Below are 57,671 nucleotides of genomic sequence, written 5' to 3' on the forward strand. Positions count from 1 at the left end.
GCCGGGAAGCGGAGCTGGACCTGGAGCGCGTTCGACGCCGTCGCCGCGGCGCGGTGCCGTGCCGGGCCTGCCTGGTGGGCGGCGTCGCGGGCGGCATGATCTGCGCTGCCTGCTGGCGTGCGGCGGCGACGTCGGCATCGACCTGCTTCGTGGCATTGGAGATGGTGGTCTGCGCGGCGTTCAGCAGCGCGGGACCGCTGAAGCGGGTATCGCCCACCGAGGCGAGGGCCTGCATCCGTGCCTGGAAATCCGCGATGTGGTTGGTCAGGCGGCCACGGCCGTTGACCGTTCCGTCACTGGACTCGCCCACGGCTTTGCGCACGATGCTGTCCTTGCCCGCATGCGATTCCGCGACCGACAGCTGCATCCCCTGAGCCTCGCCGTATCGCAGCGCCACCGCCCCGGAATGGGCGCGCAGATCGGCGGCCAGCGCTTGGGTCGCGGTCGCCGCCTGGCCTGTGGGCTGGCCGTCGCCGTACAGCGCGAGCAGCAATCGGAGCACTCCGTCCAGGTCGTTCGTCAGTGCCGGTGCCATTCGACCGACTCGCCATCGCTCATCACCGACCGCCTCTCACACTCTTCCAGTTATTGTGTCGCCCGAACCGATTCGGCCGTATTCCCATTCATGGGTGGGTAATCGAACTATGCGCCACTTCCCAGAATCGGGAAGCCGTGACAATGGTTGTGACTTCTGAGAGGCGGTGGCGACGGTATGGCGATAACGGCGGCGGAAACCGTGAAAGCGACTACGGCGTCCACCCCCTTGGCGAGCGTGGCTGCCGAGGCGAAGCACTTCTGGTTGGTCGACCTGCATTGTCCGCCCGGCGCGTCGGAAGGTCTGCGCGCCTTCATCGCGCTGGCGGACACCGCCATTCAGACCGCCGTCGACCTGCTCGGCCGCGGTATGACCACGCCCCCGCCGAAAGTCGCCGACCTGCTCAAACCCGCGGTCTACGAAACCCTCGGCAAAGGCGAGGCGGACGACGAATACCGCAAGACCATCGACAAAGTCGAGGCCCGGCAGCTGAAGTTGCTGCAAATGGACGACAAGGTGGTCAAGACGTCCGTCACCGTGGCCGCCGAACAGGTCCAGGCCCTGCGGTCGATCAAGACCATCGTGGCGGAGCTCAATACCAAGTTGAAGGCCGCGGGCACCGCCAAACTCAAGCCCGCGCAGGAGCTTCCGCTGCTCAAAGCGGTCGCCGCCGCCGTGGAGGCGGTGTACGACAAGGTCACCGCGATCGCCGACCTCAACGAGGACATGGCCAACGGCAGCGGAAAGGGCAACTCGGGCGGCAACGGCCAGAGCGGCGCAGGCGGCGCGTCGGGCGGCAGCGGAAGTGGTGGCGGTGACGGCGGACTGTCGTCGCTGCTGCCGATGCTCGCGATGCTGCCGATGGCGGCTATGCCGCTGGTCTCGCAGATACCCGAAATGCTGCAGAAGGCCGAAGAGGACAAGGCGGAAAAGGCGGAGAAGGCCGCGCAGAACCAAAAGAACGGCGCTCCTGGGCAACCGGGTCAGGCGCCGCCACCGGGCGATCAGCCCGTGGCCGCGGCCGCGCCGCCACCGGGCGATCCGAACGCGCAACCGGCCACCGCGCAGCCCGGCGGCGTCACCGCGGCCCCGGCGGCGAATACCGCGCCGCCCGCCGAGCAGAACGGGGCTCCGGCCACCACCGTGGCGCCCGGCGTCATCCCGGTTCGGCGGACCAGGGACGCGTCCTCGGCCGATCGGCCGGGCAGCGGGACCACACAGGATGTGGCGGCCGAAGACGAAGCGGATCAGGAAGCAAGCCCCGTCATCGACGCGTAGTCCCCGATCGGCCTTTCGGCCGGTGCCGAGCGGGATTGCCTGCGTTTCCGGTTCGTCGTTGTCAGTCGGCAACCGCGACGAGCGTAGAACACCATGTGCGGCGGGTGGAAGCCCTGTAGAAATTCGGCGCAGGCCGGTCGGATCGCATGCTCGATCCTCGCTGCCGGACCGCGTCTGTCACCATGCGCACAGCGGTGTGGTCTGCCAGCACGACGCCGGTGCTACCGGCAGCCGTACATGGCCGGACCCGCATTCCTCGCTGGGCGGCCGCTGCCGCCTTTCGTCCCCAATTGCCAGTCCACCCGGGAAGCGTGCCTTGCCGTCACCGGTTGAGGCCGCAGCCGAGCTTTCGTGATGCACTCGCATCGCTGAGAAGCGCTGCTATCCGGGACGCGGCGGGGCGGAAGAAATCCACCACACCGCGGCCCGGATCGCCGGAATCTCCTACGGATGCGAGGTTTTCACGATCGCTCCGGCGGCGCCACCACCGGCGGTGCCGAGGGCGTGACCACGACACTGGGCGGCGGCCCACCGGCGACCTCCGGTGCGGCGACCGCCGGAGCCGTCGCCGGCCGGGCGACCCGCTCGGGCTGCACGGCGGTGGACACGGGCGCCGGGGTCGAGACGAACTGCGGATGCAACGTGATCTGTTCGTGTGCGTAGACGGCGTCGCGCAGCGTCTGCCTGCTCGGCTCGTTCGCCAGCAGTTGCACCAACTCGTTGCAGCGGCGCTCGAAGACCATGCTGCGCAACGGGGAGACTCCGGCGTCCAACCGCAGCTGCCCGATCTCCACCCGGCCCACGTCGACCCGCTGCCCGAGCATCGAGGCCGCCAGCAGATCGTCGGCGTCGCGCAGTTCGTCCCACAGCTCGCGCGGGACCGGCCTTCCGGCCTGGACCTCGGCGAGAATCCGTTCCCGCACCCGGCGCGAGGCGGCGGCTTCACCGGGTACCGATCCGGAGCGGCCGACCTGGCCGTGGGCGTCCGCGGCGAGCTCCACACAGCGGGCGAGGACCTGTGCGTCGGGTACCGACGAAACATGTTCCAGGCCCGCGATCGAACCGGTCAGACCGAGCCGGTCGGCGGTGTCCGGGGTGAACTCCCGCAGGTCGACGTCGTAGGACGGACCGACCAGCCCTTCCATCGCCGCCTCACCGAATCGGGAACGCAAACCGGGGTCGATCGGTCCGGACGACACCAGGGCCGACAACTGCGCATTCGCCTTCGCGCCCCAGGCCAGACCGAATTCGGCCAATACTCGGGCCGGATCGGTGACTCCCTCCCACGGCGATCCGCTGCCGTCGTCGGCGGTGAGCAACTCGTCCCAATTCCAGGGGGTGGAGACCTCACGCGGCAGGAACAGCCCCGCGGGCAACCAACCCCGGCCTTCGTTCGAGGTGATGAAGACGCCCGTTCCCCCTGGACCGCGCATCACCGCCACCGACCAGGCCATACCGACCGGGGAATCCACGGCCGCGAGCACGCTGCCGAGCAGTGTCCTGGCCAGGACCAGGTCGTCGTTCACCTGGTTGCCCACCACGTACGCCGGTTCGGCCTCCTTGTCCTTCGCCGAGGCGACGGCGGCGGCGAACGGACTCGCGACCGGCACCGGCATGGGCGGCAGGTCCGCCCGGCCGGTCGCCCCGCTGGGCGGCTGCGTTGCGCCTCGGTCGTCCGGGCCCGCGTTGAGCGGCCCGACCCCGGTGGGTGGAACGCCGGCCGAGGCCGGCGCTGTCACGCCGTTGCTCGACGGCCCACCCGGTGTGGTCGGGCCGGCCGCGTTCGGCGTGCCGGCGCCGTTGGTGGTGCCCGCCGAATCCGTCGGACCGGCGGTCGCACCGGGCACACCCGTCGGCGACGCGCCGTTCGGGCCACCCGGCGAAGTGCCGAGCGGGTTGTTCTGGGTGCCATCGGGGCCGACCGAGGTTGGCGCGGGACCGGCGGCCGTGGGACCGGCCGGCACGGGACCGTCGCCGGGCCCTGCCGTGACCGGTGACGTCGGGCCGGTCGGGCCGAACGGATCGGTCGAGTTTCCGACGGGCATCGTCGGGGACGGCTGATCGGTGACGCCGCCCACCTGCCGGATGTGTGAGGCGAAATCCTCGTCGGATTGCTCGTAGGCGTCCGCAGACGCACGCAACGAGTCGCGGGTGCGCTCGTGTTCGTAGGCCAGCGCCTCGCCCGCACGCTGCCGGGCGTCGTAGTACCGCTCCAGCGCTTCGTACACCGGATAGGCGATCTTGCCGTAGGTGGGCAGGAAGTTCGCGAGCCAGTCCGCCGGGGGTTTGGCCCATTCCCTGGTATCGCGCGCGACCCGGTCGTGTTGGTCGGCCAGCTGACGCAAAACCGCAGGGTCGATTTCCATGCTGTTCGGCATGCTCGATCAGATCCTTTCCCACCACGCGTCCCCCTATTGTCGATCCTTCCCAGGAATGGGGAGCGCGTTGCCGTTCCTGGCAGTGCGAGTCGTTCGACCGCCGTTGCGCCACATCATCTTTCGATTGCGGCGACGCCCGATTCCGTTCTGTTCAACGACCTGGACCCGCCGTGATGGTCGGACGGCGGGGCGGATCGACGGCCTGAGCGGGCGTCGGTGCGACGAAGGCGGGGTGGCCCACGATCTGCGCGTGCGCGTACGTCGCGTCGCGCAAGCTCTGGCGCGTGGCGTCCTCGGCCAGCAGCAGTACGAGTTCATCGCAGCGCCGCTCGAAAACCATGGCACGCAGGGCGTTCATCTCCGACGCGTACCGGCCGTCGGACTGGTCGGCGCGCAAGTCGCCCAGCGCGACCCTGGACACATCGGCGCGCCGCGACAGCATCGTCGCGGTGAGCAGGTCGTCGGCATCCCTGAGTTCTTCCCACCACTCCTGCGGCACCTCGCGGCGCTGTCGCAGCGCGGTGAGGATCCGCTCGCGCACCGCGGGCGCCCCCAGTGCGGCCGGGGAGCCCAGACCGGCCTGATGGACACGAACGTGCGCGTCCGAGGCCAGCTCCCAGCGGCGCGGACCGATCTCCGCTTCCGGTGCCGACACGGCCCGCGACACCAGCGCGGGAGCCCCGACCAGTTCGAGGCGGTCGACCAGACTCGGCCTCGGTGCGCTGAAGTCCATCGCCGACGAGGCGCCCACTTCGCCGACGGCCGGTACCTCACCCAACTGTCGTCGCAACTCGGCGCCGATCTCCTCCGACGAGACGACGGCGGTCAGCCGAGCACCGGACTTGCGCCCCCAGGCGATGGCGAACTCCGCCAGCACACGCGCGGGGTCGGCGACGCCCTCCCACGCGGCCTCGGAGACATCCCAGACCCAGGGCGTGGACATCTCCCGCGGCAGGTACATCCCCGCGGGCATCCAGCCGCGGCCCTCGTTCGAGGTGACGAACGCGCTGATCCCGCTCTGATGACGCATCACCGAAACCGCCCAGCCGAGCCCGAGCACCGCGTCGCCACCGGCGGCCAGGACACCGCTCAGCAGTGTCCTGGCCAGCACCAAGTCGCCGTCGACCCGCTCACCCAAGACGAATGCCGGGGCGGCGGCCGAAGTCATGGCCGCGCCGACCACGTTGCGGATCGAATCGTCGCTGCCCTCGGCCTCTCCCTTTCCCCCATCGGTCCGCTGCTCGCTCCGCTCCGGCGCCTGCGCCTTGACCGCTCCGACAGAGCCAGGGGGCGGCCCCGAGCTGCCTGCCGTGACCTTGGGCGCGACGGCCGGTCCGCGCGATTCGGCCGGGGCCACGGTCTGCTTGGGCTGCACCGGCGGCGGGCCCGAGCCCGCTTGTGCCGCAGGGGCGGAGACCGCCGGTCCGGCCGGATTGCCCGACACGGCCGGCGCCTGGGCCGCGACAGCGGGAGGTGGCGCCACGACCGGCGGCGGAAGTATGAATGGCGGTGGCACCGAGGCGGTCGGGTCCGCCGCGGGCGCGGAAGAGGTGGCATATCGTTCGGGTCCGGCCGCTTCGTTCGATTCCGTCGCCGAAGCGGTCGTCGGCCGATCCTGGCTCACGGACTCTGCTCGATCGACGGAGGCTTCCGGGTCCCTCCGCTCCGGGTCCCTTCCCTCCGGTCCGGACGCTTCCTGATGGTCGCCGTCCGCTTGCACATCCCGGTCCGACGCGACGGGCCCACTGTCGGTCACCGGCCCGCGCGGCGCGCCGCCCACCGAGGGCACGCCTGGTCCGTCGTGGGGCACCGCGCCGGGCGTATTGCTGATGGGGACGGTCGTCGTCCCGCCAGGCGTGTACTGGTCGCCCTCGGGATTCGTCGACGGCGGACCGGACGACGTGTCCCGCGTGGGAACGAGATCCGGGCGCTCACCGAATTCCGCACCGGGCGGCAGCGGCCCGATCGGATCGGCGGCCGGTTCGTCGGCTACGGCCTGCGGCGGCAGCGGGAGCGGGATCGGAGAAACGTCCTGCGGTCGATGTGTCTGCTTCGGTCCGTCCTGACGCGGATGGCCGGAGTGGTCTGTCGCGGGCCGGTGCTCCGGGTAGTCGTCCGGGCCCCCGTTGTGCCCCGGGCCCCACGGTCCCGGCTGCCCCAGCACGTCGGCGATCACTCCCAGACTGGGCAGGCCCTGCGGACTGATCGAATTCAGCGCGGCCCGGGCGACATCCTCCACCGCGTCCCTGGCGGTGGCGACCATACCGGGGATCCGGTTCCGGATGGCCTGCGCGTCGGATTCGTCGTCCTCCGCCGCGGCCGCGCGTTTGGCCGCGTCGGCCCGCGCGGTGGTGTCTTCGACGATGTCCAGAATCTTGTTGCGGGTCCGATACACCAGATCGGAGAACTCCCGGAAGGTGTCCGCGGCGGCCTCCAACGCGTCGGCGAACGCCTGCGGGTTCCTGCTCTGGCGCAGCAGGTCGTCCTTGACCAGTTGCAGACCGGCGCTGGAGCGCACCCGTTCGTCGAAGTCGCGGCGTCTGCTTTCGATGTCGAGCAGGTCCAGCGCCGCCGCACCGTCCCGTGCGAGACGTTCCAGCGCACTCCAGTCCCCCGGCGAGATCGCCGGCCAGTTGTCGCCGACGATCGCGTCCCAGTACGGACTGTTGCGCTCCGGTTCCATCGGAGAATCAGACGGATCCGCTGCGGCGGCGCACCGCGGCGGCGCCCGCGCGATCGGCGTCGCCGTGGGTGTAGGAAGCCTGGGTCGTGAACTGCGTCGTCGCGTTCACCCGACGGCCGTTTCTCCGTACGGCGCGCTCGAAAGTGGTCTTCATCCACCGCATCTTCGCCACCAGTTGGCGGTCCAGCTCTGATTCCGGGCGGCGCGGCGCCTCGAAGCCGTCGATGATCCCCTTGGCCTGTCCACCAGACGCGGTCGCCGATGTTCCCCACCGGGCGATGGAGGCGACCACCTCGTTCGGGTCGTCCGTATCGAACTTGTCGGTCATGTGGCTGTCCTCTCTCAGGTGTCGCGCCGGAACTCGGATTCCTCCATGGCGCGATACGACGCCTCGGTCGGAAGATCGAACGAGTCGATCGTGTAGGGACGGGTGCCCTTGTGCTCCATCTCGGCACGCAGACCCACGCGCGACTTCGCGTGCGCCAGCCGCGCGAGCCGCACGATCTGGGAGGCCAACCACTCGTCGCCGTTGTCGCGGGCGTCGTCGGTGATGTACAGACCGATGATCTCCCCGTCCCGGTCGCACCCGACCCCGACGGAGTGATCGGGGTTGAACACCTCGTAGGTCAGGTTCCGCCAGTCCGGGGGGGTGGTGTCGAGTTGCTCGTCGTCGAAGTCGTCCACATCGATCGAGTGCATGTCGGTCATCGGCTGCTCTCCGAGAATTGTTCGCCGGATGGGGAATTGAAGGGATGGTCGAGCTCGTCGGCCGCGGATTCCAGGCGCGCTGCCAGCACGGACCAGGCGGCGTCCTCGATGCGCATGACTTGGCGCAACTGCCAGAACCGAGCGCCGAGATACATCTCGCCGGTGCCGTCCGGGGCCACGTCCAGATGATCGGGACCCTCGGTGGTCGCGTTCAAGGTCACCGCCGTGACCGGCGGCCGGCTGTCGTCGACATTGATCAGGGTCGCGCCGCCGCCCGGAATGAAACTCTGCCGCAGCCGCGCACTGGTGCCGATCGCGACGTCGGCGCTGTTGGTGGTGATGGTGACCTCCGGGTTCAGCAGCAGTTGCAGCACCCAGGAGCGGGCCGCCTGCGCGGGACGGTCGGCATTGATCGCGATCGTGAGCGTCGCCGCCAAGTCGATCACGAGGACCGTATCCGTGGTCGTGACACCGACTATCACGAGTCGCCTCGCGGTGCCCACCGGGTACGGCAGGTCGTCCGCGGCCAGGGAGACCACATCCGCACCGACTCCGCCGCCGGTCGCTGGGTGCGCGGACACGGTTCCGGTGGCGACGTCGATTGTGTACGCGACGATCGTCTCCGAGATACCGTCCGCCACCCCGGCCAGACGGACCAGCCCCTCGTCGTGCAACCACCGCACCGTATCCGCGACGGTGACCTCCGGGGCGGGCTCGGTCATCCGGTCTGCCCCGAAGCGGTGGCGGCCTGCTGGGTTTCCTCGACCGGAGTCTCCATGACGCTCTGGTACTGCCGCGCGGCGTCGGCGGTGCTTTCCCGGATCGCGGACATGATCTCGGCGACCAGTTCGGGGCAGGTGAGCCGCGCGACGGTACCCGGGGCCAGATACAGATCGGTCAGCCTGCCCATGGCGTCGACCTCCGGGATGACCGCGCCGCTCGGCGAGGGCCTGCGAGCGCGGATGTTGTCGATCTTCTCCCGCATCTCGGCGATCCGATGCCGCAGATCGCGCGCGGCGTCCAAGGCCGCCTGCACATCCGGGTGGATGGCACTCACGACTTCACCTCGCTGCGCTCACTCATGCGTTACCTCCGGGTTGGGTCGGTGTCTGATTGCTCGGTGCCGGGGTCGGCGGGGTCACGGTCGGCGCGATGGTGGGCCGCTCACCGATCACCGCTTCGGTGTGCGGTGTGTCGTCGACGTACATCAAGCGGTCGGGATGCCATGCCACGACCCGATTGCGTTCGTTGTTGCCGCCACCACCGTTGCCCATGCCGGGCGCCATCGGCATGTACGGCATCATCGGCGATCCGCCGCGCGCGGCGGCCGCGTTGGCGGCCGACGACGCGCCGAGCGGTTCGATCACCGATGTCCGCGGCATGCCCGAACCCAGGCTGGCCGAAGCGGCCACCGGCAAGGCACTCACCTGGACGGTTTCGGCCTCGACATCCGGGATGCCCGCCCCGGGGCTGCCGGCGGGCATCCCGCTCGGGCTGCCCGTGCCGAGTCCGCTCGGGATCCCGAGATCGTCGTAACCGTATTCGTCGAGGCCGTAGTCATCGTAGGCCGCCGCCGTGTCCGACTGCGCGAGCTGGCTCAGGGGCATTCCGGCCGAGGCCATCGCACTCATCAGGGCGGGCAGCATCTGGTTCAGGGCGCTGCTGTCGCCACCGTTGCCCTTGCCGGTGCCCTCACTCGCGGCCTCACCCGCGCCGACCTTCGAACCCACCTCGGTGGAGTATCCGGTGATCGTCTCCGCCGAACGAGCGTTCTGCTCATTGAATTTCGCCAGGGCGGCCTGGATGCCGAGTTCGTTCTTGGAGCGCATCGCCGCGATCAGCTCTTTGCGGGCGGCGATGATCTCCTCGGGCGTCGGATGTTTCGCCTTCGCCGTCCGGAACGCGTCGCTGTAGGTGTCGATTCCATCGGCCAGCAGCCCGAGCCCGGCACCGAGTTGGTCCAGCCACCCGCGACGCTGGCCGAGTTCGGTCGCTGCCGCGGCGCCGACCGGTTCCCAATGCTGCATCGACTTCGCCGCGGAGTTCACCTCCTCGACGGCCGCGAGATGCGGGCCCCCGGCGAACTTGCGCAGCGCGTCCGCGAATCCCTTTGCCGCACCTGGGCCGGGGCCCGAGTGCAACTGCCGAGCGAAGGTCAACGGATCGACGGCGCCGCCCGCCACGGGGAACCGGAGCGCGGGTGGGCGGCGCTGCCCGATCTCCTGAACGTCACCGACCGGGTTGGCGAGAAGATCGCCGCCGCTGCCGTTGATGGTCCGAGCGTTGCGGTCGTCGGCCTCGGTGTAGTCGGCGGCGGCCGCGCCGATGTTGTAGGCGGTGCGCTGGATATCGGTGAGCACACCGGCCATTCCGTTGAACAACGACGCGGCCTGCGCGTTGAGCTGAGGCACGGCGGCGGCCGAGATCGGGTCAGCTCCCGCGGGCACGACCCATCCACCGGGCAGCGCCGCCCCGGTGTCGCGCGCCATCGCGGCGAGCTTCGACGCCGCAGCGACGAGTTCTTGCGGATCCACCTTCAGCGCCATCGCGACCTCCTCTCCTCATCTGCCGCTGCCGCACTTGCTCGCGCGATCAGCCCGCCGCGACAACCGGCATTGCCGCGTTCGCGGACTGATCGGCCGAGCCCGGCGTCGCCGGGGGCGCGCCCCCTTCCGCCGGCGCGGTCAACTCGATGCCCTTCGGGTGGACGAATCCGGCGAACTGACCGAATTCACCAGCGCCGTCGGACATCTCCGGAGTGAACGGTTTCAGCTCGCCGTTGACGACGGCCTCCAGCGTGCCACCCTCGTCGGAGCCGAACACCACGAGGATCGCGGTGCGCTTGTCCCACGTCGCGACGTCTCCGGTCATCAGCTGGTAGGGATCGACGCGGTCGCCGATCTGCTTCTTGTCCGACCACTTCGCCGGCGTCTTCTCGTACGCCTTCTGCGCGTCGGTTCCGCTGGCGTTGCCGAACGCCCCGTCGAGCGCTTGGGCGACCATCGCGGACACCTTCTGCGTACGTCCGTCGGGGAAGGTGTAGATCACGCTGCCATCCGCCCCCGGCGTCCGGCCGGGCGCCACCGTGGGCTGCGTGGAAGACGGTGTGCCGGTGGGCGCCCCACTGTGCTGCGTCGCCGGAGCCGTCGTGGCGGTCTGCACGGTCGCGGGCTGCGCCGTGACCGGCGCCGTGACCGGCGGCGGCGACACCGGGTCGAGTTCGTCCTCGAAGCGGCGCGGATCCAGTTCCTCCCGGCGGCTGTTCAAGTCCCGGTCGGCCATGTTTCGCATCATCGCCTGCTGCATCATCATCGGCAGCATGGAGCTCATCATGTCCATGCCGGAGCCCATCGGTGACGACACAGGGGTCTGCGGCACGCTCGGCGTGGTGGGTGTCGTCACGCCCGGCGTGGTCCCGCTCGGGTCGAGGCTGCTGGGCGTCTGACCGGTCGAGCCGGGGCTACCGGGGGTGTCCAGATCAGGCAGCGTCGTGCCGGGGCTGGTCGGGTCGTCCAAACCGTCCAGGCCGGGGGGGAAGGCACTGTTGTCCACCGCCGGCGGGATCGTCGGGTCGGTGACACCGGGGGTCGTCGGCCAATTCGACGTGTCGACGGCGGGCGGAGTGGCCGCCGGGTTTTTCGCCGCCGCCTCCAGTTTCTTTATCTGATCTTGCAGTTCCTTGATCATCTTCGTCTGATCATCGATGTCCTTGGCCACGCCGCTCTGCCCCTGCTTGACGGTATCGATCTCGCTGGCAAGGGAATCGTTGGCGTCGGTGACCCAAGTCAAGATGTAGTTGTCGATTTGTATGCCTTGAGGTGGGGCGGTAGGCGCCATCGCCACGACTCTTTCATCGATTACCTTGTTGGTCGCCTTCTGCCCTGCCTCGGACCACTTCCCGGATTCGCGGATCGAGTTCACCAGTTTGGTGACGTTGCCGTTCAGGTCGGTATACGACCGCTGGAGTTTCACCGCCACTTCCGCGTAGTTCGTGAAACTGCCGACAGACGCAGGGGGGACCTGTGGCACCTCGGGCGCTTTGGGGGGATCACTCTTGGAATCTTTTCCGAGACTCTTCCAGATCCCGTCGAAGTTCTGATACAGGGTTTTGAAGCAGGAATCGGTGAAGACCGAGAAGACCCATTCAGCCGGGTAATTTCCCTCCTGGATCTTCTTTCGGTCGGGCATCAGCATCGGGTGCATGTCGGCCATAACGCCACCCTTCAGCTAGTGCTGAACGTTGTCGATGCATTGAGTGGCTTGGTCGGCAGCGTCGCCGGATACGACTGCCCTTGTCCCGGAGCCGAGCCCGGCCCTCCTGAATGGCCGACGCCGGAAAGACCCGCACCCATGCCGGCACCGGCCAACCAACCGCGGGCCCCATTCAAGGACGCTCCTCGTGCAGTCCACGCGGCTCCGATATTCGCGGCCGGGTTACGGACAGCCGGGTGGACTGCACCGTCGAGCATCCGCCTCGCCAGATTGCGCCCACCCAGCGTCGCGAACGCACCCCGGGCGGCACCACCGGCCCCGCCTCCGAGCAATGACAAGGCGCCGGTTTCGGCACCATCGCTCAACGCGTCCCCCCAGTTTTGATCTTCGACCGCCACACTCCAGAGGGTCTCCGTCGCGAAGCCGGCCAGGGCGCTGCCCGCCGCGACGCCGATCGCCGTGCCGACCCCAGGAACAACCGACCCGAGCGCGCCACCGGCAACGGTCAACGTTGTGGTCAACGCGAACTTACCGACATCGCTCCATGGCACACCGAAGAAGCCCATGAGATCACCTCCCAGATGCTAGGCCGAGCGCCGGCCCACGACGACCGGCCGACCGGCCGACCGGTGTTCAATTGCGCCCATCGCGGCCGGCGCCACCTGGGTCAAAGGCTCGCAAGGCTCGTGCCTCACCACGGCAAAGTCCGCCTTTCGATCGAGTTCCTCATCATCGAACCCAGCGGCGTACGCGACGATCGACCATGAGGAGACCTACTTTCGACGTCTCCATTGTCGAGGCTTCCCAACGCCGGGAAGCACGGCACTGGTAGAACCGGGCAGCGGGTCCGGTTCCAATTACACTGGCATGCGCGAATTGTCCAGGCCGCCGATTAGTTCACAGCAACCTATGAGGAAGGTTGGATGTACCTTCGCCACCCGCTGCTCGAACCTACCGATCGGGCATCCTCCACCTGCCGAAGGCACCGACAACCAGGGGAAGATCATGACCTCTGCTGAAATCTGGCCCGCGGGCGTCGAGGTCGAGGCAAAAGATCCGGAAGCGACGGACGAACAGCAGACCGCGCCGGTAACGCCGTGGTCGAGCCGGCCGGATCAGCAACGGCCGCGGCCGGGTACGCCCATACCGGGACAACCGAGCGTTTCCCCTCCGCCGGGTCAGTCGGGCGCTCCGGCGCCCGGTCAATCCAGTGGCGCCGGACAGTCGAACTCGGCTGGTTCGCCGAGTGTTTCGGTTCCGTCGGGCGTGCCGGGTCAGGTTGTGCCTGGGCAGGCAGGGCCGCCCGCGGGTGTGCCGGGTCAGCCGGTGCCTGGTGTGGGTGTGCCTGGTGAGCCGGTGCCGGGTGGTGTGGTGGCTCCGCGGGTGGAGTCGGCGCCGGGTGGGGGTGGGGAGGAGGAGTCGGAGCCGTTGGTGGATCCGGGGTTGGTGGCGGGTGTGCTGCCGATGGCGGGGATGATGGCGATGGGGATGTTGCCGATGATCGCCTCGGCGTTGGCGGGTCTGGGTGGTGGGGGGAATGGTGGTGGTGGTTCGGCGCCGGTGGCGTCGGGCTCGGGTGCCGATGGTGCGGCGGGTTTGTCGCCGGAGGCGGCGCGGGCGTTGGAGGTTTTGAAGCAGTTGGAGGGGGTGTATGGGGAGGCGGATCCGTCGGATCCGAAGGTGCGGGAGTTGCAGCAGCAGTTGGGGATTTCGCCGGGTAAGGGTGCGACGACGCGGGCGATTCGGGCCAAGCAGTTGTTCCAGCGCAACGCGGCGAAGGCGTTCAACAATGTGGACAACCAGTTGGTGTCGTATGTGCGGGGTTTGAAGGGGTCGAACAAGGTCGACAAGAAGGCGATCGTCAAGCTGGTGCGTGAGGTGAACGTGGCGTTGGCGGAGTTGGGGCCGCAGGCGTACACGAAGGCCGGGCAGCAGAAAGTGCATCAGATCCTGACCGCGGCGTTGCTGAAAGCGCAGTCGATCGTCTCGGGTGGGAACGCCACCTCCAGCGACACCGCTGCCGCGATCAACCGGTTGACCAAGCAGTACCTGTACAACATCGCGGGCAAGAACTACCAACCATCCACCGGATCCACCGGCAGCACCGGCAGCACCGGTGCGACCGGAGCCGCCGCGAAAGCCATCCAGGTGGCGCTCGCCCAACTCGGCGACCCCTACGTCTTCGGCGCGGAAGGACCGAACGCTTTCGACTGCTCCGGCCTGATGCAATATGCGGCGGCAGCCGCCGGTGTGCGGATTCCGCGAGTCGCGGCCGACCAATACCGGACATTGCCCAAGGTGAATCCCAGGGATATCCGGCCCGGTGATCTCATTTTCCCGTCGAGTTCGTTCAAGGGGGCGAACAACCCGGGCCACGTCATCATGTACATCGGCAACGGCATGTGCGTCGAAGCTCCGCGCACCGGTGGCCACGTCCAGTACCGCAAACTGCCGAGCAGTTACGCCGCGGCACGCTGGGCCTGATCGTCGGATCGTATGCGCCCGAAGCGCGTCCGATCAGACACCTCGCGCACGATGATCTTCGTACACGGCGAATTCCTCCAATAATCGTTCGTCCGGGGTGAGTTCCGAGCGCCGATGGGAGCCCAGCCGGTGCTCGACGGCGAAAGCCAGCGCTTGCGCCACCGAGGTGAGCGCGGTCAGGGAAGGCAGATCCGTCAGCCCGCCCGTCTCGGCATAGAACGTCACGTCGGCGATACGGGCCAACGGAGAGGACGGCCCGTCGGTGAATGCGATAGTCGTGGCGCCACGCCGACGCGCCCATTCCACCGCCTGCACCGTCTCACGCGCGTATCTGTGAATGGACACCGCGACCAGCGCGTCGCCTGCGCCGATGTCGCCCAGCTCATCGACGAGCAGCCCGGCCGCGGCCTTGATCTGCTTGACGCCGGGCCGGATCGCCCGCAAGAGGTAGGCCACCTGATAGGCCACCGACAGCGAAACCCGCAAACCCACCACGTGCACCGTCTCGGCCGAGGCCACCGCGTGCACCGCCCGGTCCCACTCGTCACGATCGATCCGGTCGAACGCCCGCGCCACATTGGCGGTGTCGTGATCTAACACGGTGGTGAGGAACTGGTCACGTAAGGTCGGTTCGGCGGCGCGCTCACGATGCACGTTCGCTTCGGCGGCGAGCTGCTGACGACAGAGCCGAACCAGGTCCGGGTAGCCCGACAGGCCGAACATGGTCGCGAACCGCACCAGCGACGACCGATGCACTCCGGCCAGCTCCGCGCTTTCGCCGATGCTGCGGAACGCGGTGCCCTCCGGGTCGTCGAGCACCAGCCTGGCGATCCGCTGCTGCCCGTCGGCGAGTTCGGGAAATCGCCGCTGTAACAGCACACGCAATTCCCGGAATGTGCTGGGTGCCTCGCTGGCCACGTGCGCCCTACCGGATGGCCGTGTAGGCCGACTGCCGATCCATTCGTTCGATATTGCCCGCGACGGCTTCGCTCACACCACCGATCGGCGAATATTGTCAGTCTGCCCACACCTCCGCCTAGGGATCCCACGGGTCGGGTCCCGCGTCCGGGTCGAAACTGTCGAGGTTGGAAATCCGTCTGGTCGACCGCATGAGCAGCCGCCGGTTGGCATCGCTCTGGTCGTCGTAGTAGTTCTGCGCGGCGGCCTGATGCTCCAGGGCCAGGTGCCGCCCGATGTGCTGGCGCACGTCTCGCCCGGCGTCGCGCCAATCGTCCGGGGTGATCGTTCGGAGCCGCTGCTCGTCGTCCACGGCCGCCAGCACCCGCTGCACGAACGGATGGCTGTCGGGGACCGGGTTCATCGGCGCGATGGAGTGGCGCACGAAGTTGTCGGCCGCGACCACAGCCTGCGCCGCGAAGGCCGGATGCGCGTCGATGCCGACGTGGCTCTCCACCGCGCGTGCCGCGGCGACGGCCTTCTGCAAAGGGGCGAAGCCGAACGGATTCTGCGACATGCTGGCTTTCTGGACCGCCACCGCCCGCTGGGCATCGACCACCTGCTGATCGTCGGCGTGCATCGCCCGCAGCGTCGGCGCGATCATCGCGTCCGGCACCTTGCTGTCACCGAGGCCATCGAGCACATTGGCCACACCGAGAGCGGACCTGATGCCGCCGTCCACACCGCGCAGTCGCCCGGCGGCTTTGAACCGCCAGTTCGCCCGAGCGGCGTTGTTGTACTCGTGCATCTGCCGCAGCATCGGCGAGGTGACGAAACTATCGAGTTCCTTCCGCTTCTTCCGGCGCGACAGCGGGCTCAACGGGTTCGGAGTGGCCGCGAGGAGCCACGCGGTCGCCGGCGACATGTTGATCGTGTTCAGCGCGGACATTCCCGCGACCAGCCCGCGCCCGCGCATCGCGCCCGCGGCCTGCACACCACCCATGCCCAGCGCCGCGCCTCCCCCACCTCCGCCACCGGGCCGAGACGGTCCCTGGATGGCCGCCGCGAATCGATTGGCCACCCAGTCGTTTCCGCTGCTGAGGCTGAGATCGAGTCTGCGCAGCTGGGATATCGCGATGGCCTCGACGGCGCCCGCGACGATGATCACCGCCATGACCTGACCCCGGGCCTGCTGGAAAAGATTGCCGAGGAACAGGACATAGACGCCGAGGAAGATGGTGTAGGCGGCCATTCGCGCCGCGGCTATGAATCCGTCGATGATATTGCGGACCAGGAATGTCTGCGTCGGTCCGTACACGAAGCCACCCGCGGCGAAGCCGAAGATCGTCATGAAACAGTGGTAGATCGCGTCCATCGCCGCTTTCATGACCCTGATGCCCAGATATGCCGCGAACACCAGCAGGATCCCGCCGCACAGCAGCAGGAGCAGTCCGGTGCCCACCTGGCCCATGCTCGGATCGGTCGCCTTGGCGTGCGCGGCCGCGTCGCCGCAGGTCTTCAGGCCGCTGCGCACCCGGTCGTCGTCGCCGGCCCGGATGCCCGCCGACCAGGCGGCGCGGCACGACGGGCTCTCGTCCACCACGTGCCCGAAGTTCCACACCTGCACCGGACGCCGTGCGAAATTGTCGGCGAGCGTCTCCTGCATCGCCGGGATCAGCTGGGACGGATTCGGGCTTTCGTTCCCGTTCAACCCCGCGGCCACGGAGATGCCCAGATCGCGGCCCTGTGCCAGCAAGCCGTGTGAGGACAACACCTCCGAGAGGGGCTCGGCCAGGAACACCGGCCCGAGCACCGCGACCGCGACCATCGTCACGACCTGCACCGCGGCCTTGGCGTGGTACCCGCGCACGACGAACCAGGCGACGAAGAACGCGCCGATGGCCGCCGCCGTCACCAACATGATCGGCGTCGCGATCTGACCGGTCAGCGCATCCGCCACGCCCCGCAGCGCCGCCGCGAACCAATCCATCCAGCGGAAGCTCAACGCGTAGCCGATCAGCCAGATCGCCGACGTCACGATCGCCAGGTAGCCGATGAACTCCAGCCCGAGGATCGCCCACAGGATCGTTGCGCCCGGATTCAAGGGGCCGCCACGGTCGGTGGCGAAAGTGTAGCTGGACAACGGAACCCCCGCCGAGTCGCGGATGTTCATCCAGCTGAGGCCATCGATCTCCGACGTGCCCGCCGAGGCGGCCTGGTTCTGCGCGGTCGCGACCGCGCCGAGCAGACCGGGAAAGACGAAGAGCGCGAACAGGATCAGGAGAACCCACGCGATTCCGCGGCGCCGGGACCGATCGCCGAGGCAGGCGCGCACCCACGATGCAACGCCGCCCGGACAGCAACCCTCCGGATCATCCGAGTCGCGTTCCGGTCGTGCCGACCGGCTCAGAGAGGAACGCGCAGCCATGGACTCCAGCATGGCGCAACTCTTGTTGCGCAGCAACCCTATAGCGCAACTGTCTGTTCATCTTTCGGACATCTTCCGGTATTTGCCCGGTGCGGGGAGAAAAGAACTTCAGCACACGAGTTTCACTCTGCCGCAATCGAATTGAACAAACGACCGATCCGCGACCCGGCTCCGCAAATTGGAAAGCCGCTCGCTCCCGTGCACGCTCACCGTCCGACGGGCGCACCCGGTGGCGACCTGCGTCAATACCCCACGTACGAGCCGCCGCCGCGCATCTGCACGATACCCGGCACATTGCTCACCGACCCGTAGCGCTCGATGGCATATCGCACGCCTGCGACGATGTTGTCCACCGGATTCCAGATATCCCGGTGTCCCGGAACGGAATACGCGTTGAACGTCGGATCGATGGTCTGCATCAGGCCTTTGGACGGAATTCCGGCGGCGGCGTTGCTGTCCCAGAGATTGATCGCGTTCGGATTGCCGCCGGACTCGTGCTGGATGATCGCCGCGATGTCGGACGGATCGATCTGGCGGGTGTCGTAGCCATGCTGGCGCAACACCTGCAAGGCTTCGTTGATCCATTGCCCCTGCCGGCCCGACGGCCGCGTGCGTGGTGGACCGCCGCTGGGCCCGTGCATGCCGGAGTGCGACGTCCGGCGGGGCCGCCGTGGCTGGACGGGACGCGACTCGCGCAGGTAGCGGTCCGCCAGAGCAGCCACCCGATCGGCAGTCAGTACTGTGGATGCCTGCCCCTGGCCGAGCACGGTTCCCGCCCGTTGCAGGGCGTTGTCCAAGGTGGAGATCACCAACTGCCTGCTCGCGTTGGCGTCCTGAATCTTGCCGAGCGCGGTCAGAGCGGTGTTCACCTCGGCGATGATCGCGCCGATCGCGGCGCGTCCCTGCGTGCTGTTGTCGACGGCGCCACCCAGGATGCGTTCCAGCTCGGCGTTCATCGACTGTGTCGCATCGCCGTGGCGTGCTCGATTCAGATTGCTGTCGGCGTACCGAGCACCGAGCGCACCGTCCCACACGACAGGTCCGCTCGGTCGCGCCGCGTCGAGATCGGGCGGCGCGTACGGCTGTCCCGTCACGGCAGTCGGCGGACCGTCACCATATTGGGCGGCGATGGCCGCCAACGCGCCCATCGCCGCGGCCGTCATGGGCGTGGACGAGCCCGCCATACCGAGCGCGTCCGAGCGCGGAACGAAGGTGGAACCCGAAGCCGGGGACGTCGTCTCGGATGCCGACGGTGCGTTCTGGGTGCGCCCCTGAGCCGTCGCGCCGGCCGGCGCCGCCGCGGCGGCCGCACCTGGCTGCGGCCGCGGGATCGGGGTGGGAGCGCCGCGCGTCGCGGACTTGGCGGGGCGGTGCGGCGCGGTGGTGGCGCTCGCACGCACGTCGCGAGGATCGCCGGGATCATCGGGATCTCGCTCGGGGCCAGGGCGATCCGTCGGAGCCATCAGTTCCCTCGCTGCGCGCGGACACTACGCACGGTGACCACAGAGGCAGCCATGATTCACCTTCCGCCGGATCCCGGTACGCGCGCTGCCGATCGCCGGACACGATCGGTGCGTGCTGGAGCCGGAGGAGTTCGCAGCCGACACGGCAGCGCTGTGGTAATCCGCGCCGATGCGGTGAACTCGTGCCTTGCCCGGCTGTCGGCTCACCCGACTCGGAATGCCTCTTCCCCGGCACTCGTCTCGAAGCGTATCCGCAGCTTAATGCGGGTATCTCCGGAGTACGCCCATGCTGTTCCCGCTTGCGGGAATACCGGTGCCCACGTCCCGGCACGCGACCGCGGACAGCCGCGCGGCGCATCGGTGAAAGAGAGCGTCGGTGAAAGAGAGCGTCGGGTGAAAGAGGGCACTGAGCGACCGGCGAAGGCCGGGCGAGGTCAAACAGCGACGTTACGCATCGCCGAGGCGATGCTGTTCGCGTAGGCGATGCGCTGCCCTCTCGCCTCACCGGAGCTTCTTTCGTAATACTGATCGAAGACCGCCGCCGCGTGGGCGGGCGTCTGCGCGGCCCGCAGATATCCGTACGCGGTGGATTCGTTGCTCCGCAATTCGGCCATCATGAAATCGACTTGGACCTTCCAGTCGGTGACCGGCTTCCCGCGAGCTGCCGCGAATCGCTCCAGGGCCTGTCGTCGTCCACCCCGCCATTGGCACAGACCGATAGCGCCTTCGCCCGGGTTGTACGCGCTGGTCTTGAAACCCGACTCGACCTGAATATTGCCCACGATCCCCGCGGCCTGCGCAGGCGTGAGTCCGTGTTTCGAGATGAGGTAGCGATAGACGTCCGCCGGATTGGCGTTGGAGCCCCCGGGAATGTTGTCGGTGCTGCCGGTGGATCCGGTGGATGGTTGGTAGTTCTTGCCCGCGATGTTGTACAGGTACTGCTTGGTCAACCGGTTGATCGCGGCAGCGGTGTCGCTGGAGGTGGCGTTCCCACCCGAGACGATCGACTGCGCTTTCAGCAACGCCGCGGTCAGGATCTGATGCACTTTCTGCTGCCCGGCCTTCGTGTACGCCTGCGGCCCCAACTCCGCCAACGCCACGTTCACCTCACGCACCAGCTTGACGATCGCCTTCTTGTCGACCTTGTTCGACCCCTTCAAACCCCGCACATACGACACCAACTGGTTGTCCACATTGTTGAACGCCTTCGCCGCGTTGCGCTGGAACAACTGCTTGGCCCGAATCGCCCGCGTCGTCGCACCACTACCCGAGGAACCCCCCGACTGCCCCGGCAACTCCCGCGCCTGCGGATCCGCCGGCTCCCCCTCCCCGTACACCCCCTCCAACTGCTTCAACACCTCCATCGCCCGCGCCGCCTCCGGCGACATCCCCGCCGCACCATCGCTACCCGTACCCGCCGCCACCGGCGCCGAACCCCCACCGCTACCACCACCACCCAACCCCGCCAACGCCGAGGCGATCATCGGCAACATCCCCATCGCCATCATCCCCGCCATCGGCAGCACACCCGCCACCAACCCCGGATCCACCAACGGCTCCGGCCCCGGCTCCTCCTCCCGACCCCCACCCCCACCCGGCACCGACTCCACCCGCGGAGCCACCACACCACCCGGCACCGGCTCACCAGGCACACCCACACCAGGCACCGGCTGACCCGGCACACCAGACTGGCCAGGCACCGGCTGACCAGGCACAGACGGCGAACCCGAAACACCCGGCGAACCAGGCGAACCCGGGACCCCGGCGTCGCCGCCACCATTCGGCTGACCGGAACCCGGCTGCCCCGGTCCAGGAGACTGTCCCGGTCCAGGGGCGGGACCGCCTGGCGAACCCGGCACCCCGCCCGCTCGCGGCCGCTGCTGATCCGGCCGGTTGGACCACGGCGTCATCGGTACCGGCGGTGCCTCGGCATCCTCGCCGGTTTCTAACTGTGGGTCTACCTCTGTTGGCGGCATCGCTTACTCATCACATCCCGCTGCCGAGTACTCGTTTCACCCGCATGTCGTTCGTGGTCGGGATGGTCAGTTCGACGAACGCCCCGGTCGTCGCATCGGTGGTGACAAGCCGCTTGTCGCTGACCGCGATGCCGACCTGGGCCGGCGCGTTGTTTCGGAAATTCCAGAACACCAGATCGCCCGCCGAGACCGCGACGGGATCCACTCGCTGGCCGCACGCGGCCTGTGCCGCAATGGTGTTCGGCAACACGACTACCGATGCTTCGCCGAGCTGTCCACATGCCCGCCGCGCCGGACCGCTCGACTGTCCCGCGCCGTCCACAGCCGACGGCTGTGCCACCGCGCCCTCGGTAGTCGCGCATCGACCCGTCGTCTGCGCGGCCGATGCCTGGTAGATCACAGATCTGGTGAACTCCGTTGCGCCTGCTCGGCTACCGGAGTCGTTCCTGGTGCCACTCGCCGTCAGCTGTGCCAGAGCGAGCTCACGCGCACACTCCACACCGATGCCCGCGTTGACGTTCAGCAAGGCAGGGTCCTGGCGCGGCGCGTATTTCATCGCCGTGGCGCAGGCACGATGCCAATCGGAGGCGTTGGTGTCGTCCGGCGCGATGGTCAGCTCCGCGTACGGATTCGTGGTGGGAGTGGAGGTCACTCCACCCCCCGGTGCGCTCTTCGCAGTCGGCCGTGCCGCCGTGGTCGCGCGGCTGGGGGTCACCGTCTGCGAGGGGTCAGGCCCCACCGCACTGTCGCACTGATAGTTCAGGTCGGAGGCGATCGCCGACGTCGCGCCGCCGATGACCACGACCAAACCCATCATGAGCACGAGCATGACGCCCACGCCCCCCAGCACTACCCATATCCAGAGCGGCATAAGTACGAGCGTCAGAAGACGACCGATCATGGTGTGCCTTTCTGTGATGTCTGCCGCACTGTCTTGCTGCTATCGAGGGCTGATCAACGGCCCCGCGGGTTTCTGAGGGGATTCAGGATCCTGTCCGGAATGTCGGGCAGCGCATTTGCTGCGGGGTCCGGCTGCGGGAGCGAGACAGCACCGGTGATATTCCGGCCCGCCGACCATTGGTCGGTCTGGGCAGCTCTGTCGATTTCGGAACGCAGTCTTCGAATCCGATCGAAGTCCTGGGGATTCTCGGCTACCCAGTTGGTGGCCGCCTGGACCCGCAGCGCATGCTCGTTGGAGATCCACTGCCTCAACCTGTCCGCATCGTTCTGATTGAGGTCCTGGCCATTGAGCCGCAGCCGCGCGACGGAAGGGTCCGTGATCGGCCCCGCTGCATGGGCCTGCAACGCATCGACCCATTGCTTGGTTGGATTGTCGATGTATTCCCTGCCGAGCTGGGCCAGCTCTTCCGAAATCCGCACACCGCCCTGGTAATCACCTCGGTACCGGTCGACGCTGGCCTCCAACCCGTGGAACCTGGCCATCATCATTCTCGGATTCGTATGGAAGTCCCGCTCGAAGTGCTTGTGCGCCGCGACGACCCGGCCGAGGTGCTTCGATGCGAGCGGTTCGTCATCCGCGTGCCGGATGATATCCGCGCGCGCGATAGTCGCCCGTTGCCCTCGACCCCAACCGATACCGGCCATCCGGAGGGCGTACTGCACGCTGCCCATCATGCCGGTCATATGCGCGACATTCTCCGCGGCGTAAGCGGCAGACCTCTCACTATCACGGCGCGCCCCGGACCTGCCTATCCCCTCCCTGGCATATTCGGCAGCAGCCACACGGTCGTACGCGGCACCGTGCGCGGCCGCCCTCAGGTCGCGCGTCCTCAGACCTCTCGCCTTGTTCCTCTTGTCGATTTGGTCAACTCGCGCAAAAGGATTGAGGGGGTTGAGGCGGCCACCGGCCATCCAAGCCGTGACCGGCGAGCTGTTGATGGTGCTGATCGCGCCGAGCATCGCGAGCGGGGTCAGCGAGTTGGCGGCACCCGAGTTGCCCATGCCCAAACCCATACCCAGTGGGGAGCCGCCACCGGCACCCTGCGCCGATCCCGGATTCTGGATCGCAGCGCCGATGCGGTGGGTCACCCAGTCGTTGGCCTCGTCGATATTCCTGCTCAGACGCCGCACCTGGACGATGGCGACGATCTCGACGCCCGCCCCGATCACGAACACCACCATGATCTGACCGTTCGCCGCTCGGAACAGGCTGCCCAGCAACAGCTCGTAGATTCCGAGGGCGATGACGAAAAAGGCCATTTTCCCGCCGGCGATGAAGCCGTGTACCACACAACGCACGGTGAATGTCTGCGTCGGACCGTAGATGTAGCCACCGGCGGCGAACCCGAAGATCGACGCGAACCCGTAGTAGATGAGGTCGAGCGCGGCCCACATGATCTTGACCGACAGGTACGCGGCGAAGGCCAGGAGAATGAGCGCGCACAGCAACAGCAGCAGTCCGGCTCCGATCTGACCGACGCTCGGATCCCCCATCGCGGCGTACGCGGCGCTGTCGCCGCACGACTTCATCCCGTTCCGCACCCGGTCTTCGCTGCCCGCCGCCATGCCGGCGGACCACGCCGCCCGGCAAGAAGGGTTGTTGTCCACCACGTGCCCGGTATTCCAGACCTGCAACCCGAGCCGGATGATATTGGTTGCCATGGTCTCTTGCAGCGTGCCGACCAACTGGTCCGGATTGGGATTGCTGTCCCCGTTCAGACCCGCCGCGACCGAAAGCCCGACGTTACGACCTTGCACTAGAACACCGTGGTCGGACAACGCCTCCGCAAGCGGGTTGGTCAGGAAGAACACGCCCGCGATCGCGAAGGCGATCATCGTCACGACCTGTACAACGGCCTTCGCGTAAAAGGCGCGAACGATGAAGTAGCCCACGAAGAACGCACCGATCGCAAGCGCCGTCGACGCCAGCAGCGGCGTCGCGATCTGCGCCGTCAGGTTGCGGGCCATCGCTTGCAACGGCGCGCTGATCAGATTCAGCCACTGGAAGTCCAGCGCCTTGCCGGGCAGCCAGACCCCGGTGATCGTCAAGAGCTGCCATACCGCGAACAGCGGCATGAGGATGATCCACAGCGCGAAATTCCCGATGTTCAGCACTCCGCCGCGATCAACCACCAACATGTAGCTCGACACATTGACTCCATAGGAGTCTTTGACATTCATCCAGCTGGTCGCACTGTTGGGTGTGGAACCCGTGGTGACTGTGCCCGTCTGCGCGATGGACACCGCGTGCACGAGGCCCGGGAAGACGAACAGCACGAAGAGTGCGATGACGATCCACGTGGTCCGGCGGCGACGGCGGGAAGCATTGATCCAAGCCCGGAAACGCCGGAACACCATCTGCGGTCGCCAGCGGTCCGCGTCCCAGAACTGCGGTTCCCAAGGCATCCCGAAGGAAGACTGGTCTGCGCGAATTCTGGAGGCGAGCGCAGATCTCATCAGCGTCCCAATCGCTCGGGCAGGGCCGAACGCGCACCAGTGACACTCGTCGGGGTGCTGGTGATCGCCGCGGCTCGGTCCGGACGCGCCGGACCGAGCACCTTGCCGCGACCGATGCGGTTCAACGCGTCACGCATGAACATCTCACCACGACGCTCTTCAGGAATCTGACGACCGGGTCCGACGGGTGGCGAGGTCTCTTCGCGCAAGATCTGCAGGAGGAAGGGCGCTTCCTCGAGATCGACGCCCAGCCACTCCAAGCTGTTGCGTGCCAACGTCTCGTCGCGCTGCCGGAAGACGAACCGGTTGGGGATGAGGTTGTGCGCCGCGCCCTGGAAGTCGGTGGCCGGGTCGTGCGAGGCGAGGCCGATCGCGGCCAGGTGCTTACGGCCGTCGCGGCTGAAGTCCGAGGTGACCGCCGAGCCGACCTGAGTCTGCGTGAAGTGGTGCGCCTCGTCGCCGACCAGCAGGCCGAACCTGCCGTTGTCGGAGAGGAACGCCTCCCGCGCCGCCACGCCGACCAGTTCGTACAGCGCTGTGCCGAGCCGCTTCGTCAGCGGCAACCGGTTGTACAGGTGCGGCGTGGTGAGTTCCTCGGCGCTCGGCAGTTGCAGGTTGTGACTGCGGACCACGGTCGCGGCGGCGTCGAGGCGCAGCGGTCGCAGCTCGGGATCGAACAGCACCGGCACCCGCTCCACCACGGTGCCCAGCCGCGCCGCGAGATCGGCGTATTCCTCGCCCCGCTCGGGATGCTCCCGTAACCGGCGCACGATATGGTACAGGTCGAGCAGGCTCTTGATCTTGTGCTCGGCCATGCCTCTGGGTGACAGCAGATTGCTCGCCGCCGCGCCCGCGCCGGAAGTCGGCGACAGATCGAGCAGCGGAAGAATCGAGTCCAGCGCGCGTTCACCCGCGATCCGCGGGTTGAACAACCGCAGCGGATCCAGCGAGACCGTGGGATTGGCCAGGTCGATGATGACCGCGTCGTCGATCGACCGCGCGAAGTGCTCCCATTCACCGACCTGACTGCGGTCGATGGCGAGGAACTGCCCGCCCATGTCGTGGACGAGCACCGCCATCAGTTTCAGGAAATATGACTTGCCCGAACCGAGTTCGCCGGTCACCGCGAACGAGGCGGACAGGTCGTGCAGCGCGGCCTCCATGATGCCGAAGTGGATCGGCTCGAAATGTCCCGACAGCAGGTTGACCCCGATCACCGGCCCGCTGTCGTCACCGATCTGACTGGTGGTGAACGGCACGAAACCGGCCCACATGTCCGAGGGGACGATATGGGCGAAGTCGTCGAAGGCACGGCGTGGCGGGCTGCCGGGAATCAGCATCGACCACAGGTCGACCTGCGCGCCGACCGGAGCGGTCATATCGACCTGGAACCGCTTGTAGCGCCGCTTGAGCGTGTTGACCGCGTCCATCGTGGCGTCCCGCGACGGTCCGCCGATGGCGATGACGGTCGTGAACGAGACCTCCGATTCCCCGCCGTTGACCTCGAAGTGCTGGTTGTACTCGCCGAGCATGCGCGCTTTCGAGGCCAACGTGTTCTGCGCGAACGAGACCTCCTGGTCCCGCTGATCCATCTGCTCGCCGAGCCTGCGCAAACTGAGTTCGTTGTTCTTCAACACCTGTTCGGCGGGCTTGGTCGAGATCCGCATGCCCCAGTCGACGGTGACGTCGCCGAGACCCTCCAGCACGTTGAGGAACTCGCTGCCGCCGGGAAAGGTCATGCCCGCGTAGGGGAAGGAATGCGGCGTCAGCATCGCCTGGTAGGACGGGCGGTACTCGAAATCAGGCTGGACCACCTTGATCACAGGAACGAACGACGGACGGATACGCCGGTTGCTGTCGGCCTGTGCCCCCTCGTCGAGCGCGGCGGAGCGGAACACCGCCGCCGTCGCGTCGTCCAGCGCGCCCGCACGGGTTGGTGCCACCGGATCCCCCGCGGCGCCGCGCGAGAGATAGTGCTCCCACAGCCATTGGAACAGTGCCGCGGGCACCGGAACCGGATCGAAGTCACCGCCGATCCTGGACAGGATCTCGTTCGCCTTCTCGTCGTATTCGTCCAGGTCGGCGCGGGCGATCGCGGTCGCATCGATCGTGGGGGTGCTGCCACGCCACAGGCGCGACAGCGCGGAGATGCTGGAGTTGCTCGCTCCGACCGGGATCGACAACAGGAATATGCGGGTCTGCGGCATGATCGCGTGCACGCGTTCGTAGGAGGCCACCACCTCGTCGGCGTAGTCCTCGCACTCGTCCAGGTCGACACCCTCCACCATCTTGGTGAGCACGTCGATCGTGTTCAGCCGCGCCTGGATGCCCAGCAACAGGGATCCGCTCGGCAAATTGGTGACCAGCGCGTGATGCGCCATCTTCACGTCGTACTTGTCACCGGCCTTGCGCAAGCCGTAGCCGAGTGGATTGATGAAATAGGTCGCGGTGACCAGACCCGAATGGGTGAACTGGAGATTGCCGCGAATCGCCGCGGTGGGCTGTAGATCTCGTCCGAGTGCCATCAGGGACCTTCTCCGGAGGCCGTGCCGTTGTCGTTGCCGTTCAATCGCCGCCACAGGTCGGTGGCCTTACCGCCCCCACTCACCACCTCGAGCAGGCGGATGCCGGATTTCGGCACGGCGGCCACCACCGCGCCAGGGCGGTCGGGCAGCAAGAGAACCACGGTCTCTTCGATGAACATGGTGTGGCGCACCGAGTCACTGGTGATCGGCATGCCCGAGGCCGACACCGGCTTGCGGTAGACGAGGAGCCTGCTGAGCCAGAAGGCGCGCGAGAGCATCCGGACGCCCGTGTACGGCACGAGCCCGAGCACGAAAACCACCAGGATGGTGAAGGCCAGACCCGTGATGAAGGTGACGGCCGGGTTCAGCGGCAACGTCATGGCGCCCACCGACGTCACCGACATCATCGCCACGGCGGCGGCGACCTGGGGCAGGGTGTAGGGGCCGAACGGGAGCTTCTGCCCGTTCTGCGCCTTGCCGATCATCGTGGGCACACGTTTGATCGGCGTGAACACCTTGATCACTTGGGTCATCGATAGCCACCGATGGGGTGATCGGGAACGATGAGGTTCGCGTCCGTTCGCGCGTAGTTGATGGTCGTAGGCAGAATCCAGATCACCACCCCCGCCATCAACCCCGATCCGAAGACGACGATGATCCGCGCCGGCGACAGCCTGGATTTTGCCGCCTCGGAAATCACCACACCGATGGTGACGATGGCGATGATGATCATTCCGCCCCATCGGACAAAGATCAGGATGCCATAGAGGATGTTGCTCAAGTTACCCATCGGGCTGCCTCTCGGATCAGTTCTGTGTCGCCGGCGGAATCGTCACCGACGTCGAGGGTGGCGAGGTCGAAGTGGGCGGCGCTCCGCCTCGGGAATCCCCACCAGAGACCACTGCCAGTGGACTCGACAAGGCAGGAATCGGATCTATGGAAACCACCTGCCACTGACCGGCATTGCGGATCATGGTGAGCGGATAGGACAGTGTCGCGGCGGCGCCGGTATCGGCTTTGGGATTGACGGTGGCCAGCACTTGGGCCTTCGCGCCGCCGGAGCCGCAGCTCGAATCATCCGTGGTGAGCGAGGCCAGCTCGACGGCGGTGAACGGAGGAGGTTTCAGTGCGGCCAACCCGGCATCCGGCGTGGTGTAACGCGCCACGTCACCCTTTCCGGCCAGCATCGCACTCAGGAAACCCGCGGCGACCTGCCCGAGCGGCGTGTCCGGTGCGCAGGGCGCACCGTAGGCCAGTTTGAGATCGACGCCTTTCGCCGGAGGCTCGACCTCCGCGGGCGTCGACAGCGCACGTAGCCGCCCATCGGAGACCGACACCGCGACACGGTAGAAGTGCCGTTGCTCCGGCGCTGCGGCGGCGCCGGCTTTGCCAACTCGCGCCGACACTGTCACCGACCAGACATCGAGTGCACCCGTCGAGACGACGCGCGAGACATAGACGACGGACGGGTCGGAGACTTGGCGTGCCGATGAAGGCAGCGTGATCTGCTGATTGGAGCCGACGAATTCGCCGATCCGATCCTGTTGCCCCGCAACGGCGGCGAGGTAGGTGACGACGAACTGCTCGGCGAAAGAGCCGACCAAATGCGCGCGCCCGACAATCGCCGTCGTCGAATCATCCGACGGCGCAGGAGGTCCTTCGTCGAAGACACTGAGGATCGCGTGGCCGCCGCCGAGTACGGCGAGTACGGCGAGCACCGCGACCACGATGTTGTCGCGACGGCGGCGAGCGGCCATCCGGCGAAGCAGTGCCTCACCCGAATCTGCCGGTCCCCGAACCACTGTCCTCACTCCCGAGATGGTAGAGAGCAAAGGCGTTCCCAACCGGACGGCAGTTCCCACCCCTGGGAATCAATCGTCAGCAGGCCGGACTGCTTTTCATTCGCCCCGCAAGCCAATGCCGCAATTGTTCGTCATAGCCGATCGGCGCGCTACGCTGCCGCGGTTCCAGCACCTGCCGATGGGTTTCCAGCAACGGAACGTCGTCGGCGACCCGGACCAACTGAGCGATCGCCAGCTGTCTGCTGGAGTACCCGGGATAGGGGTACAGGAGCAGCGAGGTGGGTGTGTAACCGCCACCGTAGTTGAGTACTCGCAGCGTCACACCGCAACTGTCACCCGACCGCAGCCGGTCGCCGAGTTCCGCCAGCTTGGGACGATCCTCCGGATGGAAGACGTCGACGGGCCGGAAGAGGTAGTCCCACCGCACCCACGGCGCCGGGTCGGTGAGCCAGTGCGAGATGCTGGTGTGCTCGAGTTGGATCACCGCCAGATGCGTACCCGCCCGGCGGTGCGCCTCACGCAATCCGATGCGCTCCAGAGTGGGCCACGCCGCGGGCGCGTTCTCCGACGTCACGTCCTCGATCAGCCACCACGCGCCGCGCGTGCGCTCGTCGTCGCGCGCCCGGATGGTGATCCGCCACTGGGCCGGGCGTCCGAATCCGTGCACCACGGTGGTATCGAATTGCATTCGCTCACCGGGCTTGGGGTCGTAGAGCAGGTCGAGCACCTCGGCGTGCCGATCGAAACTCGAGACCCGGTGGAACAGTTCCGCGATCGACATCCTCGGAACGTACTGTTCGGCGGTGCTGCCGGACAGCCGCGTGATGCCGCTGGGTTGCTGGATCGTCTGACTGCTCAGGTCCCAGATGGCGCCGACCGCGGGGCGCGGCACAGCCACGCGCTCGGAGGCCGGGCCGAGCCACAGTCGCACCGCGTGCACGTCGCCGGCCGGGCCGAAGATCGGACGGATGAGTAGCTGGTGCCGTCCCGCGCGCGTCTGAATGGCCAGGTCGACATCCCGCGCCTGGTCGTGCGCGGTATGGATCGCCTCCGTCAGGCCCGCCGTCGTCAGCTTGTCGTACAACGCGGGCGTTTTGGACAGCGTCCGCTGCAACACCCGCTGCCAGTTCGCGAACTCACGCGGTGCATCCCCCACCGAGGCCACGGACATGCCATCCGGCGCCAACGTCTCGATCGTCACCCATGGAATCACTGCGCCACTTCGCTTCGCACTTGCCCGACCAGCCGTTCCTCCGGGTCCGCCTCAACCCGGATCAGACATCTTGTGACTCAGGCAATGTACCGTTATTTAGCGGCTCAATCAACCTGCGAGAGAACCGTCTGTTCTCATGAAGTCTCCGTCATATTCATGGCACACACGTAGGCGTGTTCATTTTGTTCACGTTAAGTTCGGTCGAGCCGCGCTCGTATCGGCGCGCAGCCCAACGGCACATCCGCTGCAAACCCGCACACAAGATCAACCGCAGCCGTCGTCCGAGGCCCGTGGCATTCTCATGGCTAATTTCGCACGCAGCCGAAACGTAATCTAGCCCAGGGCTTATGCCGTTTCGCGATAGATCAGGCGTTCCTTCCGGCCAGCGCCAGCACACCCGCACCCAAGATCGTCGCAGTGTCCCCGAGCTGCGAAGGAATCACGCGCAATCCGGGTAGGAAACTCAGCCTGGCATGCGTGGCGACGGCCTCGCCCAGCGGTTTCCACAACGCGGGGCCGGCTCCGGCGAGCGAGCCGCCGAGCACCACGAGGTCGATATCGAGCAATGCCGCCACCGAGGCGATCGCCCGGCCGAGCGCAGTGCCCGCCCGGCCGAGCGCCGCGGCCGGGATGTCCTCGCCCACGCGAGCGGCATCCAGCAGCTCTCGTACCGATGTGCCCGCCCAGCCCTGCTCCCGCGCCCAGCGCACCACGGCCAAGCCGCCGGCGACCGCCTCCAGACATCCGCGGCCGCCACAGGAGCACCGATCGTCGAAGCCAGGAACCAGGACATGACCTACATGCCCCGCGTTGCCGGTACGCCCCACCAAGCTGAAGCCGCCTACCACGACCCCACCGGTGATCCGATCGGAGACGCTGATCGCCAGACTGTCCATCACTTCGCTCGTCGCGCCGAAACCTCGCTCCGCCAGCGCCAGGCAGACGCCGTCCAGCGCGAGCGGAACCTGCGCTTCCGGGAACAGCTGCCGGGCGGCTCGGACGATGCCGAAACCCGCTCGCCATTCCGGAACTTCAGCGGGAGCGATCACCCCGGCCGCCATGTCGATCGGCCCGGCCGAAGCGATGCCGAGGGCGGTGACCTGGTCGCCGCCCGCGACCTCGAGCAGCAGCTCCTGGCATCGGTCCCAGGCGCCCGTCGCCGGGATCGGGATCCTTCGGATGTCGTCGGTGCCGACATCGTCGGCGACCCTGGTCGCCGCGAAACCCGACGACCCGATCTCCAATGCCAGCACTGTCATGAGTTACGCACCACCGAAGGGCTCGACGCGAATAGGTTCACGCAGCATAGTCACAGACCGTCGGTGCCGGTCGGCTTCAGGGGTTGCCCGAGCACGATGTGCCGACGGGGAGCCGGAAGGGTGGACACGGTGCGCAGTGGGCGAGGCCCATTGCGGATGATGCGCATGGGGCGTTTGTGGTCGATCGGAGCGGCACGGTGCCGGTCCAAGTTCTCGATGACGCCGCCGGAGTTGTCATAGGCGACGCCGGCCCAGATCATCGCGCGGGGACCGTCGCCGCGGGTCGTGAGGGTCTGCGCCAACTGCTGGCACTGCACGAGCAGCGGGCAACTCTGACAGGTGCGCACTGCCGCTCGCCAGGCGTCCGGATTGCCGGTGTCCATGTCCCAGTTGTCGGGGACATCGGCGCACGGGGGCCGCAGGTTCGACTTTGCCGGAATCGACGAGATCTTTGCCGGTGCAATGGATCCCGTGTCCATCGGAAGGGTTCGCGTAATGCTCATAGCCATCTCCGGGGATGCCGAGCACACACCTCTGGCAGGTGCGTGGCCCATGGAACGGACGGTCATCAGGGCTGCTCAACAGTCCCCGGAACCCAGCCGCGATAAGCTGGTCTACGCACGGTAGCCCACTGTTGCCCAGCACACAACCTCTTGTACCGCTATGTAACGGCTCGTTGACCTTGAAGCAACACCCAGCTACCGTCTTTAACGGCACGTTATGAAACGGAACGTTTTCCACGGAGGCCCGACTATGGTTTCCTTTTAAACATGGCTGCAGACTCTGAATTCACGATCGACGAACTGGCACGGGCAGCCGACACCACCGTGCGCAGCGTCCGCGTGTACCACGAGCGAGGTCTCCTGCCCTCGCCGGAGGTGCGCGGGCGGATCGGGTACTACGGGTCGGACCACCTCAACCGGCTGCAAACGATCAGCCGCCTGCTGGGGCGGGGCATGAAGCTGAACGGGATCAGGGAGTTGCTGGAAGCCTGGGACCGCGGCGACGGACTCGCCGACGTGCTCGGGGTGAAGAACGCGAACGCGGCCGAAGCGGAGTCCGAAGCCACCACCGAACCTCAGGACAGCTACACCGAGCTGCCGGACTACGCGAAGCAGGCACTGGCCTCCAGCGAGGATCCGCTCGAGGCCTACCGGGTCACCAACCCGCGATGCTGCGATCTGGCCACTCGGCTCACCGACACCGGGCTCCCGATGCAGGACACCTTCCAGTTGGTCGAGCGCCTCCGCACCGACTGCGATCGCATCGCCGACCGCTTCGCCACCGAGTTGTTCTACCGGCTGGCCGGGCAGACCTACGAGGAATCCGCGCGGACCCCCCGGGACCGCACCAAGCTCGAGACCGACCTGGCGATCGCCCGGTTGATCGTCACCCGCGCTGCTTCCGAACTGATCGATCAGGCGTTCGCCCGGCACTCCGAGTTGCCGCCATCCTCGGTGGCCTCCGGGCCCAAGGCGCAGGCCGAGCAGTAACAGCGCGGCCGCGAACTTCCGCGGCCGTCTGCTGTTCTGGTATTTCCATCCGGCACTGTCGAATACTTACGTAGACAAACGCGTTCACGTCTTAACAGCTCGTCGGCAGCGGCGGGCCGAATGTCTCGTATCCCCGGTCTTGTTCGCCGAACACATTGGCCGGCGAATCGACGAAGTCACCTACGCACGACCTGTGCCGAAGAGTTGCCACAAGATGCCCGACGGCAGCCCCTGCGGGCGGCAGTGGCGATGCGAAACTCCCCCGGCGAAATCAGCACCCCTGGGCTGTACCCCGGTAGGGCGAACCCCTCTGGCATACCTACGCATGCCGATCCGAACGATCGAAGACGCCGAAGCGGAACATCAACCTGACGACGCGAACCCTCGCCCCCCGAACGATGGTCGGGGTGACAGGATTTGAACCTGCGACCCTCCGCTCCCAAAGCGGATGCGCTACCAAGCTGCGCTACACCCCGTGTCCCTCGCGGCGGCGGGGCGGCCGCCGACGAGGATGATTGCTCCGTGGAGCGGGTGACGGGAATCGAACCCGCACCATCAGCTTGGAAGGCTGAGGTTCTACCATTGAACTACACCCGCAGGCATACGACACCGATGGGATCGCCACGATGCCGTGTGCGATCCGACTGTACCGAACCCGGTTCCCGAAACGCCAATCAGCCCCCCGCGCAGCGCGATCTCGCAGGTTGCCCGCCGGAGCGCTCCAGGGTTGCCGCGTCCAGTCTTGCACGGCGGTCCCACCGGCGCGCAGCGGCGCGCTGACAGAAATTTTAGAGGTTATTTTTCATTGAAACTCTGGCGTGTCGGATTCCGGTGGGCGAAACTCGAATGACACGTGACGACCCCGTCGGGGAAGCGTGGCCCACCGCCACCTGTCACGCCGGGAAGTTCACTCGAGGGAATTCCGATGAGGACCGCACGACTCGCCGTCACGGCCGACGCGCTCGGCGTGTCGCAGAGCTGCGCCCACCGCGCTCGGAGCGAATGGCCGCGATCCGCCCCGAGCGCGAGTCCGTCCCGCGAATTGTCGGCTGTTCGCGCGGCAACCTCGCCTCCGGGCGCCCCGCCGTGGCGACCGGCGACCCGCCGCACCGCCCGGGAGCACACCGCACAGCCGTCGGCGCGGCCGCGGCCACCCGCGGACGGCGTCCGCAGCGGCCCGCCGCGTGTCGACGCGAAGACCACGAGCATGCGCCCACCGCGGCGCGACCGCACAGGACAATCATCGGGAACACGACACGGAAGACGAGGCCCTCGCGTGCGAGAACAGATTCTCGTGAAAGCGGCGGCGCGGGGTCGGCCCGGACGATCAGCGGCGCACCGCTGTCAGCACACCTCGTTCAGCGTGTCGCCAGCGCGTCGCGGCGCGATTTTGCAGCGAACAAAAAACGGGTGTAACACCAACGCGTCGGGAACGATCACACACCCGATCGCCATTCGCGAGGTATCGAGAACACGTTGCAAATCGGCGCTTTTCGATGCCGAGTGGCTTGCTAGGATCCTTTTTGCCGGACGGGGGTATCTGGAAAGGGGGCGGTGAACGTGCGCCGAACCAGGTGGACACAACCGCGTAGCAGTGGGAACGATCGGGGTGACGCCGGCGCCTGTGTCAGTACAGGGCACCTGGGTACCGACGTCGTCCATACCGGGTGAGTCCGATGTCGACCGACATCGAGCCCCCGGTAGCCGCCATGGCCCGAGCGTGGGCCCGGGCGGTCTGCGCCGAGCCCGGATGCGGCACGGCGCCCCACCAGCTGGAGCCGGTGCTGGTGGAGATCGTCGAGCGCCTGCTCACGCTCGCCAGGTCCGAGCCCTTCCCGGTGCCCGAAGCACGGATGCTCGGCGCCAGGCTCGCCGAGGAGCCATTCGACCGGATCCGGATGCTGGCGCAGGCCACGCGCTGGCTGCTCGGTTTTCCCTCCGGCGCGCCCGGTTCCCTGGTCGCCACACGCTGGCCGTTCATCGCCAGCCAGGCCATCGACAGTTACGCCCAGGCGCTGCAGGAGCGGGCGCTGGCGCAGCAGGAGCAGAACCTGTCGGCCAAGGTGTCGTTGCGGGTGCAGGAGATCGCCGCGTTGCAGCACCGGCTGCGCCACGAAGCCACCCACGACGCCCTCACCGACCTGGCCAACCGGACGCTGCTGCAGGACAAGGTGCGCATGATGGCCACCGATCCGACCCGCGGCGTCGGACTGCTGCTGATCGACCTGGACCGGTTCAAGCAGATCAACGACGGATACGGACACGCCATCGGCGACGAGGTGCTGGTCGAGCTGGCGAGCAGGCTGCGCGAAGCCTGTCCCCCGGACACGGTGATCTGCCGGTACGGCGGCGACGAGTTCGTGCTGGCGACCAACCCGCACCGCAACACCCTGGGCGACCTCGCACACCGGATCGTGGCCGCACTGCGCGACCCGGTCTGGTCGTCGGCTGGGCCGGTTCCGGTCTCGGCCAGCGTCGGCACCGCCTACAACCCGCCGGGAAGCCCGTTCGACTTCACAGATCTGCTCCGCCGCGCCGATCGCGCCATGTACTCGGCGAAGACGGCGGGCGGACGCCGCTTCGCCATCGCGGACGAGCCGGATATCGACACCGCCGTCGCGGGCTGATCGGTCCGCGGCCGGCCGCCGTCCGGTCAGCTGGGCTGGCAGGCGGGGCACCAGAAGAGATTTCGCGCCTGCATCACCTGATGGGCGATCGGCGTGCCGCACAGCCGGCACGGAGCGCCCGCGCGGCGGTAGACATAGGTGCGTGGACGATCGGGAGCATACGAGGGCTCGCCGTGATCGTGCTCGGGTCGCACCACGACCATCTTGCCGACGCGCACCCCCACCCGCATCAGCGCGAGGAGATCGGTCCACATCTGCGACCACTCGCCGACCGACAGATCCGTGCCGGGACGATGCGGCGAAATGTGATGCCGGAACAGCAGTTCGGCGCGATAGACATTGCCGACCCCGGCGACCACCTGCTGGTCCATCAGCAGGGCGCCGATCGGTCTGCGCGAACGACGGATGCGCCGCCATGCTCGGTCCGGGTCGGCGCCGCGCCGCAGCGGGTCCGGGCCGAGCCGGTCGGTGAGCGCGGCGACCTCGGGCGGGAGCAGGATCTCGCACGCGGTCGGCCCGCGCAGATCGGTGCCGAAACCGGGCTGGCCGTCCGGCCCGCCGAACAGGCGCATCCGAACCTGACCCACCGGCTCCCCCATCGGCAGCTCGGATTCGGTGAACGCTCCGTACAGGCCGAGGTGCACGTGCACGACCAGCCCGGAGTCGTAGTGGTGCAGCAGGTGTTTTCCCCACGCCTCGGACCTGATCAGCACCCGGCCGTCCACCCGGGCCGCGCCCTCGGCGAACTTGCCCTGCGGGCTGGATACGCGCACCACACCGCCCGCGAGGCGACGCTGATGCAGCCGCGCGAGGCGGTGCAGCGTATGTCCTTCCGGCACAGCCGGTTACAACCGCGGTGCGCTCAGTACGCGGGAACCGCCGGGGCGACTCCGGTCTTCTCGTACTCGGCGAGGATGTCGATGCGCCGCTGGTGGCGCTCCTCGTCCGACCACGGGGTGGCCACGAACGCGTCCACGATGGCCAGCGCCTCCTCGGTCGAGTGCATCCGGCCGCCGATACCGATCAGCTGCGCGTTGTTGTGCTGGCGGGCCAGCTTCGCGGTCTCCACGCTCCAGGCCAGCGCGCAGCGAGCGCCGGGCACCTTGTTCGCGGCGATCTGCTCGCCGTTGCCGCTGCCGCCGAACACCAGGCCGAGGCTGCCCGGGTCGGCGACGGTGCGGCGGGCCGCCTCGATGCAGAAGGCGGGGTAGTCGTCGAGCGCGTCGTATTCGAGCGCGCCGCAGTCGACGACCTCGTGACCCGCCTGCTCCAGATGGGCCTTGACGTGATTCTTCAGTTCGAAACCGGCATGATCGGCACCCAGGTAAACGCGCATGGCAGGCATTGTGTCAGGCGGCCACGGCGCGGACGGCAAGAGGGCGTGCCCCGCGATTAACACCACGGCAGGCCTGCGCGAATCGACTGATACGCCAGTTGTGTTCGCGGCCACACGGCCCCGTGACACGGCAGACGCGCCGACCCCGTTCCCGGCAACTGAATAGAGTTCATCCCATGCAGCCGTTCGAACCCCAGCCGCCCGGTCAGGCGGGCCGACAGGCCGACCCGTACGCCCCGCAGGGCGGGTGGGTCCCGGCTCAGGAGTCGCCCGCCGCGTCCTCCGGCGGGCCGTACACCTTGGGCTCGTATCCGGCCGCACCCCCGGCTCCGTATCGGGCGCCGTACGACTCCTACCCCGGCGTTCCTGTCCTGCCGCCGGCGCCGCCGCAGCGCCAGCCCCGCGGTCTGTCGCCGTTCGGCATGCCCGCTCGGCACAGCTGGGAGATCCCGATGCTCGTCCTCGTGGTGGTGCTGACGGTGTTCGCCTACCTGATCGCGCTGCTGCTGCTGGCGACCGGCAACTTCGACCAGTACGTCCTGGCGTTCGCGGCCGCCCCGCTGCTGCTGTGGTTCGGTCGCGGTATCAACTACGCGAGCCAGCGGGTGAACGGCGTGAAGATGTCACCCACCCAGTTCCCCGAGGGCTACCGGCTGGTGGCGGAGGCCGCCGCTCGCTTCGGCATGGCGAAGGTGCCGGACGCGTACGTCGTGCTCGGCAACGGCCAGATCAACGCGTTCGCCAGCGGACACGGCTTCCGGCGCTACGTGGTGGTCTACAGCGACCTGTTCGAGATCGGCGGCGCCGCACGCGAACCCGACGCGCTGGCATTCATCATCGGCCACGAGGTCGGCCACATCGCGGCCGGGCATACGTCGTACTGGCGGCAGCTGGGCATGTTCCTCGTGCCGTTCCTGCCGATCATCGGCAGCAGTCTGATCCGTGCGCAGGAGTACACCGCCGACAACCACGGTTTCTGTCACCGGCATACCGGGGCGCCCGGCGCCATGGGCACCCTGGCCGCGGGCAAGTACATGAACAGACTGGTCGGCTTCGACGAGATGGCCGATCGGGCGCCGTCGGAGAAGGGCTTTTTCGTCTGGATGGTGAACGCGCTGTCCAGCCACCCGGTGCTCACCTGGCGGATGTGGGCGCTGCGCGATCGCAGCAGGCACGGAAAGCTGTTCATGCGCCCCGAGCGGCCCAAGGGCGCCGGTGCGCCGATGGGCGGCTATCCGAGTTCCTACGCTCAGGTACCGGCGAGTCCGCCGAAATCCGTGCTCTGACCGGGACGGGCGCCCCGCGGAGCCACCCGCCCCAGTACTCAGTCGAACGACGGCGCTTCGGTCCGCGTGCGCTTCAGCTCGTAGAAGTGCGGGTAGGAGGCCAGCGCCACGGCACCGTCCCAGACCTTGCCCGCCTCCTCGCCGCGCGGAATCCGGGACAGGACCGGACCGAAGAACGCGGTCCCGTTGATGTGAATGGTCGGGGTGCCGACATCCGGTCCCACCTTGTCCATGCCCTCGTGGTGGCTCTTGCGCAGCGCCTCGTCGTAGTCGGTGCTGTCGGCGGCCGCGGCCAGCTCGGCGGGCAGACCCACCTCCGCCAGCGAGTCGGCGATCACCGCGGCGAGCGTCTCCTTGCTGGTCTCGCGTTCGTACTCGGCACGCCGATTGTGGATACGCGTGCCCATCGCGGTGTACAGCGGCGAGAGCACCTTGTCGCCGTGCTCCTGCGCCGCGGCGATCGCGACGCGGACCGGGCCCCAGCCCGTCTCGAGCAGTTCCTGGTATTGCGGGGACACGTCCTTGCCCTCGTTCAGCACCGACAGGCTCATCACGTGGAACCTGGTCTCGATGTCGCGCACCTGCTCGACCTCGAGGATCCAGCGGGACGTGATCCAGCACCAGGGGCACAACGGGTCGAACCAGAAATCGGCGACGTCCTTGGCAGCTTTGTCGGTCACGGGCGGCTTCCTCTCGATCGCATGCGGACGGACGGCACGCACACGTCGCCGCCCTACCGAGCAACCACGGCGGCTCCCGATTCGTTCCCACCCGGCTCGCCGTTTTCCAGAGCCGCCCGTACGGCTGCCAGTAGGGTTGGTCGGCAGGAGCCTGGTTCCCTTCGGAGAAGGAGTCCGCTATGAGTTCTGACCAGCATTTCGTCATCGTCGGCGGCGGACTGGGCGCGGCCAAGATCGCGGAAGCCTTGCGGGCCAAGGATTTCGACGGAATCGTGACGCTGATCGGCGCCGAGGAGCACCTGCCCTACGAGCGGCCGCCGCTGTCGAAGGAGCATCTCGCGGGCAAGAAGTCGTTCCCCGAGTTCATCGTCGACCCCGCGCAGTGGTACCGCGACCACCACATCGATGTCCGGCTCGGCACCACCGTCACCGGGCTCGACCCGGCGGCGAAGACGATCACCCTGCCCGACGGTTCCACCCTGTCCTACGACAAGCTCGCGCTGGCCACCGGCTCCACGCCGCGAACGCTGCCCGTTCCCGGCGCCGACGCGCCCAACGTGTACACGCTGCGCACCATCGAGGACTCCGACACGTTGATCGAGCTGTTCGGCAGCGCGCGGCGGATCGTCATCATCGGAGCGGGCTGGATCGGCCTGGAGGTCGCGGCGGCGGCTCGCGCGGCCGGCGTCGAGGTGACCATCGTCGAACGCGGCGACCTGCCGCTGCGCGCGGCGCTCGGTCCGGAGATGGGCCAGGTGTTCGCCGACCTGCACCGGGCCAACGGTGTCGACTTCCGGTTCGAGGCACAGGTCGAGGCGATCACCACCGAGGAGGCCATCGCGACCGATGTCGCCAACGGCGTCCGGCTGGCCGACGGCAGCACGATCGAAGCCGACGCGGTGCTGGTCGCCGTCGGCGCGCGCCCGAACGTGGAACTGGCCGCCGATGCCGGGCTCGCGGTGGACGACGGCGTGCTCGTCGACGAGCGCCTGGCCACCAGTGATCCCGATATCGTCGCGGTCGGCGACATCGCCGCGCAGCAGCACCCGGTCCTCGGCAGGCGGATCCGCGTGGAGCACTGGGCGAATGCACTCAACCAACCTGCGGTCGCCGCCGCCACCATGCTCGGCAAGCAGGCCGCCTACGACCGGCTGCCGTACTTCTTCACCGACCAATACGACCTGGGCATGGAGTACACCGGGTTCGCCGCGCCGGAGGAGTACGCCAAGGTGGTCGTGCGCGGCGACACGGCGGCGCGCGAGTTCGTGGCGTTCTGGCTGGATTCGGCCGACCGTGTGCTCGCCGGGATGAACGTGAACGTCTGGGACGTGACCGACCGGATCAAGGAACTGATCCTGGCGGGCGAACCGGTCGATCCGGACCGGCTGGCCGACACGACGACGGATCTGTGACCTGAATCACTGAGAGGATGTGTCGAATCCGAACACTGGGCTGCGACCTCCTCGCGAGCGTCACCGAGACGCTCCACACGGCCGAGCGCCGGAGGAGAGGAAACGAATCATGAAGTACATGCTGCTGAAGACCCACGGCCCCACCGCCCACTGCGACACACCGATCAGCGAATGGTCCCCGGAAGAGATCCGGGCGCACATAGACTTCCAGCGCGCACTAGGTGCACAGCTGGCCGAGGCGGGCGAGTTGGTGGACGCGCAGGGTTTGGCCGGGCCGGACGAGGCGCGCGTCGTCAGTTCGGACGGGCGGTCGGCGCCGGTGGTCACCGACGGGCCCTTCCCGGAGACCAAGGAGTTCTTGGCGGGGTACTGGATCGTCGATGTGGACAGCCCCGAACGGGCCTACGAGATCGCCGCGCAGGCCTCCGCCGCGCCCGGGCCGGGCGGTAAACCGATTGGCGAGTACATCGAAGTTCGCGCGGTGATGGGCGCCCCCGCCACCGAGCAATGAGCGACCGGCGTGCGGTGCCCGACGACACACCGCTCCCGGCGAGCACCGAGGACCTGCTGCGCGCACTGGCGCCGCAGGTCCTCGGAACGCTCGTCCGCCGGTTCGGCGACTTCGACACCGCCGAGGACGCGCTGCAGGAAGCACTGCTGGCGGCCGCGACCCAGTGGCCGCGGGAGGGCCAGCCGGACCATCCACGGGCCTGGCTGATCCAGGTCGCGCAGCGTCGCATGGCCGACGCCGTGCGCGCGGAGGTGGCCCGGCGGCGCAGGGAGACCACGGCCTTCGACCGCGAGGTGACCGATGCCGTCCCCGTGGACACCGACGACACGCTGACCATGCTGTTCCTGTGCTGCCACCCGGCGCTGTCACCCGCCGCCGCCATCGCCCTGACGTTGCGCGCGGTGGGCGGGCTCGGCACCGACCAGATCGCCCGCGCCTTCCTGCTGCCGGAAGCGACGATGGCGCAACGGATCACCAGGGCGAAGAAGAAACTCGCCACGGTCGAGCGCCCCTTCGCGCAGCCGGGTGACGTGCAGTGGCGGGAGCGGCTCGGCGCGGTCCTGCACGTGTTGTACCTGATCTTCAACGAAGGCCATACCAGCAGTTCGGGGCAGGCGTTGCAGCGTACGGATCTGTCCGACGAGGCGATCCGGCTCACCAGGGCGGTGCACCGGCTGCTGCCCGAGGACACCGAGGTCGCCGGGTTGCTCGCGCTGATGCTGCTCACCGACTCCCGTCGCGCGGCGCGCACCGGGGCGCACGGCGAACTCATCCCGCTGGCCGAACAGAACCGTGCGCTGTGGGATCGAGCGCTGATCACCGAAGGAACGACCCTGATCACCGGCACGCTGGCGCACGGTTTGCGCGGGCCCTATCAGATCCAGGCAGCCGTAGCGGTGCTGCATGCGCAGGCCGCGCGCTCGGAGGACACCGAGTGGCCCAAGATCCTGGCGCTGTACGACCGGCTCGAACAGCTCTCGGACAATCCGATGGTGACGCTCAACCGTGCGGTGGCGACGGCGATGGTGGCGGGGCCACAGGCCGGTCTCGCACTGGCCGGGACACTCGACGCGCACCTGGCGAATACGCACCGGCTCGACGCCGTGCGCGGCCACCTGCACGAGCTGGCCGGTGACCTCGACGCGGCCGTCGGTTGCTACACCAAGGCCGCCGCCCGCACGACGAGCGTGCCCGAGCGCGACTACCTCACGATCCGTGCGGCACGGCTACGCCACGACGCCCGTGCGAATCCGGCGGGGTGAGCGCTTCCAACCCACTCATCCGGCGGTGCGGACGATCGACGGGAGCCCCGATAAGTCCACGACGCCCATCCCCGCCGCTCACCTGCCGGAGCGAAGGCCGCACCGAAGCACGACCGGCGTTTGCGTAGGGGCCACTCCCCGTGGACCTCGCGGAGCACGGCGGTGGCCGTGCGTCTATCGGGCACTGGTCGCTCCGACGACGCGCCGGTGGTCGCGGGCGGACGTGACGCGCAGCCGGGGCAGACTACGCGTGTGGCAGACAAACACAGTGCCGGAGTTCTGGTGTTCCGCCGGAGCTCGAACGGAGCCGTCGAGGTGTTGCTCGGGCATATGGGCGGCCCGTTCTGGGCGCGAAAAGATCTGGGCGCGTGGTCGATTCCGAAGGGCGAGTACGAGCCGGAGACCGAGGACGCCCGTCTCGCGGCGAGCCGCGAGTTCACCGAGGAACTGGGACTGCCGGTCCCGGACGGCAGCTGGCTGCCGCTGGGCGAAGTGCGCTACGGCAGCGGCGCGGGCAAGAAGACCCTCACCGTCTGGGCCGTCGAGGGCGATCTCGACCCCGCCGCCGTCGTGCCGGGAACCTTTCAGCTGGAATGGCCGCCGCGCTCCGGCCGGCTCGCGGAGTTCCCCGAGATCGATCGCGCCGAATGGTTCGACACGGCTACCGCCCGCGACAAGCTGGTGGCGGGCCAGCGGCCCTGCCTGGACCGGCTGGCCGAGCACCTGCCGGACTGACCGCTAGCGCGCCACGCCCGCCCAGGTCAGGCCGGTGATGAGTTCGTAGGCCTCCACGTACTTCTGCCGCGTCGCCGCGACCACGTCGGCGGGGATCTCCGGCCCGGGCGGCTCCTTGTCCCAGCCGGTGGAGGTGGACCAGTCGCGGACGAACTGCTTGTCGAACGAGCGCTGCACCCGGCCCGGCTCCCACTCGTCGGCGGGCCAGAACCGCGAGGAATCCGAGGTGAGCACTTCGTCGCCGAGAGTGAGGACATCGCCGTCCCAGCCGAATTCGACTTTCGTATCGGCGACGATGACGCCGCGTTCGGCGGCGTGCGCCGCGCCCCGGGTGTAGAGGTGCAAGGTCAGCTCGCGCAGCCGCTCGGCGACCTCGCGTCCCTCCTGGTTCACCACGTCCGCGAAGGTGATCGCTTCGTCGTGCCCCTCGGAGGCCTTGGTGGTCGGTGTGAAGATCGGCTCGGGCAGTTTGTCGCCCTCGCGCAACCCGGGCGGCAGCGCGACCCCGCAGACCGAGCCCGTGCGCCGGTACTCCACCAGCCCCGACCCGGTCAGGTAGCCGCGCGCGATGCACTCCACCTGCACCATCTTCAGCGGCTTGACCCGGATGCCGCGGCCGGCGAACTCGGCGGGCACGTCGGTGGCGGAGACCACGTGGTTGGGCACGTCGGTGAAGTACTCGAACCACCAGTTCGACAACTGCGTCAGCAGCGCGCCCTTGTCCGGGATCGGCGTCGGCAGCACCACGTCGTACACCGACACCCGATCGGACGCGACCAGCAACAGCGTGTCGCCGTCCTCGTACAGGTCACGCACCTTCCCGGCGTGCACATGCTTCAACGTCGAGCCTCCGAATCCGTGGTGGTGAACCTGCGCTGCACCAGGCAGAATACCGCCGCCGCCGGACCGCGGCCGTCACGCCGTCGGTCTGGGCGCGGTACCGGCGTGGAGGGGGCGGGTGTCACTAGGGTTGGTCGGGAAAGTCCCGCGCGGCCTGCCACACCGAGGTGGCATTGTGGTTGTCGCCCGTGCCAGTTCTTCGACCACGAAGGAGCCTTATGTCCGCACCCAACCTCACTCGCGACCAGGCGATCGAACGCGCCGCGACGGTTTCGGTCGAAAACTACCGCGTCGAGCTGGATCTCACCGACGGGGCGGGCAAACCGGGCGAGCAGACCTTCTTCTCCCGCAGCACCGTGACCTTCACCGCGACGCCCGGCGCGAGCACGTTCATCGACATCGTGGCGCGTGGCGTGCGCTCGGCGGTGCTCAACGGCGCCGCCCTGGACATCTCCGGCTACGACGAGTCGACCGGGATCACGCTGCCCGACCTGGCCGAGCGCAACGAGCTGGTGGTGGAGGCCGACTGCGAGTACTCGCACACCGGCGAGGGCCTGCACCGCTTCATCGACCCTGCCGACGACGCGGTGTACCTGTACTCACAGTTCGAGACCGCCGACGCCAAGCGGATGTTCGCCTGCTTCGACCAGCCGGACCTGAAAGCCACCTTCGACCTCGCGGTCACCGCGCCGGAAGACTGGCAGGTCATCTCCAACGCCGCCGTCGTGCAGACGCTCGCGGCTGACCCGGGCAAGCACGTCTTCCGCACCACCCCGAAGATGAGCACCTACCTGGTCGCGCTCATCGCCGGTCCGTACGCCCAGTGGACCGACGTCTACACCGACGAGCACGGCAGCATCCCGCTGGGCATCTACTGCCGCGCGTCGCTGGCCGAGCACATGGACGCCGAGCGGCTGTTCACCGAGACCAAGCAGGGTTTCGGCTTCTACCACGAGAACTTCGGCGTCCCGTACGCGTTCGGCAAGTACGACCAGCTGTTCGTCCCCGAGTTCAACGCGGGCGCGATGGAGAACGCGGGCGCGGTGACCTTCCTGGAGGACTACGTCTTCCGCTCCAAGGTCACCCGGGCGTCCTACGAGCGGCGCGCCGAGACCGTGCTGCACGAGATGGCGCACATGTGGTTCGGCGACCTGGTCACCATGAAGTGGTGGGACGATCTCTGGCTGAACGAGTCGTTCGCCACCTTCGCCTCGGTGCTGTGCCAGTCCGCGGCCACCGAATACACCAACGCCTGGACCACGTTCGCGAACGTGGAGAAGTCCTGGGCCTACCGGCAGGACCAGCTGCCCTCCACCCACCCCATCGCCGCGGACATCCCCGATCTCGCCGCCGTCGAGGTGAACTTCGACGGCATCACCTACGCCAAGGGCGCCAGCGTGCTGAAGCAGCTCGTCGCCTACGTCGGCCTGGAGCCGTTCCTGTCCGGTCTGCGCGCGTACTTCGCCGACCACGCCTACGGCAACGCCACCTTCGACGACCTGCTGTCGGCGCTGGAGAAGTCGTCCGGGCGCGACCTGTCCACCTGGGGCTCGCAGTGGCTCAAGACCACCGGACTGAACATCCTGCGCCCGGACTTCGAGGTGGACGCCGACGGGCGGTTCAGCTCGTTCGCGGTCGTGCAGGAGGGGGCGCAGCCGGGCGCCGGCGAACGGCGGGTGCACCGTCTCGCCATCGGCGTGTACGACGACCAGGACGGAAAGCTGGTGCGCACCGAACGCGTCGAGCTCGACCTCGACGCCGCCGAGCGGACCGAGGTGCCCGCGCTGGTCGGGGTGCCGCGCGGCAAGTTCGTGCTGGTCAACGACGACGACCTCACCTACTGCTCGATCCGTTTGGACGCCGATTCGCTCGACGTGCTGGTCAACCGCATCGCCGACATCGCGGAGCCGCTGCCGCGCACGCTGGCCTGGTCGGCGGCCTGGGAGATGACGCGCCAGGCCGAGTTCCGCGCCCGCGACTTCGTCGCTCTGGTCGAACGTGGCGTCGGCGCCGAGAGCGAGATCGGTGTGGTGCAGCGGCTTCTGATGCAGGCCAACACCGCGCTGAGCAGCTACGCCGATCCGGAGTGGGCCACGACCACCGGCTGGCCGGAATACGCGAACCGGCTGCTGGAGCTGGCCCGCGAAGCGGAGCCGGGCTCGGACCACCAGCTGGCCTTCGTCAACGCGCTGACCGGCGCGAAGCTGTCGGCCTGGCACACCGAGGTGCTGCGCGAACTGCTCGACGGTGATCCGGCGAAGGTCGGGCTGCCCGGTCTGGCGATCGACACCGACCTGCGGTGGCGGCTGGTGTCCGCGCTCGCGGCGGCGGGCGAAATCGATGCCGACGGGCTCGATACGCCGGTCATCGATCAGGAGCTGTCCAACGACTCCACCGCCGCGGGCAAGCGCCAAGCGGCCGCCGCGGCGACGGCGCGTCCGATCGCCGAGGTGAAGGAGCAGGCGTGGGCGACGGTGATGGGTGACGACTCGGTGCCGAACATCACCGCCCGCTCGATCGTCGGCGGCTTCGCGCCCGCCGGGCAGGGCGAGCTGCTCACGTCCTATGTGGAACGGTATTTCGCCGAGGTCCCCGGCGTCTGGGAACGTCGCTCCAGTGAGGTCGCTCAGACCGTTGTGGTCGGGCTCTACCCGCACTGGGCGATCAGCGAGGACGCGGTGGCCGTCGCCGACAAGTTCCTCGCGGGCGACCACCCTCCGGCGCTGCGCCGCCTGGTCAGCGAGGGCAAAGCGGGCATCGAACGCTCGCTGCGCGCCCGCGCCTTCGACGCCCAGCCGTAGAACGAAACCGGCGCGTCCACCCGATGATCGGGTGGACGCGCCGGATCACGACACGGATGGGAGCGGACCGCTATCTCCCGATCGCCGCTGCCATCACGCGAACCGCGGAGACCAGGCCGTCGATCAGCTGGCCCTGCCGGAACGAGCTCAGCGCGGCGGTGACGCCGAGCTGGCAGACGCGGTCGTTCGCGCGGTCGGCGACTGCGCGGCCCGAGCGCACCTCGATCGCCTTGTCGTTGGGCGAGACGGCGATGAGCACCGAGTGCGCCGCCTCCGGCGTGCCAGGGAAGATCGCGTCCGCACCCGCGGCCGGGTCCGCACCCAGATCGCCGATGTAGACGTTGAACCGCACTTTGGTCGCGCGGGTCGCCTCGGTGAGCACGTTGTCCATGGTGAGCCGCTCATCATCGTTGAACGGCGCTTCCTTGAACACGTCGCCCGCCTCGTGCACGCCGGAGACGCGCCCGCTGCTGGTGATCGCGTATCCGTGCGGCAATTCGGCTTCGACCACCGCGGGCCACTTAGAACCTGCCACTTGCCCGTCCTCCGATCAGCTCCACCTCGGTGGACTCGATGGCCGCATGCTGTCCATGCGGCGTTTCCGCGAAGTGGTGACCCGAGCCGATCACCTCTTCAGTGGCACTCCACAGCACCGGCTGCTGGGTCCACTTCTGGCCGAGGGCGAAGTGGACCGGCTTCTCGCCAGGCAGTGGCTTACCGAGGAACGACAATCCGGCGATCACGCCGTAGATCACCAGCGGGATGCCGGCGAAGATCAGCACTGTCTCGAGAATGCTCACGGGTCAAAGGTAGACGATGCTCTGTAGTAGTTCTCCGTCCGGTCGAGCCGGGAGGCCGTCTGTGTCGGCTCCACCCGGCTCGAGCTGGGACTTTCGGCGCGCCTCAGACCAACCAGGCGGCCGCGTTGGGCGGCAGCTGGCCGCCCTCGGCCGGCGCGCTGGCCAGCAGCACATCTCCCGGCGGTAACTGGATGGGCGCGTCGGAGGCGTTGAGTACGCAGACCAGTCCGCCCGGACGGCGGAACGCGAGACAACCCGGCGGGCTGCCGTACCACTCGATCCGGTCCCCGGCGAATTCCGGCCGGCCGGAGCGCAGTTCGATTGCCAGGCGATACAGCGACAACGTCGAGCCCAGCTCCTCCAGCTGCGCTTCGACGGTCAGCGACGCCCAGTCGGGCGGAATCGGCAGCCAGGGCGTCCCGGTGGTGAACCCGAACGGCGGCGCGGCGTCCTCCCACGGCAGCGGCACCCGGCAGCCGTCGCGGCCGCGCTGGGTGTGCCCGGAGCGCTCCCACACCGGGTCCTGCAGCACCTCCTCCGGCAGGTCGTCGACGTTGGGCAGCCCCAGCTCGGCGCCGTTGTAGAGGAACACCGCGCCGGGCAGCGCGAGTTCCAGCAGGATCATCGCCCGCGCCCGCGCGACCCCGAGCGCGCCGCCGCCGTACCTGGTGACCTCGCGCTCGATGTCGTGGTTGGACAACGTCCAGGTCGGTACGGCGAAAACCGGTCCGACGGCGGCGAGCGAGTTGTCGACGGCGTCGCGCACCGCCTCGGCGTCGAACGCCGATTCCGCGAGCCGGAAGTTGAAGGCCAGATGCAGTTCGTCGGCGCGCACGTACTCGCCGAAGCGGGTGTTGTCGTTCACCCACACTTCACCGATGAGCACCGCGTCGGGGTACTCGTCGACCACCTTGCGGATCCGGCGGTGGATATCGTGCACGGCGGGGTTGTTGAAGCGTGGGTCGCTGTCGTCGTGCGCGAGCATGGCCGAGACGCTGAGTTCCGGCATGTCGGGCAGGCCGTCGGGCTTGGCCATGCCGTGCGCCACATCGATCCGGAACCCGTCCACGCCCCGGTCCAGCCAGAACCGCAGCGTCTGCTCGAAATCGGCGGCGACCTCGGGGTTGGCCCAATTCAGGTCGGGCTGCTCGCGGGCGAAGATGTGCAGGTACCACTGGCCGGGTGTGCCGTCGGGTTCGGTGATCCTGGTCCAGGCGGGCCCGCCGAAGATGCTCGGCCAGTTGTTCGGCGGCTCGGTGCCGCCGGGTCCACGGCCGTCGCGGAAGATGTACCGGTCGCGTTCCGGGCTCCCGGGAGCCGCCGCCAGCGCCGCGCGGAACCACGAATGCTGGTCGCTGGTGTGGTTGGGCACCAGGTCCATCGTCACCCGGATCCGGCGGGCGTGCGCCGCGGCGATCAGCGCGTCCATCGCGGCGAGCCCGCCGAACAGCTCATCGATGTCGCGCGGATCGGCAACGTCGTAGCCACCGTCGGCCATGGGCGAACGCATCACCGGACAGATCCACAACGCGTCGACGCCGAGCAGTTCGAGATAGCCGAGTTTGTCCCGGACGCCGCCGAGATCACCGACCCCGTCGCCGCTCGAGTCCGCGAAGGATCTCGGATAAACCTGGTAGAACACGGCCGACCGCCACCACGGCTGCGTGGTGGGATCCGCCGGCGCCGTTAAGGCTGGTGCATCACTCACATCCGCAATAGTGCCAAAGTTTTGTGGTGAAAGCCCCCAGGCGACGCGCAGCTGCGAACTGCAGGCAAACACTCAGCACCGCAGCCTGACGCGGTGAGAATACCGCCGCTGCCACGACTCTCGGCGGCAACGCCGCAGTCACCTGTTGTTCACCAGCGAATTCACCGCGACCTCAACGCGGTAGAAAACACATTTCCGGCGAACTCGTTCGCCCACCGGCGATCACCTTGTCAGAAAGGCGCGTTCACCAAGGAGTTGGCCGCCATCTCCAGGTAGTCCAGCAGCGCCTTGCGGTGCTCGTCGTCCAGCGTCTCCGGCTCGATCTCCGCGACCGCGATACGCATGCACCGCAGCCACGCGTCCCGCTCGATCGGCCCGATGGTGAAGGGCATGTGCCGCATGCGCAGGCGCGGGTGACCCCGCTCGTCGGAGTACGTGCGCGGACCGCCCCAGTACTGCTCCAGGAACATCCGCAACCGGCGCTCCGCCGGAACCAAGTCCTCTTCCGGATAGAGCGGGCGCAGCACCTCGTCGGTGGCCACCTCGCGATAGAACGTCGCGACGAGCCGCCGGAACGTCTCCGCCCCACCGACCGCCTCATAGAACGACGTCGCCGTTTGCTCGCCCGAAGTCATAGACCCTCTCGATTCACCGGATGCGCCGGTGTCCATTGTGCCCGCGCCGGGGCACCGCCGCCGCACTGCCCTTGCGCCGCCGCTCGGCAACCGGAACATCGCCCCGAAATGGCACTTCAGCCACAGTTAACCGGACATTGTCGAAAATCACCGTGCATCGCCCGACATTCCATGGTCAACTGGGGGACAGTCTCTGCTTTGCAGATACCACATGATCCTGCCAATCATGAAATCGAGGTCGAGATGAAGCAGCGGCACAGCGCCCGGTCACACGAGGCGCGAGCACACCGACAACTCCAGCCCGCCGACGTCCACAACCGTGGGTCGGGGGCTACTCCGCTGCACATCTTGTCCGAACATCATCCGGGTGGACATCGTGGCCATCACGACCACGGCCCCCGCCCCGTCGCCCCGCCAGTCGAGGGCACGAACTGGCTCAAGACCAGGGTGCTGCTGTTGAACGCCACCTATGAGCCGCTCACCGCTTTGTCCGCGCGCCGCGCGATCGTCCTCCTCATCTGTGACAAGGCCGACGCCGTTCACCACAACGACGAAGGGCCGGTAGTGCACTCCGCCGAGACGTCGGTGCTCATTCCTTCGGTGATCCGCCTGCGCAGCTACGTCCACGTCCCGTACCGGGCCCGGGTCCCGATGACCAGGGCGGCCCTCATGCACCGGGATCGCTATCGGTGCGGTTACTGCGGCGGCAAAGCCGAGACCATCGACCACGTCATCCCGCGTAGCCGCGGCGGGGAGCATTCCTGGGAGAACTGCGTCGCCAGTTGCGCGCCGTGCAACCACCGCAAGGCCGACAAGCTGCTCAGCGAGCTGGGCTGGACGCTGCGATCTCCGCTGGTCTCACCGAAGGGCCCGCACTGGCGCCTGCTGTCCACCACCACGGACCTCGACCCCGTGTGGTTGCAGTACCTCGGCGAAGGCGCGGCCTGACCGATCAGGTGTACTCCACCACCAGCGTCGCCCAGGTGGGCGATGCCAGCGCTTCGAACACGTGCGGCCGATCGCCCGGGTAGGCGATGTAGTCGCCGGGGTGTAGTTCGACGGGCGCGTCGACCGGGCCGACCAGCGCGCGCCCCTCAGCGAGCAGCACGTGCTCGACTACCCCGGCGATATGCGGGTCCGATCGGCGCGCATGCCCGGGTTCCGCGGTGATGCGAAACAGGTCGCGGCGGGAATTGGCGGGCCCGGCCGCCAGCAGGGTCGCCCGGTATTCCGACTGCTCGGCCGCGACCACGGGGCCCTCCCCTGCACGGATGACGTGCACGCTCGGGCGCGGCGGGTCCAGCAATCGGGAGAACGGCATGTCCAGCGCGACGCACAGCGCCCACAACGTCTCCAGACTCGGGTTCCCGGCTCCCGATTCCAGTTGCGACAATGTGGATTTCGCGATGCCCGCCCGGCTGGCGACCTCGCTCAACGACAACCCGGCCCGCGTGCGCTCGCGGCGCAGCGCGGCGGCGATCACCGCCTGGGGTGTGGTCGTCGCGTCCTGCCGCGTCATTCCGACAGAAAACCACATTGACGAAGCGCCGCGCCATGTTCACTATAAACAACATGCGTTCGATATGGCGAACACTGGATCAGGACACACTGGCGGGTATCGCGGCGGTGCTGCTCGCTGTCGGCGTCATCGGGATCTCCTACGGAGCGACCGCGGTGAGCGCGGGCTTTCCGGTCTGGCTTCCGATCCTGCTCGGCTGCGTGGTGCTCGCCGGGAGTTCGGAGTTCCTGTTCATCGGGATTGTCGCCGCAGGTGGTAGCCCGATCGCGGCAGTGCTGGCGGGCTTGCTGGTGAATGCGCGGCATGTGCCGTACGGCTTGTCGATTCCCGACGCGGTGGGCACCGGATGGCGCAGACCGCTGGGCGTCCATCTGATGAACGACGAGTCCGTCGCCATGACCATCGCACAGCCCGACGCACACCGCAGGCGAGCCGCGTACTGGATCACCGGCGCGGGTGTGCTTCTGGCCTGGCCCGGTGGCGCGGCCATCGGAGCATTGATCGGATCGGTGGTCACCGACACCTCGGTGCTCGGACTCGACGCGATGTTTCCCGCGGTTCTGCTCGCCTTGGTCCTGCCCGCCCTGCGTGACCGAACTACCCTCGCGGCGGTGTGCGCAGGCACCGCGATCGCGCTGATCACAACTCCGTTCCTGCCCACGGGACTGCCGGTGCTGCTCGCCCTTTCCGGAGTGCTGGTCGCGGCACGGGAGAAACCGGAACCAGCGACCACGGCGGGAGCGGCGTGATGCTGGCCGCCGGAATCGTCGCCCTGGCCGCGGGCACCTATGCGCTCCGCTGGGCCGGGCCCGCGTTACGCGACCGAGTGCGCCCTCCTGCGCGCGTGGTGCGCCTGCTGGAGATCGCCGCCGTCGTACTGCTGACCGCACTGGTGGCGGTGACCACGCTGCCGCTCGGCACCACGAGCCTCGGATTCGCCGTGCCCGCAGGCGTTCTCGTCGGCGGCGTGCTGGCCTGGTTCCACCGGCCCATCCTGGTGGTGATCCTCGCCGCCGCCGCGACGACGGCACTGCTTCGCCTGATCGGCGTCTCCTGACCGACCGGAACCTTTTCCCTGCCACCATGCTTCGGCGACGAAGGCGGCGCCGTCCCCTCCTGCCGACGGCGCCGCCTATCTCATCGATCGCTCCCGGGCGGGCAAGTGCTACCGGGCATTTCGTCCATGGCCCTTACGCCCTGCACACCGGCGAAGTTCGTCGCGTGCGGCGGGGAAGCCTGCCGCGTCCGTTCTCGAGTCGTCAACTGATCCGGCGGCAGCGAATCAACTCGAGCGGCAAGAGAATTCACGGGAATTCGCGCACTTCCGAACCCGTCCCGCCTTCGGGCCCGCGGCGCGGTCATTGCGGCAGCAGGGGAATCCCCCCACCGATGCGGCGGGCGACGGAACCGTAGCGGGCGTCGAGCCGCAGCCATGTCCTGGTCGCACGGACGCGCACGATCTCGGCGGGCGGGATGCGGCGCGGATCGGCCTTATCCCCCGAGTGGGGAATGAAATCCATCGCCGTGAGCGCGAAGACGACCCGCATCGGCACCTGCACCCGGGTGCCCGCGCCCGACACGGTCAGCACCGCCTGATCCAGCAGCGAGGCCGGCGGACCGTGGCCGCTGCCGTGCTCCTTCGCCAGCTGCGCACCCTGCTCGGCCAGTTCGACCAGGGTGCGTGCCGGCACGTCCTCCACGTGTGAGAAACCGTCCGTCGGCGGCAACGCGCCACGCCACGCGGAGTCCATCGAGTATCCGAGGTCGATCGGACTGCCGCTCGCCGATCCGGCCAGCACGACATCGGCGCCGACCGTCACGTCGTCCACGCCGAGTTCGGCGACCACGGTGCGCATCGCCAGCGCCTCGAAGCCCGTCGCCACCCAGGCGGAGACGTAGTTCTCCCCGCGACGGCGCAGGCGCACCACCGCCGCCGGGTCCAAGCGCACGGCCCTGGTCAGGAACGTGGCGAGATTCTCTCGCTCCGCGGGATCGGGCACGTGCAGTACCCGCTGTTCCGATATCACGGCTGCTCCGCCGTCAGGCATTCGATGATCACCGACGCCGGTCGCTCACTCCATCCACTCGGACAGATAATCACGCTCGGCGTCGGTGAGCCTGCGCAACCGCTGCGCCGACATGTCGAACGCGGCGATCTGCGTGGACGCGACCACCGCCGCGGGCGAATCGGGCGCGGCGCCCGCGGCCCGCACCTCGTAACCGATGGTGAAGTCGACCGCGCGCAGCTGCTCGATCCACATGGCGATATCCAGCGGCGTGTCCTCGTGACGCAACTGGCCGCGGTAACGGACCCGCAGGTCGGCGAGCACGCAGCCCTCGCGCAGCGGGGCGGTCGGGCGGCCGTCCTCGAACAGCCACGGGATTCGCGCCTCCTCCAGCAGCGTCACCATCCGGGCGTGGTTGACGTGCTGGAACACGTCCATGTCCGACCATCTGACATCCACTTTGGCGTGAAAACGCCTGGGCAGCACGAGGCTGCCCGCCGCCGTCCCGTTCCGGTTCACCGAACTCGTCAACGTGGTACCTCCGATTGAGCGCCCACCCCGCTCACCATGCTCCGCACTTGCCGCGCTGCAACCGACAACGTGGCGAGATCGTGGGTTCCGGACTCGAACAATTCCGACAGTGCCGCCCTGGCTCGGCCGAGGCGGGACTGATTCTTCGACTCCCAGTATGCAATCTTCTCATCCGCCGTCTCCTCGGGGTCGCCGCCGGAGAGCACGTCGAGGGTGAGCGAGCGCAACGATCCGTACATGTCGTCGCGTAGCGCGAGCCGCGCCAGCGCATGCCAGCGGTCGCCGCGTTCGAGGTGGCTGACCGCCTGCAACAGCCAGTCGATCTTGAGGTGATCGTTGAGCGCGTAGTACAGCGATCCGACCTCGTCGCCGTCCCGGTCGGTGATGTCGGCGATGTCCACGATGTCCAGCAGCGGGAAGAGGTTGAGCAGGCCGAATACCTCGGTGGCCAGATCGGTCGGGGCGCCGCGGGCGATCAGCTCGGCGGACCGGTCGGTGAGGATGGACACGTGGTGCCCGCGCAGCCAGCCCGCCACCTTGGGGGCGAGTTCGCGCACATCGGCGCGGTACCGGCTGATCTCCGAGCCCACCGCGATCGGCTGCGGCCGGTTGCTCAGCAGCCACCGGGACGCCCGGTCCAGCGTGCGCTTCGTCTCCAGCTCGAGCAGGTCGCGCACCGACGTGGGCGCGTCGCACGCGCGGATGGCCGTCCACATCTGGTGCAGGTCGAAGATTCCGCTGGCCGCGGCGAAGGCGCGCACCGCATCGGTGGGGCTGGCGCCGGCCTCTTCCGCGAGCCGGAAGGCGTAGGTGATCCCGCCGTAGTCGACCATCTCGTTGGCGATCATCGTGGTGACGATCTCCCGGCGCAGCCGGTGCCGCTTGATCGCCGCTCCGAATCGGCCGCGCAGCGGCGTCGGGAAGTAATCCGGCAGGCGCGCGGCGAAGTACTGACTGTCGGGCAGGTCGGAATCGAGCAGATCGCCCTTGAGCGACAACTTCACATGCGCCATGAGGTTGGCGAGCTCCGGCGACGCCAGTCCGGAGCCTTCTTCGATCCTGCGCTTCATCTCCTGATCCGAGGGCAGCGCCTCGAGTTCACGGTCCAGACCGCGGCGATGTTCGAGATCCTCGATCAGCCGCGTCTGCACACTCGACATCTGCGCCGCCTCGGTGCGCGAGATGCCCATCAGGAAGTTCTGCGCCACGTTGTCCCGCAGCACCATCTGCGCGACCTCGTCGGTCATCGAGGCCAGCAGTGGATTGCGCTCGGCGACGGCGAGCTCGCCGCTGGAGACCACGGCGTCGAGCAGGATCTTGATGTTGACCTCGTGGTCGGAGCAATCCACGCCCGCCGAGTTGTCCAGCGCGTCGGTGTTCATCCGTCCGCCGTTGCGGCAGAACTCGATCCGCCCGAGCGCGGTCGCACCCAGGTTGCCGCCCTCGCCCACGACCTTGACCCGCAATTGGTTTCCGTTGACGCGAACCGTGTCGTTGGACTTGTCACCCACCTCGGCGTTGGTCTCGGTGCTCGCCTTGATGTAGGTGCCGATACCGCCGTTCCACAGCAGATCGACCGGCGCGAGCAAGATCGCGCGGACCAGGTCCGGCGGCGACAGCGACGTGACGTCGTCGCCCAGTCCGAGGGCCGCCCTGGCCTGCGGGCTGATCGGCACCGCCTTGACAGTGCGGTCCCACACGCCGCCGCCGGGGCTGATCAGCGCTGTGTCGTAGTCGGCCCACGACGACCTCGGCAACGCGAACATCCGCTGCCGCTCCCGATAGGAGACGGCCGCGTCCGGGTTGGGGTCGAGGAATATGTGGCGATGGTCGAAGGCGGCCACCAAGCGGATGTGCTCGGACAGGAGCATGCCGTTGCCGAACACGTCACCACTCATGTCACCGACACCCACCACAGTGAAATCCTGCGTCTGAGTGTCGATCTCCATCTCACGGAAGTGGCGCTTCACGCTCTCCCACGCGCCCTTGGCGGTGATGCCCATCGCCTTGTGGTCATAACCCGCCGAACCACCGGAAGCGAACGCGTCACCGAGCCAGAAACCATAACTCTGCGCCACATCGTTGGCGATATCGGAGAACGTCGCGGTGCCCTTGTCGGCCGCCACGACGAGATAGGTGTCGTCACCGTCCCGGCGCACCACCCGTGCGGGAGGCAATACCTCCCCGGTCGCGCGGTCGACATTGTCGGTGACGTCCAGCAAGCCCGAAATGAACGTGCGATAGCAGGCGACGCCTTCCGCACCCAACGCCTGCCGGTCCGCCACCGGATCACCGGTAGCCGTAGGCGGTTGCTTCACCACGAAACCGCCCTTCGCGCCCACCGGCACGATCACGGCGTTCTTCACCGCCTGCGCCTTCACCAAACCGAGGATCTCGGTACGGAAATCCTCCAGACGATCCGACCACCGCAAACCACCACGCGCCACGGGCCCGAAGCGCAGGTGCACACCCTCTACCCGGGGCGAGTACACGAAGATCTCGAACTGCGGGCGCGGCTTGGGCAGTTCGGCGATCGCGTGCGGTTCGACCTTGACCGAGACGAAGTCGCGCGGGCTGCCGTCCGCGTCGGTCACGTAGTAGTTGGTGCGCAGCGTCGCCGTGATCAGGCCGAGGATCGCACGGAGGATACGGTCCGCGTCCAGGCTGACCACCTCGTCGATCCGCCCACGCACCTGGGTCTCCAACTCGGCGGCGTGCTCGGCGGAGACGGTGTCGGGGTCGAAACGCGCAGCGAAAAGGTCGATGAACAGGCGCGCGATGTCCGGATACGTGAGCAGCACGCGGCAGATGTTCGCCTGGCTGTACGGAAAACCGGCCTGCTGCAAGTACTTCGCGTAGGTGCGCAGGATCGAAACGGCCCGCCACGGCAGCCGGGCACGCAGCACCAGCTCGTTCAGCCCGTCCGCCTCCGCGCGGCCGTACCACATGGCCTCGAACGCTTCCACGAACCGCTCGCGCAGCCCGCGCACCTCCGCGTCCAGCACGCCGGCGCGCTGAGAGGATTCGAGCAGTTCCGCGTCCAGATCCCGGTCGAGCGAACTGCGCAGCAACTCGGGGCGGGCGAGCAGACCGAAATCGTAGATCCATCGCTCGCCTCCGGCGCCGCCGTCGGCCGCGGCCTCCAGCTCGATCTGATATGGCCGCTCGTCCACCACTTCGACGCCGAGGCTCTGCAACACCGGAAGCACCTGGCTCAACGAGATACCGATGCCCCCGATGTAGAGCGTGAAGCGCCACGAACCAGGCGCCGAATCCGGCTTGCGGTAGAGGTATTGGTCGATACCGCCCTCACGCAGTCGCTGCAGGCGAACGATGTCCCGCAGCGCGCGAGCTGCGGCGAAATCCTGTTTGTAGCCCTCGGGGAAGGCCTCCGCGTACCGCTGCACGACAGCGGGATCGATCACCGTCGACGTGCTCACCTCGTCGTTCAGGCGGTCGTCCCACGTGCGGCTGGCCTCGGCGAGGAGGTTCTGCAGGCGCAGCCGGTTGGGCTCGGAAGTGTCGGCCACGGGGGGCGCCTGCCGCTGGGCGCCGAACTCGACTTCCGGCATGCGCACCGTGAAATAGACTCGGGCCAAGTCGCTTTCGCCCACCCGCGCGGAATAGTCGATGGACACGCCACCCAGTTCGCGGACCAGGATCTCCTGCATCTCCAGCCGGGAGCTGGTGGTGTACCGGTCACGCGGCAGATAGACCAGGCAGGCGACATAGCGGCCGTAGGTGTCCGCGCGCAGGAACAGGCGCACCTGGCGGCGCAGGCCCACGCTCAGCACCGCGGTAGCGGTGCGGCGCAGCGTCTCGGCGTCGGCGGAGAACAGCTCGGTGCGCGGGAAGGACTGGATGACCTCGAGCATCGCCTGACCGGAGAACGAATCCAGGTCGAATCCGCTCTCCTCGATCGCCGAGCGGACCCGGCGTTCGATCACCGGTATGTCCAGAACGTTCTCGTGCACGGCGGTCACGGTGAAGACGCCGATGAACAGGTGCTCACCGATGACCGATCCGCTTGCGTCGAAGTCGGCGACGCTGACGAAGTACGGGTACACCGCACGGTGCACGGTGGCGGGGACCAGCCCTTGGGTCAGCGTGAGCAGCGGGCGGTCGCCGCCGTTGACCGGCACGTGGAAGTCGGTGCCGACGTCCGGTCGCAGCACGCCGAGGCAGGTGGCGGGCAGGATGGTGGACAGCTCGCGACCCTCGTCGCTGTTCA

General features: G+C 68.0%; 48 protein-coding genes and 2 tRNA genes (2 of these 50 only partly in view). 13 read left to right on the top strand and 37 right to left on the bottom strand.

Annotation, left to right across the window (positions count from 1 at the left end):
* A protein-coding gene (locus LTT66_RS04765) for a C40 family peptidase (RefSeq protein ID WP_233064280.1) crosses the window boundary here: on the bottom strand, positions 1-535 show its 5' portion. It extends 413 nt beyond the left edge of the window; 535 of the gene's 948 nt are visible here — the first part of the coding sequence; its start codon is at positions 533-535; its stop codon lies off the left edge, out of view.
* Positions 536-712: 177 nt separating this feature from the next.
* Between LTT66_RS04765 and LTT66_RS04770 the strand changes: the two genes are divergently transcribed.
* Positions 713-1,813, top strand: a complete 1,101-nt coding sequence (locus LTT66_RS04770) for a hypothetical protein (protein ID WP_233064282.1) — start codon at positions 713-715, stop codon at positions 1,811-1,813.
* 461 nt (positions 1,814-2,274) lie between these two features.
* Here LTT66_RS04770 and LTT66_RS04775 read toward each other — a convergent pair whose 3' ends face one another.
* The 9 genes from LTT66_RS04775 to LTT66_RS04815 all read right to left on the bottom strand — a co-directional run bounded on the left by LTT66_RS04775 (position 2,275) and on the right by LTT66_RS04815 (position 12,360).
* The gene (locus LTT66_RS04775; protein ID WP_233064284.1) at positions 2,275-4,191 is read right to left on the bottom strand and encodes a type VII secretion target; all 1,917 of its coding nucleotides are present in this window, start codon (positions 4,189-4,191) and stop codon (positions 2,275-2,277) included.
* A 151-nt stretch (positions 4,192-4,342) separates the two neighbouring features.
* Complete coding sequence (locus LTT66_RS04780) at positions 4,343-6,874, bottom strand: hypothetical protein (protein WP_233064293.1); 2,532 nt, start codon at positions 6,872-6,874, stop codon at positions 4,343-4,345.
* A 7-nt stretch (positions 6,875-6,881) separates the two neighbouring features.
* A complete protein-coding gene (locus LTT66_RS04785; protein WP_233064302.1) occupies positions 6,882-7,202 on the bottom strand; it encodes a hypothetical protein in 321 nt (106 codons plus the stop codon).
* Positions 7,203-7,216: 14 nt separating this feature from the next.
* The gene (locus LTT66_RS04790; protein ID WP_233064304.1) at positions 7,217-7,582 is read right to left on the bottom strand and encodes a hypothetical protein; all 366 of its coding nucleotides are present in this window, start codon (positions 7,580-7,582) and stop codon (positions 7,217-7,219) included.
* A complete protein-coding gene (locus tag LTT66_RS04795; protein WP_233064307.1) occupies positions 7,579-8,304 on the bottom strand; it encodes a hypothetical protein in 726 nt (241 codons plus the stop codon). Before LTT66_RS04795 ends, LTT66_RS04790 begins: the two co-directional genes overlap by 4 nt.
* Positions 8,301-8,639 (bottom strand): YbaB/EbfC family nucleoid-associated protein, encoded by a 339-nt coding sequence (locus tag LTT66_RS04800; protein ID WP_233064321.1) that lies wholly within the window; start codon positions 8,637-8,639, stop codon positions 8,301-8,303. Before LTT66_RS04800 ends, LTT66_RS04795 begins: the two co-directional genes overlap by 4 nt.
* A gap of 22 nt (positions 8,640-8,661) precedes the next feature.
* Positions 8,662-10,128, bottom strand: coding sequence for a PPE domain-containing protein (locus tag LTT66_RS04805; RefSeq protein ID WP_233064323.1), 1,467 nt, complete (start codon positions 10,126-10,128; stop codon positions 8,662-8,664).
* A gap of 46 nt (positions 10,129-10,174) precedes the next feature.
* Positions 10,175-11,794 carry a hypothetical protein gene (locus LTT66_RS04810; protein ID WP_233064325.1) on the bottom strand — a complete coding sequence of 540 codons (1,620 nt, stop codon included), beginning with the start codon at positions 11,792-11,794 and terminating at the stop codon, positions 10,175-10,177.
* A gap of 11 nt (positions 11,795-11,805) precedes the next feature.
* On the bottom strand, positions 11,806-12,360 hold the full coding sequence (locus LTT66_RS04815) for a hypothetical protein (RefSeq protein WP_233064327.1): 555 nt from the start codon (positions 12,358-12,360) through the stop codon (positions 11,806-11,808).
* 769 nt (positions 12,361-13,129) lie between these two features.
* Between LTT66_RS04815 and LTT66_RS04820 the strand changes: the two genes are divergently transcribed.
* A complete protein-coding gene (locus tag LTT66_RS04820; protein WP_233064329.1) occupies positions 13,130-14,278 on the top strand; it encodes a C40 family peptidase in 1,149 nt (382 codons plus the stop codon).
* Between the two features lie 33 nt (positions 14,279-14,311).
* On the opposite strand, the gene LTT66_RS04825 is transcribed toward LTT66_RS04820, so the two are convergent.
* The 13 genes from LTT66_RS04825 to LTT66_RS04885 all read right to left on the bottom strand — a co-directional run bounded on the left by LTT66_RS04825 (position 14,312) and on the right by LTT66_RS04885 (position 31,761).
* Positions 14,312-15,157, bottom strand: a complete 846-nt coding sequence (locus tag LTT66_RS04825; RefSeq protein WP_233069007.1) for a MurR/RpiR family transcriptional regulator — start codon at positions 15,155-15,157, stop codon at positions 14,312-14,314.
* A 157-nt stretch (positions 15,158-15,314) separates the two neighbouring features.
* Positions 15,315-17,603 carry a hypothetical protein gene (locus tag LTT66_RS04830; RefSeq protein ID WP_233064332.1) on the bottom strand — a complete coding sequence of 763 codons (2,289 nt, stop codon included), beginning with the start codon at positions 17,601-17,603 and terminating at the stop codon, positions 15,315-15,317.
* Between the two features lie 242 nt (positions 17,604-17,845).
* A complete protein-coding gene (locus LTT66_RS04835; RefSeq protein ID WP_233064342.1) occupies positions 17,846-19,003 on the bottom strand; it encodes a transglycosylase SLT domain-containing protein in 1,158 nt (385 codons plus the stop codon).
* Positions 19,004-19,500: 497 nt separating this feature from the next.
* Positions 19,501-20,724: a phage tail tip lysozyme gene (locus LTT66_RS04840; protein ID WP_233064344.1), complete on the bottom strand. Its 1,224-nt coding sequence runs from the start codon at positions 20,722-20,724 to the stop codon at positions 19,501-19,503.
* Between the two features lie 328 nt (positions 20,725-21,052).
* Complete coding sequence (locus tag LTT66_RS04845) at positions 21,053-21,913, bottom strand: NlpC/P60 family protein (protein WP_233064346.1); 861 nt, start codon at positions 21,911-21,913, stop codon at positions 21,053-21,055.
* Positions 21,914-21,996: 83 nt separating this feature from the next.
* Positions 21,997-24,459 carry a hypothetical protein gene (locus tag LTT66_RS04850; protein WP_233064354.1) on the bottom strand — a complete coding sequence of 821 codons (2,463 nt, stop codon included), beginning with the start codon at positions 24,457-24,459 and terminating at the stop codon, positions 21,997-21,999.
* Complete coding sequence (locus tag LTT66_RS04855; RefSeq protein WP_233064362.1) at positions 24,459-26,984, bottom strand: ATP-binding protein; 2,526 nt, start codon at positions 26,982-26,984, stop codon at positions 24,459-24,461. Before LTT66_RS04855 ends, LTT66_RS04850 begins: the two co-directional genes overlap by 1 nt.
* Entirely contained in the window at positions 26,984-27,517 is a 534-nt protein-coding gene (locus tag LTT66_RS04860) for a hypothetical protein (protein WP_233064364.1), read from the bottom strand. Before LTT66_RS04860 ends, LTT66_RS04855 begins: the two co-directional genes overlap by 1 nt.
* Positions 27,514-27,774, bottom strand: a complete 261-nt coding sequence (locus tag LTT66_RS04865; protein ID WP_039796594.1) for a hypothetical protein — start codon at positions 27,772-27,774, stop codon at positions 27,514-27,516. The genes LTT66_RS04860 and LTT66_RS04865 overlap by 4 nt, the downstream gene beginning before the upstream one ends.
* A 16-nt stretch (positions 27,775-27,790) precedes the next feature.
* Entirely contained in the window at positions 27,791-28,795 is a 1,005-nt protein-coding gene (locus tag LTT66_RS04870) for a conjugal transfer protein (RefSeq protein WP_233064366.1), read from the bottom strand.
* A gap of 67 nt (positions 28,796-28,862) precedes the next feature.
* On the bottom strand, positions 28,863-29,987 hold the full coding sequence (locus LTT66_RS04875; protein WP_195152886.1) for a GAF domain-containing protein: 1,125 nt from the start codon (positions 29,985-29,987) through the stop codon (positions 28,863-28,865).
* Positions 29,988-30,364: 377 nt separating this feature from the next.
* Positions 30,365-31,258: an ROK family protein gene (locus LTT66_RS04880; RefSeq protein ID WP_233064374.1), complete on the bottom strand. Its 894-nt coding sequence runs from the start codon at positions 31,256-31,258 to the stop codon at positions 30,365-30,367.
* Positions 31,259-31,308: 50 nt separating this feature from the next.
* The gene (locus tag LTT66_RS04885) at positions 31,309-31,761 is read right to left on the bottom strand and encodes a hypothetical protein (RefSeq protein WP_195065496.1); all 453 of its coding nucleotides are present in this window, start codon (positions 31,759-31,761) and stop codon (positions 31,309-31,311) included.
* A gap of 267 nt (positions 31,762-32,028) precedes the next feature.
* Here LTT66_RS04885 and LTT66_RS04890 point away from each other — a divergent pair, with 267 nt between their 5' ends.
* Entirely contained in the window at positions 32,029-32,751 is a 723-nt protein-coding gene (locus tag LTT66_RS04890; RefSeq protein ID WP_233064383.1) for a MerR family transcriptional regulator, read from the top strand.
* 399 nt (positions 32,752-33,150) lie between these two features.
* Here LTT66_RS04890 and LTT66_RS04895 read toward each other — a convergent pair.
* Both LTT66_RS04895 and LTT66_RS04900 read right to left on the bottom strand, forming a co-directional pair.
* A tRNA-Pro gene (locus LTT66_RS04895) sits at positions 33,151-33,227 on the bottom strand.
* 47 nt (positions 33,228-33,274) lie between these two features.
* A tRNA-Gly gene (locus LTT66_RS04900) sits at positions 33,275-33,348 on the bottom strand.
* 1,079 nt (positions 33,349-34,427) lie between these two features.
* Here LTT66_RS04900 and LTT66_RS04905 point away from each other — a divergent pair.
* Positions 34,428-35,378 carry a GGDEF domain-containing protein gene (locus tag LTT66_RS04905; protein ID WP_195065497.1) on the top strand — a complete coding sequence of 317 codons (951 nt, stop codon included), beginning with the start codon at positions 34,428-34,430 and terminating at the stop codon, positions 35,376-35,378.
* A 26-nt stretch (positions 35,379-35,404) separates the two neighbouring features.
* On the opposite strand, the gene LTT66_RS04910 is transcribed toward LTT66_RS04905, so the two are convergent.
* Together LTT66_RS04910 and LTT66_RS04915 are read right to left on the bottom strand one after the other, a co-directional pair.
* Positions 35,405-36,217 carry an Fpg/Nei family DNA glycosylase gene (locus tag LTT66_RS04910; protein ID WP_233064385.1) on the bottom strand — a complete coding sequence of 271 codons (813 nt, stop codon included), beginning with the start codon at positions 36,215-36,217 and terminating at the stop codon, positions 35,405-35,407.
* A 23-nt stretch (positions 36,218-36,240) separates the two neighbouring features.
* Positions 36,241-36,714 carry a ribose-5-phosphate isomerase gene (locus LTT66_RS04915; protein ID WP_181723919.1) on the bottom strand — a complete coding sequence of 158 codons (474 nt, stop codon included), beginning with the start codon at positions 36,712-36,714 and terminating at the stop codon, positions 36,241-36,243.
* A gap of 176 nt (positions 36,715-36,890) precedes the next feature.
* Between LTT66_RS04915 and LTT66_RS04920 the strand changes: the two genes are divergently transcribed.
* The gene (locus LTT66_RS04920) at positions 36,891-38,000 is read left to right on the top strand and encodes a M48 family metallopeptidase (RefSeq protein ID WP_233064405.1); all 1,110 of its coding nucleotides are present in this window, start codon (positions 36,891-36,893) and stop codon (positions 37,998-38,000) included.
* Positions 38,001-38,038: 38 nt separating this feature from the next.
* Here LTT66_RS04920 and LTT66_RS04925 read toward each other — a convergent pair whose 3' ends face one another.
* On the bottom strand, positions 38,039-38,680 hold the full coding sequence (locus tag LTT66_RS04925) for a mycothiol-dependent nitroreductase Rv2466c family protein (RefSeq protein WP_195103989.1): 642 nt from the start codon (positions 38,678-38,680) through the stop codon (positions 38,039-38,041).
* 179 nt (positions 38,681-38,859) lie between these two features.
* On the opposite strand from LTT66_RS04925, the gene LTT66_RS04930 reads away from it, so the two are divergent.
* From LTT66_RS04930 to LTT66_RS04945, 4 genes are all read left to right on the top strand, one after another.
* Positions 38,860-40,092 (top strand): NAD(P)/FAD-dependent oxidoreductase, encoded by a 1,233-nt coding sequence (locus tag LTT66_RS04930; protein ID WP_233064407.1) that lies wholly within the window; start codon positions 38,860-38,862, stop codon positions 40,090-40,092.
* 109 nt (positions 40,093-40,201) lie between these two features.
* Positions 40,202-40,603 (top strand): YciI family protein, encoded by a 402-nt coding sequence (locus tag LTT66_RS04935; protein WP_233064409.1) that lies wholly within the window; start codon positions 40,202-40,204, stop codon positions 40,601-40,603.
* Positions 40,600-41,865, top strand: coding sequence for an RNA polymerase sigma factor (locus tag LTT66_RS04940; protein WP_233064411.1), 1,266 nt, complete (start codon positions 40,600-40,602; stop codon positions 41,863-41,865). The genes LTT66_RS04935 and LTT66_RS04940 overlap by 4 nt, the downstream gene beginning before the upstream one ends.
* Positions 41,866-42,117: 252 nt before the next feature.
* Positions 42,118-42,600, top strand: coding sequence for an NUDIX domain-containing protein (locus LTT66_RS04945; protein WP_233064421.1), 483 nt, complete (start codon positions 42,118-42,120; stop codon positions 42,598-42,600).
* A gap of 3 nt (positions 42,601-42,603) precedes the next feature.
* On the opposite strand, the gene LTT66_RS04950 is transcribed toward LTT66_RS04945, so the two are convergent.
* On the bottom strand, positions 42,604-43,440 hold the full coding sequence (locus LTT66_RS04950; RefSeq protein ID WP_233064423.1) for a phosphoribosylaminoimidazolesuccinocarboxamide synthase: 837 nt from the start codon (positions 43,438-43,440) through the stop codon (positions 42,604-42,606).
* A gap of 218 nt (positions 43,441-43,658) precedes the next feature.
* Between LTT66_RS04950 and pepN the strand changes: the two genes are divergently transcribed.
* Complete coding sequence (gene pepN, locus LTT66_RS04955; RefSeq protein ID WP_233064434.1) at positions 43,659-46,241, top strand: aminopeptidase N; 2,583 nt, start codon at positions 43,659-43,661, stop codon at positions 46,239-46,241.
* 70 nt (positions 46,242-46,311) lie between these two features.
* On the opposite strand, the gene LTT66_RS04960 is transcribed toward pepN, so the two are convergent.
* The 4 genes from LTT66_RS04960 to LTT66_RS04975 form a co-directional block, all read right to left on the bottom strand.
* Positions 46,312-46,776 (bottom strand): DUF5130 domain-containing protein, encoded by a 465-nt coding sequence (locus LTT66_RS04960; protein ID WP_195152898.1) that lies wholly within the window; start codon positions 46,774-46,776, stop codon positions 46,312-46,314.
* The gene (gene ctaJ / locus LTT66_RS04965; RefSeq protein ID WP_195103977.1) at positions 46,763-47,041 is read right to left on the bottom strand and encodes an aa3-type cytochrome oxidase subunit CtaJ; all 279 of its coding nucleotides are present in this window, start codon (positions 47,039-47,041) and stop codon (positions 46,763-46,765) included. The genes LTT66_RS04960 and ctaJ overlap by 14 nt, the downstream gene beginning before the upstream one ends.
* Positions 47,042-47,144: 103 nt before the next feature.
* Positions 47,145-48,749: a glycoside hydrolase family 13 protein gene (locus LTT66_RS04970; RefSeq protein ID WP_233064443.1), complete on the bottom strand. Its 1,605-nt coding sequence runs from the start codon at positions 48,747-48,749 to the stop codon at positions 47,145-47,147.
* 230 nt (positions 48,750-48,979) lie between these two features.
* Entirely contained in the window at positions 48,980-49,384 is a 405-nt protein-coding gene (locus tag LTT66_RS04975) for a globin (protein ID WP_233064445.1), read from the bottom strand.
* Positions 49,385-49,627: 243 nt separating this feature from the next.
* On the opposite strand from LTT66_RS04975, the gene LTT66_RS04980 reads away from it, so the two are divergent.
* Entirely contained in the window at positions 49,628-50,332 is a 705-nt protein-coding gene (locus tag LTT66_RS04980) for an HNH endonuclease (protein WP_233064455.1), read from the top strand.
* Positions 50,333-50,336: 4 nt separating this feature from the next.
* On the opposite strand, the gene LTT66_RS04985 is transcribed toward LTT66_RS04980, so the two are convergent.
* Positions 50,337-50,903, bottom strand: coding sequence for a helix-turn-helix domain-containing protein (locus LTT66_RS04985; RefSeq protein ID WP_043688561.1), 567 nt, complete (start codon positions 50,901-50,903; stop codon positions 50,337-50,339).
* Between the two features lie 53 nt (positions 50,904-50,956).
* Here LTT66_RS04985 and LTT66_RS04990 point away from each other — a divergent pair, with 53 nt between their 5' ends.
* Together LTT66_RS04990 and LTT66_RS04995 are read left to right on the top strand one after the other, a co-directional pair.
* The gene (locus LTT66_RS04990) at positions 50,957-51,652 is read left to right on the top strand and encodes an AzlC family ABC transporter permease (RefSeq protein WP_233064464.1); all 696 of its coding nucleotides are present in this window, start codon (positions 50,957-50,959) and stop codon (positions 51,650-51,652) included.
* Positions 51,652-51,960, top strand: coding sequence for an AzlD domain-containing protein (locus LTT66_RS04995; RefSeq protein WP_233064466.1), 309 nt, complete (start codon positions 51,652-51,654; stop codon positions 51,958-51,960). The genes LTT66_RS04990 and LTT66_RS04995 overlap by 1 nt, the downstream gene beginning before the upstream one ends.
* Before the next feature lie 301 nt (positions 51,961-52,261).
* Here LTT66_RS04995 and LTT66_RS05000 read toward each other — a convergent pair whose 3' ends face one another.
* The 3 genes from LTT66_RS05000 to LTT66_RS05010 all read right to left on the bottom strand — a co-directional run.
* The gene (locus LTT66_RS05000) at positions 52,262-52,930 is read right to left on the bottom strand and encodes a hypothetical protein (RefSeq protein ID WP_233064468.1); all 669 of its coding nucleotides are present in this window, start codon (positions 52,928-52,930) and stop codon (positions 52,262-52,264) included.
* Between the two features lie 45 nt (positions 52,931-52,975).
* The gene (locus LTT66_RS05005; RefSeq protein ID WP_233069008.1) at positions 52,976-53,347 is read right to left on the bottom strand and encodes an acyl-CoA thioesterase; all 372 of its coding nucleotides are present in this window, start codon (positions 53,345-53,347) and stop codon (positions 52,976-52,978) included.
* 89 nt (positions 53,348-53,436) lie between these two features.
* Positions 53,437-57,671, bottom strand: the 3' portion of a protein-coding gene (locus tag LTT66_RS05010) for an NAD-glutamate dehydrogenase (protein ID WP_233064471.1). The gene runs 706 nt beyond the window's last position; the window shows 4,235 of its 4,941 coding nt (coding positions 707-4,941); its start codon lies beyond the right edge, outside the window; the stop codon is at positions 53,437-53,439.

The sequence above is a fragment of the Nocardia gipuzkoensis genome (genome assembly GCF_021183645.1).
Lineage (GTDB): Bacteria > Actinomycetota > Actinomycetes > Mycobacteriales > Mycobacteriaceae > Nocardia > Nocardia abscessus.

Excerpts from the sequence above, each read along its gene's own strand:
- LTT66_RS04770 (WP_233064282.1), top strand. The coding sequence starts at position 713 with ATGGCGATAACGGCGGCGGAAACCGTGAAAGCGACTACGGCGTCCACC.
- LTT66_RS04775 (WP_233064284.1), bottom strand. The coding sequence starts at position 4,191 with ATGCCGAACAGCATGGAAATCGACCCTGCGGTTTTGCGTCAGCTGGCC.
- LTT66_RS04780 (WP_233064293.1), bottom strand. The coding sequence starts at position 6,874 with ATGGAACCGGAGCGCAACAGTCCGTACTGGGACGCGATCGTCGGCGAC.
- LTT66_RS04785 (WP_233064302.1), bottom strand. The coding sequence starts at position 7,202 with ATGACCGACAAGTTCGATACGGACGACCCGAACGAGGTGGTCGCCTCC.
- LTT66_RS04790 (WP_233064304.1), bottom strand. The coding sequence starts at position 7,582 with ATGACCGACATGCACTCGATCGATGTGGACGACTTCGACGACGAGCAA.
- LTT66_RS04795 (WP_233064307.1), bottom strand. The coding sequence starts at position 8,304 with ATGACCGAGCCCGCCCCGGAGGTCACCGTCGCGGATACGGTGCGGTGG.
- LTT66_RS04805 (WP_233064323.1), bottom strand. The coding sequence starts at position 10,128 with ATGGCGCTGAAGGTGGATCCGCAAGAACTCGTCGCTGCGGCGTCGAAG.
- LTT66_RS04810 (WP_233064325.1), bottom strand. The coding sequence starts at position 11,794 with ATGGCCGACATGCACCCGATGCTGATGCCCGACCGAAAGAAGATCCAG.
- LTT66_RS04815 (WP_233064327.1), bottom strand. The coding sequence starts at position 12,360 with ATGGGCTTCTTCGGTGTGCCATGGAGCGATGTCGGTAAGTTCGCGTTG.
- LTT66_RS04830 (WP_233064332.1), bottom strand. The coding sequence starts at position 17,603 with ATGGCTGCGCGTTCCTCTCTGAGCCGGTCGGCACGACCGGAACGCGAC.
- LTT66_RS04845 (WP_233064346.1), bottom strand. The coding sequence starts at position 21,913 with ATGCCGCTCTGGATATGGGTAGTGCTGGGGGGCGTGGGCGTCATGCTC.
- LTT66_RS04850 (WP_233064354.1), bottom strand. The coding sequence starts at position 24,459 with ATGAGATCTGCGCTCGCCTCCAGAATTCGCGCAGACCAGTCTTCCTTC.
- LTT66_RS04855 (WP_233064362.1), bottom strand. The coding sequence starts at position 26,984 with ATGGCACTCGGACGAGATCTACAGCCCACCGCGGCGATTCGCGGCAAT.
- LTT66_RS04860 (WP_233064364.1), bottom strand. The coding sequence starts at position 27,517 with ATGACCCAAGTGATCAAGGTGTTCACGCCGATCAAACGTGTGCCCACG.
- LTT66_RS04865 (WP_039796594.1), bottom strand. The coding sequence starts at position 27,774 with ATGGGTAACTTGAGCAACATCCTCTATGGCATCCTGATCTTTGTCCGA.
- LTT66_RS04880 (WP_233064374.1), bottom strand. The coding sequence starts at position 31,258 with ATGACAGTGCTGGCATTGGAGATCGGGTCGTCGGGTTTCGCGGCGACC.
- LTT66_RS04885 (WP_195065496.1), bottom strand. The coding sequence starts at position 31,761 with ATGAGCATTACGCGAACCCTTCCGATGGACACGGGATCCATTGCACCG.
- LTT66_RS04890 (WP_233064383.1), top strand. The coding sequence starts at position 32,029 with ATGGCTGCAGACTCTGAATTCACGATCGACGAACTGGCACGGGCAGCC.
- LTT66_RS04905 (WP_195065497.1), top strand. The coding sequence starts at position 34,428 with ATGTCGACCGACATCGAGCCCCCGGTAGCCGCCATGGCCCGAGCGTGG.
- LTT66_RS04915 (WP_181723919.1), bottom strand. The coding sequence starts at position 36,714 with ATGCGCGTTTACCTGGGTGCCGATCATGCCGGTTTCGAACTGAAGAAT.
- LTT66_RS04920 (WP_233064405.1), top strand. The coding sequence starts at position 36,891 with ATGCAGCCGTTCGAACCCCAGCCGCCCGGTCAGGCGGGCCGACAGGCC.
- LTT66_RS04930 (WP_233064407.1), top strand. The coding sequence starts at position 38,860 with ATGAGTTCTGACCAGCATTTCGTCATCGTCGGCGGCGGACTGGGCGCG.
- LTT66_RS04935 (WP_233064409.1), top strand. The coding sequence starts at position 40,202 with ATGAAGTACATGCTGCTGAAGACCCACGGCCCCACCGCCCACTGCGAC.
- LTT66_RS04940 (WP_233064411.1), top strand. The coding sequence starts at position 40,600 with ATGAGCGACCGGCGTGCGGTGCCCGACGACACACCGCTCCCGGCGAGC.
- pepN (WP_233064434.1), top strand. The coding sequence starts at position 43,659 with ATGTCCGCACCCAACCTCACTCGCGACCAGGCGATCGAACGCGCCGCG.
- LTT66_RS04975 (WP_233064445.1), bottom strand. The coding sequence starts at position 49,384 with ATGACTTCGGGCGAGCAAACGGCGACGTCGTTCTATGAGGCGGTCGGT.
- LTT66_RS04980 (WP_233064455.1), top strand. The coding sequence starts at position 49,628 with ATGAAGCAGCGGCACAGCGCCCGGTCACACGAGGCGCGAGCACACCGA.
- LTT66_RS04985 (WP_043688561.1), bottom strand. The coding sequence starts at position 50,903 with ATGACGCGGCAGGACGCGACGACCACACCCCAGGCGGTGATCGCCGCC.
- LTT66_RS04990 (WP_233064464.1), top strand. The coding sequence starts at position 50,957 with ATGCGTTCGATATGGCGAACACTGGATCAGGACACACTGGCGGGTATC.
- LTT66_RS04995 (WP_233064466.1), top strand. The coding sequence starts at position 51,652 with ATGCTGGCCGCCGGAATCGTCGCCCTGGCCGCGGGCACCTATGCGCTC.
- LTT66_RS05005 (WP_233069008.1), bottom strand. The coding sequence starts at position 53,347 with ATGGACGTGTTCCAGCACGTCAACCACGCCCGGATGGTGACGCTGCTG.